Below are 57671 nucleotides of genomic sequence, written 5' to 3'. Positions count from 1 at the left end.
CGCGCCGTACGGTGTTGACGGGTTCAGCCATGCTGCTGGCCTCCACCGCCATGCCGGCTATCGGCTGGACACAGACGCCCAAGAAGGGCGGCCGGCTGGTGTTGGCCGCCGATTCCGAGCCGCGCAATCTCAACCCGGCGATCGTCGCTTCCAACGGCGTGTTCTTCATTTCCAGCAAGATTGTCGAAACGCTGGCCGAGGCGTCCTTCACCGGCAAGGACGGGCTCGATCCACGGCTGGCGATCAGTTGGGAGGGTGCGGCCGACGGCCTGTCCGTAACGTTCAAGTTGCGCGAGGGTGTCAAATGGCATGACGGCAAGCCCTTTACGTCAGCCGACGTCGCCTTCTCCGCATTGCAAATCTGGAAGCCGCTGCAGAATCTCGGCCGCACGGTGTTCAAGGATCTCGCCGCCGTCGACACGCCCGATGACCTGACCGCCATTTTCAAATTCGCCAAGCCGACACCGTTCCAGCTGATCCGCAACGCACTGCCGGCGCTGAGCAGCGTCGTGCCGAAGCACATCTATGAGGTCGGCAAGATCGAGGAAAACCCGGCCAACAATGCGCCGATTGGCACCGGTCCGTTCAAGTTCGCCGAATACAAGGCCGGACAGTATTACCGGCTGGCGAAGAACACCGACTACTGGGGCAAGGACCAGCCCTATCTCGACGAGATCATCTACCAGGTGCTGCCCGACCGCACTTCGGCCGCAAGCGCGCTGGAGGCCGAGGAGATCCAGCTTGCCGCCTTTTCCGCCGTGCCGCTGGCCGACCTCGACCGCATCTCCAAGGTGCCGGGCCTGAAGGTGATCAGCAAAGGCTATGAAGGGCTGACCTACCAGCTCGTCGTCGAGATCAACCATCGCCGCAAGGAGCTCGCCGACCTCAAGGTACGCCAGGCGATCGCGCATGCGATCGACAAGGATTTCGTCGTCAAGACCGTATTCCTCGGCTATGCCGCCACCGCCACTGGCCCGGTGCCGAAAAACGATCCGCAGTTCTATACCGCCGATGTGCCGACCTACGCTTTCGACGTTGCCAAGGCCAATGCCTTGCTCGACGAAGCCGGCTACAAGAAAGGTGCCGACGGCAACCGTTTCACGTTGAAGCTGTTGCCCGCGCCCTATTTCAACGAGACTAAGCAGTTCGGCGACTATCTGCGCCAGGCGCTCGCCGCGATTGGCATCGACGCGCAACTGGTCAACAATGACTCCGCCGCCCATATCAAGGCCGTCTACACCGACCACGCCTTCGACCTCGCGGTCGGGCCGCCGGTGTTCCGTGGCGACCCGGCGATCTCCACCACCATCCTGGTGCAGAGCGGCATTCCGGACGGCGTGCCCTTCTCCAACCAGGGCGGCTACAAGAACGACGCGCTCGACGCGCTCATCTCCAAGGCGTCCGAGACGCTCGACACCTCAGCCCGAACCGACCTCTACAAGGAATTCCAGAAACAGGTGGCGGCCAACCTGCCGCTGATCAACGTCGCCGAATGGAGCTTCATCAGCGTGGCGAGTGAAAAGGTCGCCAACATCGCCAACAACCCACGCTGGGCGGTGTCGAACTGGGCGGACACCTATTTGGCAGGGTAGCAGGCCCCTCCATGACAGGCTTGCGCATCGCTTGGGCGAATGCTCAGTTTTGGCGATGAGAGTTCCTTTGCGCGCCCCTCTGTCTTGCCGGACATCTCCCGCACAAGGGGGGAGATTGGCCGCCGCCATGGTTTTCGCCAATCACCGCCGTTGCGGAATTGGGCGCCGCGTTGAAGCTGCCAATCTCCCCACCTGTGGGGGAGATGTCCGGCAGGACAGAGGGGGGCGCCGTAAAGCGCCGCACCTAAGGCCCGGCCTCACGGCCAACGCTATAATGAAATGACCCGCGCCCTCACCCTCATCCGCCGTCGCCTCGTCGGCAGCATCTTCGTGCTGCTGATTGTTGTCATTGGCACCTTCCTGCTGCTTGAAGCAGCACGGGGCGACGCGGTCGACGCGTATATCGTGTCGACCGGCGGCGATGCCGGGATGATCGAATTGCTGCGCCACCGCTGGGGCCTTGACCAGTCGGAACTGACGCGGCTGGCCAATTACATCTGGTCGCTGCTGCATCTCGACCTCGGCCAATCCGTCACCTTCAATCGTCCGATCCGCGACGTGGTCCTGGAGCGTCTGCCGACGACGCTGTTTCTAATGGGCAGTGCCACCGCGCTTTCCTTCGGCCTCGGCTCGGCCCTCGGCATCTATGCCGGCGCTAGGCCAGGCAGCTTCCGCGACCGTTTTCTGTCGATCGGCTCGCTGGCGCTCTACGCGGTTCCCGGCTTCTGGCTCGGCCTTGTGCTGATCGTCGTCTTCGCCGTCGACCTGCGCTGGCTACCGATCGGCGGCATCGAAACGCTGGCATCCTCCAGGACCGGCCTCGACAGCGCTGCCGACATCGCCGTCCACCTCGTCCTGCCGGTCTCAGCGCTCGGTTTCATCTACCTGGCGCTCTATCTGCGCATGATGCGCGCCGGCATGGCCGAGGTCTGGCGGCAGGATTTTGTCCTCGCCGCCCGCGCCAAGGGTCTTCCCCGCCGCCGCATCGTGCTCAACCACGTCGCCCGCAATGCGCTGCTGCCGCTGGTCACCATGCTTGGCCTGCAATCGGCGCAGATGCTGGGCGGCAGTGTCGTTATCGAAAGCGTCTTCTCCGTTCCGGGCCTTGGCCGGCTGGCGCAGGAAGCGGTAGCGGCGCGTGACACGCCGCTGCTGCTCGGCATCATCCTCACCAGCGCCGTCCTGGTCATCATCATCAACCTCCTCGTCGACATCGCTTATGCTTTCCTTGACCCGCGCGTCGGTGCCAGCGAGGCCGGTGCATGAGTTCGATGCGCCGCTTCCTGCGCACCCCCGAAGCCATCGCGGGCGCCCTCATTCTGGCGGCGCTGTTTGCCATGGCGCTTTCGGCATCACTGTTCTTCCCCGCCGATCCGCAGTCGATTGCCGGTCCGGCACTGCTACCGCCGTTCCAGGACTGGTCGCTGCCGCTCGGCACCGACAGGCTCGGGCGCAATGTGCTGGCCGAGCTATTCCATGGCGCGCGCACGTCGCTCGCCGTTGGCCTCGCCGCGGCCGCCGCCGCACTCGTTGTCGGTGCCGTGGTCGGCACGCTGGCCGGCTTTGCCGGTGGCCTGGTCGACGAGGTGCTGATGCGGATCACCGACGCCTTCCAGACCGTACCCGGCTTCCTTCTGGCGCTGGCTTTCGTCAGCGTTGTCGGGCCGTCGCTTGGTGCTGTCGTCATCGCGATCGCACTGAGCACCTGGACCGGCCCCGCGCGCGTGGCACGCGCCGAAGTACTGTCCATCCGCGAGCGTGACTATGTTGCCGGCGCACGCGCCATTGGCATGCATCCGTTGGAGATCGCCTTTCGCGAAGTGCTGCCCAATGCCTTGCCGCCGGTGCTGGCGCTGTCGTCGGTGATCGTCGCCGCCGCGATCCTCACCGAAGCAGCCCTGTCGTTCCTGGGCCTGGGCGACCCCAACCGCGTTACCTGGGGCGGCATGATTGCTGAGGGCCGCACCGTGCTGCGAACCGCGCCCTTTCTGTCGATCATTCCGGGCATCGCTTTGGTGCTGACCGTGCTTGGCGTCTATCTCGCCGGGGAAGGCGTCGTCGAGACGACCGCGGTAAGAAAGGGCCTGTCATGACGGCGCTGCTTTGGGTCCGCGACCTGACGATTGCCTACCGCCGCGACGGTGGCACCGTGGCGGCGCTAAAGAATATCAGCCTTGATGTCGCGGCAGGCGAGCGGCTGGCCATCATCGGTGAAAGCGGATCAGGCAAGAGTACGCTGGCGCTGGCCATTGCCGGACTCTTGCCTGCGTCCTCGATAATCAGTGGAACCATTGAATGGCCGGGGCTCGGCCGCACGCCGCTTGGCGGCCGCGATATCGGCTTCATCTTCCAGGACCCTTCGGGAAGTCTCGACCCCGTGATGACTGTCGGCGAACAAATCGCCGAGGTCGCGCACACCCATCTCGGCCTCGACTGGCCAGCCTCCTATGCCAAAGCGAGAAATTTGCTCGAACGCGTTCGCTTGCCCGATCCCGACACGGGTTTGCGTGCTTTTCCGCATCAGCTTTCCGGCGGCCAGAAGCAGCGTGTTGCAATCGCCGCCGCGATAGCGGCTGGGCCGAAACTGCTCATCGCCGATGAAGCGACCAGCGCCCTCGACACCATCGTGCAAGCCGAGATCGTCGCGCTTATTCGGCAGTTGGTGGCCGAGGACGGCATGACACTGCTGTTCATCAGCCATGACATCGCGCTGGCTGCCGAACTGGCCGAGCGCATCGCGGTGTTCCGGCACGGCGCGCTGGTCGAGCTTGGCGCAACGGCTCAGATCGTCGCCGTGCCCTCACAAGCCTACACGCGGTCGCTGCTCGATGCTCATATCGGCCTCGACGCCGAGCCTCTGCTGAACCGAAGCAGGTTCAGGGCATGAGCTTGCTGACGGTTTCCAACCTGACCAAGCACTACCGTCGCGGCGGCAAGAATATCGCCGCTGTAGATGATGTCTCCTTCGCGATCGATCCCGGTGAAACATTGGCGCTGGCTGGTCCATCCGGCAGCGGCAAATCGACGATCGCACGGCTGGTGATGCGGCTGATCGAGCCGGAGGCGGGGTGCATCGAATTCGAGGGCAGTGATTTCCTGTCCTTGAGCAGCGCAGCCTTGCGGGCGCGCCGGGCGCGCCTGCAGATGGTGTTCCAGGACCCGCTGGCCGCCTTCAATCCGCGCGCCACGGTTGCCCGCGTGCTCGACGATCCCTTGCGCATCCACGGCATCGCCTCGCGCTCGGAACGCCCGCGCCGCATCGCCTCCTTGCTGGAGCGTGTCGGACTGACCGCTGATCTTGCTCCACGCGCAATCCATGAAATCTCCGGTGGCCAGCGCCAGCGCGTGGCGATTGCCCGCGCCATTGCGACAAAGCCGTCACTGATCGTGCTTGATGAGGCGGTGTCGGCGCTCGACGTTTCGGTGCGTGGGCAGATCCTGCAACTGCTGCTCGACCTGCAGCGCCAGGAACAGATCGCCTATCTTTTCATTTCGCATGATCTTGGCGTCGTCCGCGCCATCGCCCACCGTGTCCTTGTTCTGGATACTGGACGGATAGCCGAGAGCGGCGATGCCCGGACCGTCATCGGCGCACCACAATCGGCCATCGGCAAGGCGCTGGTGGCAGCGGCACCAAGCCTAGACCGAAGCATTCGCAAGGACGCACCATGACCGACCCCGAAGCCAGAGCCGAAAAACTGTCGCGCGAGCTTGATTCCGCCTTTAGCAACCGGGCCGACCTCTACCGCCTGTTCCTCGAGCAATTGACCGGGGAACTCGGCGCCGAGAAGGCCGAGGCTATCATGATCAAAGCGATCGAGCAGCGCGGCAAGGAAGTGGCCGCTGCGGCCTTTGCCAGCTTCGGTCCGAACGACGCCCGTGCCATCGGCGAGGCATTCCTGGCGATCAGCCCTGATGGTGGCCTGATGTATCCGACCGATGTCGAGCGCAGCGATGAGCGCATCGCTTTCAAGGTCAAACGCTGCCCGCTGAAAGACGCCTGGGTCGACGCCGGCGTCGGCGACGAAAAGCTCGCCACACTGTGCCGCATTGCCGGCGCCTTCGATCGCGGCCTGTTCGAGGCGACCGGAGTGCGTTTCGACAACGTCACCTGGACGCCAGGTCATGGCTCCGGCTGCTGCCATATCGCGCTGACCAACAGGGATGTCGGCTAGATTGCCACGACCCGACGCTATGGATTGCCGGGAAAGACGTGCAGCTCCGTGCCGGCCGCTTCGATCGCCGCGCGCAACTCGGCCTGCGGTTCAGAATCGGTGACGATATCGGCAATGTCGCCAAGCCCACAGACACGCTCGAGGCTGGCACGGCCGAATTTGTCGTTGGTCACCACCAGAACCGTCGACAGCGAACGCGAGATCATAGCCCGCTTGACCGCGGCCGCGCCCGTGATCATGTCGCTTGGACCATCCGCTGTGACACCTGATGCGCCGATGATGGCGATGTCGGCATTGTAGCGCCGCACGAACTCGACGGTATCTTCGCCCAACACGCTGGCTTCGCGGCTGTCATAGGTTCCGGGGCAAAGGATGACGCGGAACGTCGGGTTGGCACCCACAACCGATGCGACGCCGATCGAGTTGGTGATAATGGTCAGGTCACGCTTTAGCTGCGACAGATTGCGCGCCACCTCATAGGTTGTCGAGCCGCCGTCAATCATCACGATCTGGCTCTTTTCGACGAGATCCGCGGCACCGCGCCCAACCCGGGCGCGCTCCTCGACCATGGTCAGGCCGCGCTCGGAAATGACCGGCTCGGATGTCACCAGGGAGATCGTCGCGCCGCCATAGGTGCGGTTGAGAAGCCCGGCCTCGCCGAGTTCGATAAGATCTCGGCGGATCGTCTCGCCGGCGACGCCTATGCGCCTTGCCAGCTTGGAAATCCGGATCGAAGCCGACCGCCGCACTTCCGAAAGAATGAGGTCGTGCCGCTCTTTCTTCGTCAATCGGCTTGGGTCCATGATTACCCCTGTCCTTTACTGCAATCAGAGCGTCGAAATATCGCGAAACCCGTCCGCGCCACACCAGCAACCAAGGCAGGCGACGCCGGATGTTTGCCACGGAGTCGGGTGACTTTATCGGTGCCGATGCTGTTGGGGAAGAAGCCGGACATCGGTAAGTTGCTTGGCTAACTGATCTCTAGAGGACGCAATCTTCATCTTGAATCTGGTTTGGCTGATCTGGTTCTAGACGGGGCATTCAGACCGGCGCCTGGGTCTCAAGCGGAATGGCAGGCTGACAAATCAAACCGCCGCTGTTTTGATGAGGCAGCGCGAATCGCCAGCGGGTTCGGCATTTCCTCGAGGAGATATCTGATGCATGTCGTGACCTTGCTGAAGGCAGGAATGTTCGATGTCGAGATCGACGGGCGCCCGGCGTCGATCGCCGAAGCCCTGCCGGACTGGAACCCGCATGACCGCTTCGGCCTCGTCATCGACGACGCACTTGGCGGCATTGGCGCCACGCATCTGCTGCAGATAGCCATCACCTCGTTCTATGACATCAAGCCGAGCCGGCGCACCGAGCTCACCGTCTACCCGGAGATCTATGCCTTCCATATCGGCAAGGGCTACGGCGCCCACGCGCCCTATGATTTCTGGCCTGCCCGCCGCGAAGTCATCACCTCCCGCGATCATCGCGAGGTGCTCGACGCCATCAACGATCGTGGCATCACCCGGCTGGCGGTACCCGACAGGCAGCCGCGCCAGGTCATTCACCGGCCAAAGGAAGTCGACGCCGCGCTCGACCGGATCGTCTCGGCATTCGTCTACAGTCCCTCGGGCAGGGTGGAGAATCCTGACCTCGTCATTGCCGGCAACGACAGGCGAACTGAATACAACCCGAGCAGTGCCTTGAAGCCCCGCTACACCGACAGCCGGCCAGCCTCTGTTTCAACAGCAGCCAAGCCGGTCAAGGAAGTCGATCCGTCTTATATGGAATGGCTGCGCAAGCGCGAGCATGATCTGACGGCCGAGGAGCGCGCCTTTGTTCTGAAGCGCCGCGAGGACTTGCGGCAAGACGGCCTGGTCACCGAAAGCTACCGGCGCGTCGGCGTTTCGGAAGCCTTGATGCGCCTGGCATCGGCTGGGCTGGTGGAAGACCGGGCAGTTTAGCAAAAGGTTAGCTATCGCTTACATTAAGTCGAAACTGATCAATTCCAGACCCAAAACGCGAGCAGCCCACCGGCTTGTGTGCCTAACGGGTTGATGTTTTGGGAAGTTGGTTTTGGGAGCTTCTTTGAAGCAGTGAGCTTCCGATGGCGGACTGAGGAACAGTCTTGCGCAATATCAGATCGGTCGGCGCGAAACGGGTCAATTCCATACCAGCGGCTTCTGCGTCGATGGCTGGTTGTCATCTCGCAAAGCACGTTTATCCCGTCGGCTTGAGAGCCTGACGGGTTTATATTGGTTTTGAGAAGTTTGATTTAGAGAAGCTGGATTTGGGCAGTTTGTTTTGGGACAGGATTTGATTTTTTGTCCCACGGCGTCGGCTTCGCCTCCTTGCGGGCCCCTGATGCCGGTTCGAATTGCCAGCCACCACGGCAAAATACAAAAGAGCCCGCGCAAGGCGGGCTCTTTTGTATTTGGTTGCGGGGACCCGCAACCCCTTTTGTCATAACATCGTCAGACTTGTGATTTTGGTCGGGTTTGGCGAGTTCGAGGATGCCGAACAGCTCGCCGCGTAGTTCGGCATGGACCTCGCCGCGCTTGTCGCCCGGCGTGAGGACGATCTCTCCGATCAACGAGCGCAACGCCTCGGCGGCTTGTCGTCCGTCCTCGTGGTCGGCGAGCGCTTGCGTGAGCTGCTCGACCCTCCTCTTATAAAGAGTGGCGATGTTGGGATGCAGGTCGGGCACGTCAGTGGGCGCCACTGCCAGACGCGCAGTGATCTCTGCCTTCTGCCTCTCCAGGTCTTCCATTCTCGCTTTCATCGAAGGTTGGTACAGACCATCCTCAATCGCGGCCATCATACCGGCGATGGCGCGCTCGATCTTGTCGAGCGCCTTGCCGTCCTGTTCGCCTTGCGCGCGACGCTCTTGATTCAGACGGTTGGTCTCCTGGGCATATGCTCTGATCGCCTCGGCCACGGCATCGGCCGAGACGAGCCTTTCCTTCAGGCCTGCGAGGACCCGCTGCTCGATCTTCTCGCGGGTAATGGAGCGGCCATTGTCGCAGATGCCCCGGCGCTGGTGGTTGAGACAGGCATAGCGCTCGCGAGTGAACAGGCCGTAGCGCCCGCCGCAGCAGCCACAGGTGAGCAAACCGGAAAGTAGAGAGACCGGCCGCTTCATGGTGTGCAGCTTCCTGGCTCGGGCCGCGCGCGTGGCGATCGTCACCGCCTCGAACTGGCTGGCGATGGATTTCTGTCTCTCCTTAACGGCCTGCCACAATTCGTCCTCAACGATCCTGAGATGCGGCACCTCGGTGCGGATCCACTTGATTGGCGGATTGGCCCGCGACACGCGCTTGCCGGTGGTGGGATTCTTGACGAAGCGCTGGCGGTTCCAAACCAGCACCCCGGTGTAGAGCTCGTTGTTAATGACGCCGGTACCCCGGATTACGTGCCCGCGCACGCTAGTATCGCCCCAGTGTCGGCCGAGCGGACCAGGAACGTCCTCCTTGTTGAGGTCGACGGCGATCGCCTTCGGGCTCTTGCCGGAAGCAAATTCGCGGAAGATGCGGCGGACTATCGTCGCTTCCACAGGCACGATCTCGCGGTCGCCGCGAACCGGCTCGCCTGCGGTATCCAGTTTCTTCACCACCCTGTAGCCGTAGCACAGCCCGCCCCCGGCCTTACCCTTCTCCACCCTGCCCCGCAGGCCACGATGGGTCTTGAGGGCAAGGTCCTTGAGGAACAGGGCATTCATCGTGCCCTTGAGGCCGACATGCAGTTCACTAATCTCGCCCTCGGCTAAAGTGACGATGGTGACGCCGGCGAATTTGAGATGCTTGAAGAGCGTGGCGACATCTGCCTGGTCGCGGCTGATACGATCGAGCGCCTCGGCCAGCACCACCTCGAAGCGGCCGCGCTGGGCATCGCGTACCAAATGCTGGATACCCGGGCGCTGCACGGTGCTGGCGCCGGAGATTGCCGCATCCTCATAGGTTCCCGCCACGCTCCAGCCCTCGCGCGCCGCCTGCTCGCGGCACAGCCTCAACTGGTCCTCGATGGAGGCATCCCGCTGGCTGTCGGAAGAATAGCGGGCATAGAGTGCGACGCGGGTCATGGTGGCAGATCCTCTCTCTTCTTCTCAAGGGGTTTGCCATCTGGCTCCCTGCCCTCTCCCTCTCGGCGACTCGGCCGATTGTCGTTGGCCGCCATCCCCGCCTCGAATGCCTCCCGCGCCAGTTGCCGGCCGATCAGCCGGGCAATATCCAGCACCACCCTATCCAGCTTGGTTGTTGCGACGTTTTTAGGGCAACCCTCGGGGCTGGCGAGGTCGCCGTTGTCGTTCGCCGGCACCAACGCCTGCGGCCCGGTTCCGGTTTCCTCGGCCATCGCGGTCGCTCTCCCAATGATGGATTGACCTGCCATGGGAGGCGTCTGGACGGTGCCGGAAAGCGCTAAGTTCATGTCGTAGGGCCATAGCGCGCAATGACTTGCGCCGTGCGATTTCGTCTCGATCTTCAAGATCGGAACGCAGGCGCCATGTGGGAACGTCCTGATGCTGACATCCAGCCGACCATCAGTGGAACGCGAACCGTCGCAATCTGTCTGCCGGCTCTCGATAATCACGGGCTGTTGATCTTCGATATCGCCTGCGAGTTGCACACCTGAAGATACACTTCAGGGGCCGTGTCATAAGACCGCAACATCGCCACGAGGCTCCGCCGCACCGTCCTCTTCCAACGCAGCGACCAGCTTGACTGCGGACTCCCAATGCTTGGCAACATCGTTCCGCGTCGTTTCCCGGTTACGGCGACTAACCGGCAAACCTCCCGCGATCGCTTTTAAGTCACGCAATACGGAAGCTATGTGCGGCCACGGGAAGTCGGTAGGGTCACCAATATCTCGATCAGCTCCAACGATCATTTCTAACTTGGCGATGACGCCGATGAGCGACGTGGCCGCGACTTCAGGGATCGAATCTTGGAGCTTAAGAGCCTCGGTCATCGCAAAGACCTCAGCTTCGCAAGCCATGAGATGCTCGGAGCCTACGCCCGTAGTAGACACTGATGGCTGCGGCGGCATCGGCTCGCCTGCGGTCAATACCTGAGTTCCGGTATTGACCATTGTTCGCATCTCGAACCGCTGCTGGACCCGACACAATAGCAACGAGGCATAAGAAGCTCGTCGCCACTCGCTCCACAGGCTCAAAGCGGAATCTGTGGCTTGGGGGGCCGAACTGTTAAGCTCATCGCCGTGCCGGCCGGTGACGAAAGGCAAAGTCGTGGTATTGTCGGAATCAGCCATGATCCGAGCTCCAAACAGCCTGGGTTGTGGTCAGGCCGAGCGACGTGTTCGAGCACGTTGTTCGGCCGCAAAGCGCAAACCACAATTTACGTACATACCGTACATTACGGATATAATCATTGTCAAACACACCCGATGCTATTGATAACAAAACTGAGCGCTTCGAACTGCGGCTTACGAGCGACTTGCTTGCTCGAGTTGACGAATGGCGCCGGAACCAGCCAGACCTCCCCACCAGGTCGGAGGCTTTCCGCCGACTTGTCGAGGCTGGTCTAGGCTCTAAGATAACCGGCGGCGCAGCTTAAGGATTAACAATCAAGCTGAAGCTGATTCAGTTCAGCCAATGCTGGGCAACATGACGTCCGAGAGGCTTGAGCGGCGCATGCTCGCCGGCGCGCTAATCCGAAATCTGCACGCGATCCCCTTGAGGCGGTTGGCAGGGCTTGCAAGTCGCACCTCTCATTGCCGGCGGATCTAACGAGTTAGGGCCCCCATAAACCTGTGACTAATCACCCCCGCCCCTCCTTGTTTCACACACCTTTCCGACGAGCCCTATAAGCTGCTTCCAGCATGCACGGCCAAGAATCAGCCGTTGCGCGCGGGGTGGCTGTTGTGGCGACGTACAAATCACAGGTCCTGGATGGGTTCGACTGGTGGTGCGATGAATTACGCGCCGTCTGGTTGAGCCTTATCTCCACATCAAAACAGCCAAAACCGTCGGACTGGACCATCGGCATTGCCGATGACGGCATCCGCGTGCATGCGGCGGGCGGGCCGGAGTTCCAGTCGCGGCCGCTGGTGCTCGATGCGACCGGCGACGAGATCGCCGCACAACTGCGAACCGGGCGCAGGCATCCCACCGTCGCGATCCAGCTCGACAGCACACTTGCCCTGACCCGGCAGCTCGCGGCTCGGCGGCTGCCGCTGCGGCAGGCGCGCGACATGGCCGAGCTCGACCTGATGGCCTCGACGCCGATCGATCCGTCGTTGGTTCATATCGTCTTTACCGGCGATGGCGATGGCGGCTGTTCCTACCGTGTGGTCAAGAAAAAGACGCTGGCGCCGGCACTGGACGCCATCCGGGTGGTCGGCGCCAATCTCTCCACGCTGACCATCACTGGCGCGCAGCTGACATCGCCAACAGACTGCCTTAGCCTGGCCGCGATCTGGCCTGCCCGGGACCGTGCCCGCTTTGCCCGGCGCGCCTGGATCACGGCCTCCGTCGCCCTGCTCATCGGCCTTGCCGCCACGTATGGGCATGCACAATGGCGCACATGGCAGGCCGAAAGCGCGCTCGACGACGAAATTACCACTGCACAGGTTCAGGCCAAGAAAGCGCGGGCCTCGCTGCAGAAGCGTCAGACGGAGTTGGAGCAGACGGAAAAGCTGCGCGCTGAGAAGAAAAGTACTGTCTCGGTGGTTCGCATCCTGGCTGAACTCACGCGTCTGTTGCCCGACAGTGCCTGGGTGACCGATCTCGCGTCCAAGGGCAACCAGATCACAATCACCGGCTTCGCGGCCTCGGCCGCCGACCTGATCCAGCCCATCGATGCCTCGCCCTTGTTTTCCGCGCCTGAATTCTCGTCGCCGGTGGTGAGGGTCCCCGGGCAGACCGGCGAGCGCTTCACCATCACTGCCAAGGTCGGGGATGGTTGAGCGATGCTGACGGCAATCCTCAACAGCCGCCTGCTGGTCCGCCGCTCGGTCGCGCTGGCGATCGCGGCAATGTGTGTTTTGCTGGTTGGCTGGATCGTGTTCGCAGCACTCGGCACCGTTGCCTCGGCCAGTGCCGACATCGAGGAAAAACGCGCGACGCTGGGGCAGATCGAGGCCGTGGTGGCGCTGGCCAAGACTATCGAGGCCTCGGCGGCGCCGGTTGCCGGCACCACCGATGGCGAGTTCCTGTCCGGCGAGAGCGAGGCGGTCATACGCGGCACGCTGCAAACCCGGTTGAACGCCATTGCCGCCTCCAACGGTGTGACAGTGCTGTCGGCCGGCAATGCGCCCGTGCTCAATGAGGACGGCGTCGCCTATCTCGGCCTGCGCGCCAATGTTTCGGGGACTCTGGAAGGCGTGCACGGTTTCATGCTCAGTCTCGAAACGACACTGCCGATCCTATTCATCCGCGAGACCACGTTGCGGGCGACGAATGTGGCCCCTTCACAAGTACCCACTGTTGCGCCGGAAATTTTCGCCGAAGTGTTGCTTTACGGCGCGCTGCAGTCGGGTACTTCAGCTGCGACACTGCCCGAGGCCAAGCCGTGATCCGGGCCGTGGCGGCACTCGGGCTCGCCGCGGCGGCCGCCGCGCTCGGCTTAGCCAATGTTATGCTTTACGACACACCGGTCGACATCTCGCCGACAAAGGCTTCGGCGCAGCACAGTGTCCGCGAACTGCAGCAGGACGCCGCGGGTGCGGCAATAGCCCCCGAGAGCAATGGCTTTGCCGAGACATTCGAGCGCCCATTGTTCACCCCGACACGACGAAAATTCGTCCCCTTGCCTGACGTGGCTCCAGCGGTGCAAGTGGCGTCGGATCCGGTTCCCCTGGCGCAGCCTATTGTCGCCGCCGCGCCGATAGTCGCGCCGTCCCTGCTCGGCGTCAGCATAAACGGCGCCGGTGCAAAGGTTTTGCTCAAGGTCGCGGGCGGCGATAGCGCCAATTGGTATGGCAGTGGCGAAACCGTCGATGGCTGGACGGTTTCCCGGGTCGAGAAGGACGCGGCGACCCTCGAACGGAACGGCAAGTCGTCACGAGTTCTGTTATACCCGCCAAAGCTGACCCCTCCTTCCGCCGGAGGTGGCGATGGTCATTGATCCCTCCAGCGGCAACGACGAAGGCTTCGCACTGGTTGCCGTGCTTGTTTTCATGCTGATCGTCGCAGCGGTTGTCGCTCCCTTCGCGCTAAACGCGAGGACACGGCTGATGATCGCCAGCAATGAGATCGAGCATGACCGGCTGTCGATGGTTGCTGACGGCCTGGTCAATGTCGTTGCCAGCGAATTGTTCGATGGCTCGGGTGCCGAAAGGCTACCGCTGAATGCCGAACCCGCGCGTTGTCATGCCGGACACTTTAGTTTCGACCTACGTGTTCAGGACCATGGCGGCCTGATCGATCTCAATGCCGCCAGCGACCCGTTGCTGACGCGAGGGGTCGCGTCATTCGGTTTTGATCCGAAAAGGGCCGAGGAAATCGCCAGGGCCATCATCGCCTTCAGAAGCCCGCCCCACGCCTTTACCGCCGGCGTCCAGCAGCAATCCTCGCTCGGGCCCCGGCAGAACAAATTCGCGGTCTTCGAATCCGTCTCGGAGCTGCAGGAGTTTTCCGCGCTCGCATCGATACCGTTGCGCGATCTCTACGGTGTCTTCACTGTCGATCTCAAGCAAGGCTCGATCGCGCTCGCCAAGGCGCCGAAACGGCTTCGAAATGTCATTGATGGATCGCATGATGACGAGGCAGGCGCGCAGGATAAAAGCGGCGGAACTGTCTATACAATAGAGATCACGGCCAGACGCGACGGGGCTGGCATCGCCGGTCAAGCTGGACTTATCGTCGAGAAATCATCGCTGACCGCTGCCGGCTTCAGGCGGGTCTCGCGCATGCCGGCCGTTGAGACCGGCGACAGCGGCTTGACCTCGTTGGCCCCAACCGCCGGCTGCGATGCGCTGTTCGGCAGTGCCGTGGCCCAGATTCTGGGACGGTGGAGCTAGACCATGAACGCGGCGTTCCAGTCCTCCCGCATCGAAGAATTCCTCGCCTTCCTTGAGAGCGAGAAGATCCTGACGGCCCACAGCGCGCAGCGCGCGATGGGCGCGGCCAGGACATCGGGGCACCCCTTCGACACGGTCATGACGGAACTCGGCCTGATCGGCGAACAGGACCTCGCCAACAATCTGTGCCGCTTCCTCGACGTGCCGTTGCTTGCCGAGGTGCCGGAACAGTTCAGCCCGGAGATGCTTGCAAGCGTGCCGCTGGCTTATCTCAGGGAGAATGCAGTCCTGCCGCTGGAGATGGACGAGCGCCAGCTGGTCGTCGCGGTCGCGGATCCTTTTTCGTCTGAGACCATCGATGCGCTGGCCTTTCACTGGGAAAGGACGCCGTCGCTGCGCATCATGCCGCGACGCATGATCGGCGAATGCATCGACCGGCTCGAACGGTCGGCGGCGGAAGCCGTGTCGCTGGAAAGTGGCAATGCCACACCCTCGGACTTCGGCACAGATGATCTGGAACGGCTGAAGGATTTTGCCCGCGAGGCGCCGATCGTGCGTTTTGTCGCCGACACCATCCATCGTGCGGTCGATGCGAGGGCGACCGATATCCACATCGAACCGCTCGAGGACCATGTCCGCATCCGGTTTCGCCATGACGGCATGCTGTCCACGGTGGATACGGCGCCCTCGGCAATGCTGTCGGGCATTTCGACACGCATCAAGATCCTGTCGCGGTTGAACATCGCCGAACGGCGTCTGCCACAGGACGGCAGAATGCGGATCGCGGTGCGCGGTCGCGACATCGACCTACGCGTCTCGGTCATTCCGTCCATCCATGGCGAAGCCATCGTGCTCAGAATTCTCGACCGGGCCGGCGTCGAGCTGCGGCTGGAACGGCTGGGTTATGACGCCGCCGCGCAAGCCAAGGTCAGGGCGATGTCGCAGGCCGCCAACGGCATCGTGCTGGTCACCGGCCCAACCGGCAGCGGCAAGACGACGACGCTCTATTCGATCCTGGCCGAATGCTCCAAGCCCGATGTGAAGGTCTTCACCGTCGAAGACCCGGTGGAATACAGAATGGCGGGAATTACGCAGTTGCAGGTCAATCCGGCGATCGACCTCGACTTCGCGACGGCGCTCCGTTCGATCCTGCGACAGGATCCCGATATCATTCTGCTTGGCGAGATACGCGACCGCGAGACCGCGCAGATCGCCATCCAGGCGGCACTGACCGGCCATCTGGTGTTTTCAACACTGCACACCAACAGCGCGGCGGGCGCGCTGACGCGCCTGCGCGACATGGGCGTCGACGGCTATCTGCTTGGCGCGACGATCCGGGGCGTCATCGCCCAGCGGCTGCTGCGCCGTGTTTGCCCGATTTGCCACGCCGCCAGCGCCGGTGCTCCCTGCAAGAACTGCAACGGTTCGGGCTATAGTGGGCGGACTGTGACTTACGAAATGCTGCAAGTGTCGCCGCGCATTGCCGCCCTTATCGACGAAGGCGCCAGCGAGTTTGAGATCGCCAGGGCGGCGGCAGAAGCCGACCTGATCCCGATGGCGGTGCATGCGGCCACGCTGGTGCGGCGTCAGGTCACCACGCTTGAAGAAGTGCGGCGCGTCATCGATCTCGACGGAGGCGGATGATGCCGGCATATGCCTATCGCGCGTATCTGGTGGACGGGACCAGGGAAAACGGCGTCGTCGACGCGCCGACCAAACAGGATGCCGCGCGCAAGCTGGCCCAGCAAGGGCGCCGCTCCTACCATCTTGCACCCGCCAGCGACGAAAAGACCGCGATTAGGCTGCCGGGCAAGGGCAGCTTTACCCTGACGCGGCAGGTTGATCTCAGCCGGCTGTTTGGCGAGCTTTCAGTGCTGCTCAATGCCGGTTTCACCATCGACCGCGCCTTGAGCGCGGTCATTTCGGGCGAAGGCAACGCCACCAGGCGCCAGCAATTGCAGACCGTGCTGGACCTCACCACCGGCGGACGCTCCATCGCCGACGCGTTTCTGACCTTACCCAGTATCACGCCCGATATCGCCGCCTTGCTGGCCAGCGGCGAACGCAGCGGCAAGATGGCCTATATATGCCAGCGCCTGGCCGCCACGTTCGAAGCCAAGGCAAAACGCCGTGCCTCGATCGTCGAAGCCCTGACATATCCGGCATTCCTGCTGGTGGTGATGAGTGGAGCCATGGTCGTCCTGGCCACGGTTCTGGTACCGGCGCTCGAGCCCATTTTCGAGGGGTCCGCAGCTCCCAAACCGTTCACGATGCGGATGCTCTCCGGCTTCGGCAGCGTCTTCAACGATTACCCCTTCATCTTCCCGCTGATCATCCTGTCCGGGTTGCTCGGCTATCTCGTCCTCTCCAGGTCCGCGGCCGCGAAGAGCACGTTTTCGCGCTGGCTGCTGAAAACGCCGGTGGTCGGTGCCCTGTTCAAGAACGCGGTGCTTGCCCGATATCTTGAAACGCTTTCGCTGTTGCTGGGCAATGGCGTGACGATCAGCGAGGCCTTGCGCCTGGCAACCAATGTTTCACAGCAGAGTTCGCTACGGGCGAGTTTCGCCGCCATGGAGGAGGAGGTGGCGAACGGTGCCCGGCTTCACAACGCCGCCGCCAATGCCGGCCTGTTCGACAATGCCACGCTATCGCTGATCTCGCTCGGCGACGACGCCAACGCGCTTCCTGTCGTGCTTGATCGTGCGGGAAAGATGCTGCAGACGGCACTGACCCGGCGGATAGACACGCTGCTTAAGCTGCTAACCCCAGCAATGACCATATCGCTCGGGTTTCTCGTCGGCAGTCTGGTCATCTCGGTGATGACCACGATCCTCAGCATCAACGATCTGACGCTGCAGTGACGGCATCCTTGTCTGTCCCCAAACGAGAGAACGACGAGGCCGGGTTCACTTTGGTCGAGATGCTGGTCGTGCTGGCGATCATGGCCGTTGTTGCCGCGATCGCGGCGCCCGGCATCGTCCAGAGATACCGGTCGGAAAGTCTGGAAACCTCATCAAACGAGATTGTCTCGGGGTTCCGCATGTCACGCACCTTGGCCATCGCCACGGCCAGGCCGCAGCGAATTGTCATCGACGCAAGCGGCCGGACAATCCGTTTCGACGACAGGCATGTGCTCAATCTGCCCGAGGACGTGAAATTGAGGGTGACGACCGGCCGCGAAACCATGTTGGATGGGCATCAGGCGGTTTTGACATTTCTTCCCGACGGCAGTTCGTCGGGCCTGGAAATCGATTTGCAGCGAGCAGCACAGACAGCGCGCATCGAAGTGAACTGGCTGACCGGCCTCGCCAGCCGACGGATGAAGCCATGATGCCGACCAACAGCTCCAGTGAAGACGGCTTCTCGATCCTCGAAATGATCGTCGCCATGACCATTCTTGCCCTGGTGCTGGGCATCGCCAGCCAGACGATCGTGCTGGCCAGCCGCAGCATCGTGACGGCCAGGGAACAGGTGGAGGCAGCACGGAAAATTCGAGCCATCATGGCGGAATACAATGGCGAGGCCGGAACCGAGGGCGCCGCCAAAATGGATGGGATTGCCCAATCGGGCTGGACACTCAAGGCGTATCCGGTCGATGTGGCGAAGGCAAAGATGTCCGCCGTCGTCATTGAGAAAAGCGGTGCGGGGACAAGCGGATCGTTTCTCACTTTCTTGCCAGCCAGACAGCAGAACCCGCAATGAACGGCTTCCTTTTTCACGCGGCCGACATCGCACGGCTACCGTCATCTCGCCAGTTCACGAGAGCCGGCGCGAGGGCTGCCGCCTACCCGCGACCAGTTTCCACACGTCCCGGGGTTGAAGGTTTTGCCCTCATCGACGTGCTGGTGGGGCTCGCGCTCGTCGGCGTGATTTCGGCATTGATGGTCGTCTTCCTCGGTCAGGCCCGGACCATGATGCGCATCAGCAATGCCACCCAGATGCAGATGGAGGTGGATGCCGCGACACGGTTTCTCGAAGCCACGCTGGGCAATGCCGAGGCTCTGCCGCTGACGCAATCGACACCTGACGACGTGATCTATTTCAGTGGCCAGCCCAATCAGTTGCAGTTCAACGGCATCATGGCGATCAGCTTCGGCTCCTCCGCTCTTCGGGAAGTCACGATCCTGCCCACCGATGACGGCCTTTTGTCCATCGTCCAGAACCTGCGTCGGGGAAGCAGCGCCGGTGGTGAGGTCGACAGCCGGACCGTACCGTTGATCGGCGGCGTCACCGGCTTGCAGTTCGAATATCTTGATGGTTCGAAGGGGTCATGGTCGGCGGACTGGAAACTCAATCGCCAGCTACCGAGCGCCATTCGCTTCAGGATTTCGGTCGCCCGGGACGGCGCGACCTATGCATCCAACGGCTTCGCGCGACTGAGCCTCGCAAGCCCGCAGGCACAATCGGAAAACTGACGCGCGTTCTCACACGTGACCTCGCGACTTTTGCCGTCTCAATGCCGTTTTTTGGCGACATGCCTCAGTTGGTGACGTCCTGATCCTCGCCCGTCCCGTCGGGTTTGCCATCGCGGCCATACGTACGGATCACAACGCCGCTCGCATCGGGCTTCAGTTGGTAGACATAAGGCCTGCCCCAGGGATCATTGAGGCCGCTGGTTGTCTTCAGATAAGGCCCGTTCCATTGCGTGTCACCTGGCGGTGCCGTCACCAAAGCTTTGAGCCCTTCGTCATCGGACGGGTATTTGGCATTGTCGACATAATAGAGCTCGAGGGCGCTCTCAATGTTCCTGATCTGCGCCTTGGCCGCGCTGGTGCGGGCCGAGCCAAGATACCGCAGCACTTGCGGCGCGACCAGCGTCGCGATCAGAGCGATGATGGCGAGCACGACCAGAAGCTCGACCAGCGTGAAGCCGGCCTCGCGGTCGTTGGGTCCACCCTGCTTGTTATCGGCCGAGCCAATGCGACGGAAAATGTGCATCACAGCACTCCCAGGGTTAGTCCAACAAATTGCTCGAGCACGAAGCTGCAGCCCAGCCCGATGGCAATGAAAGGACCGAACGGCACACGCGACCGCGCTGCCGCCGGTCCCGCGGCAACGACTTGTCCCCCGATGAACAGAAGCGCGGCGGCGCTGGCGATGAACAGCAGCACCGGCAACAGCAGCGGACTGATCCACAGAGCGGCGGCGGCCAGCATTTTGACGTCGCCAAGGCCGAGCCCGATCCTGCCGGTGAGCAGAAAGTGGCCGTGCCGCAGAGCCCAGAAAACAGCCAGCGTCGACACGGCGGCCAGGATCTGTATCGGCGCATTGTCGCGCCGCACCAGCAATTGAAAGCCAAGCCCGCCGGCGGCCAAGGCCAGATTGAGAAAATCCGGGATCACCATGCGCCTGAAGTCGACGACGGTTATGCCGACGAGAATGGCCGCCAGAACCAGACCGGCAACAATCAGGATCGGGACATCTGCTTCCATGGTCAGTAGGCCAGCCGCTTCAAATCCTGCTGCAGGGGAGTGCCACCCCGCCGCTTCTGGATTGGCGTCTGCAGGCTGATCTTGCCCCGGAATTCCTCGGTCACTTCGCGGGCCTCGTTGATATCGCGCACGACATGCGGCCGGATGAAGATGATCAGCTCGGTTCGTTTGATGCCATCATCCTTCTGCTTGAAGGCGTTGCCGATAATCGGGATATCGCCAAGGATCGGCACCTGGCTGCGGTCGACACTGTTGTTCTGCTGTATAAGACCACCTAATGCTAGGCTCTCGCCATCATTGACGAGCACACGCGTCTGGATCTTGCGCTGCTGAATCGTCGGCGAATTGATGTCGGAACTCGTCGTCGTCGTCACGTTGCTGACTTCCTGCTGGATGTCGAGCATAACCCGGCCGGCGGCGTTGATGCGTGGCGTCACCGTCAGGATGACGCCTGTATCCTTCATCTGCACCGAATTTATGATCGGTGCGGCGCCATTCGAAGTGCCCTGCGATTGCTGGGTGAGGATCGGCACCTGGTCACCAACCTGCAATATCGCTTTCTGGTTGTTCAGGGCCATGATCGTTGGCGCCGAAATGACGTTGACGTCGGTGACCTTCGACAACGCGCTCAGCGTCACCTGGATATTGTCAGTGGCGTAGCTCCAGTTGAAGCCGGGGAGAGCGGCAGCGGCGGCACCCTTCGCGACATCAGACAGCGACACCTTGGTCCCGCCATTCTCGAAGAACCATCGCAGGCCGTATTTCAAATCGTCGTTGAGCGTGACTTCGGCGATGACGGCTTCCAGCATGACTTGCGTTGGCAGAACGTCGACCTTGGTCAGGATTTGCTCGATGCGCTCGTAGTCGCGCGACGTGGTCTGGATCAGCAGCGAGTTGTTTTCGACATCGGCGACCACCGTCGCATGCGGCTTGGGCTGCCCGTCGGGTGCCAGTTCTTCGGCGGGCGAAGGCCCGGTCAGCGGCGCCGGCGTCACGCCGTCGGATTGCATGGTGATCGGCGTCTGGTCAGGCGAGACGTTGGAGCCGGATGAGCCCCCTTTGGTCTTGACCGTGGTGCCGAGAACCGAGCTCAGGACCTCGGCCAGTTCCTTAGCCGGGCGGTTCTGGATCTGGTAGACGAACAGCTGATCCTCATTGGTCTCGGCCAGCCTGTCCAGCTTGGCGATCCAGGTCGCGGCGCGCGCGAGATAGGCCGGGCGCGAGGTGATGACCAGCACCGAGTTCAGGCGGTCGTTGGGAATGAACTGGATGAGCTTGGCGCCAGGCCCCTCCTTAGTGCCGAAGATTGAATCGAGTTCGGTCGCCACCGCCGACGGCTTGGAGGCTTTCAGCGGATGCAGCGCTACCGACATGCCGCGCATCCAGTCGACATCGAACACCGACACCGCTTCGCGAATGGCGTCGAGATCGGTATTGTTGCCGGCGACGGTGATCAGGTTCCGCGTCGAATCGACCCGCAATACCGAGCCTTGCCTGGTGATCGGCTCGAGAATGGTCTTCATTTCGTCGGCGGCGATGTATTGCAGTTGCAGCACCTGCACTTTGACGCCTGGCCCCGACGGCGTGACCGACGGCACGCTGACCGAAGGCGTGCTCGACAGCGTCTCCGAAAGTGGGACGATCTGATAGGTGCCGCCGCGTTTGACGATCCCGGCACTGTTCACGGCAAGTGCCGATTCCAGTATGTCCGACAGTGCATCCTTCGACACCGGTTTCGATGTCTGCAAGGTGACCGTGCCCTGCACGCGCGGATCGACGACATAATTGACATGCAAGGCATCGCCCAGCACGGCCTTTGCGGCGTCTGCGACCGGTGCATTGACGAGGTTGAGCTCGTACTGGCCTGCCCCGGTGTCGGTAACCTGGGCAACAGGGGCGGCGGACGACACAAACTGGCCCGAGCCCTGATACTGCGCGCCGTTGAAGCGTTGCGCCTGATCGGAGGCCGAGGTGACAGCGCCGGGTCCTGTATAGCCCGCCCGCAAAGGCGAGTTCTTGGCGTGCAGGCTCTCGACGGTCTCGGTAAAAAAATCCTTGCCCGGCGTCGACGTGCAGCCGGAGATTGCCAGCAACGTGCACAACACCACGCGATTACTCGAATTGATCCACATCCACTCGATTCCCCTAGAGCGTCAGTCTAGGTGTTCTTGGAGGGCCTCGCCGGGATTGTTGGAGTTGCTTCCGGTCTATCCACAGGGTTAATGGTGGGGCCGTTTGGTGCAGTGCGGCAAACCTTTAGGTGGCCGAACGTGCGCCATGCGGGACGCCGCTCGAATCCCAATCATCTGGCAAGATGAAGCGGACAGGCCGTTGCGGTGCGTTCGGATAGTGCGATCAGGTCGAGGCATGAAGTCTTTAGGAGTAAAGGGATCAAAATGCACCTGTGGTAAATAAACTATCGAACAGTCTCTATAAACAAAATTTATCGCAATATTCCCGACAAATTGATCGCGATTTGAAATTTATTCGATGCAGATCGCAGGCAGACCTTTAGCCGCCAACGTGTGATAGAACCAAGTTACCAATGGCCCTGTCTCGAAGACGACGCGGCTGGCGTGCGGTGCATGCTTGCGGATCACTTGCGCCAGTATCTGAGGGTCAGAAGGACATTTTCCACGCGAAATCCGCTCACCATCCTGGCGGATCGAAATTGCGGTGTCTTTCAAGGAAACATCAAGGCCGACATACTGCTCCATGGTTGCCCTCCGTCCGATATTTGGGCCCGGCGCCAATCGTGGGCCCGCTTCCGATTCTATCGAGGAGCAACCACCTTCACCATCCGCCGTCCCGACGGAATGGATCGTGAGTCGCGCCGCGATTAGCCCATGTTTGCGCATCATCGTTTCCATAAGCTGTTGATGGAGCGATGATAATCGAGCACCCGGCACAATGCTGCAAGGTTGCCGGGACGGTCCTGGAAGGGATGATCGCTCCCGAGAATTTTTCGAGGGGGGGGCGCGCTTATACGTCGTGCCGACATGCGCTTTGCCGTGCAAATGATCTGGTCGCGATGGCGATCTATCATCTTGACGTCAAGGTCATTGGCCGCAAGGCAGGGAGCAGCGCCGTGGCGTCGGCCGCCTACCGCTCGGCCTCGCGGCTGCGCGACGAACGGATCGAACGCAGTCATGACTTCTCGGCCATGCGCGCCGCCGGCGATCTCGGCGACGATGTTCAAGTGGATGTGGAACGCGGTGCTAGAACTTTCGCCAGCGGTGACCGTGTCATGTTCCTGCGCAACGAGCGTGGGCTTGGCGTCGAGAACGGCACGCTTGGTGTGATCGAAGAGATCAGCACACAGACTATGAACGTGCGCATTCGACGATGGCAGGTCGGTGCGCTTTGACCTGAAAGACCATGCCCACTTCCTCCGCCAGATGTAGCTGATTTTGTTTGATAATTTTTGTTTATCAAATTGGACCCGCCAAAATGCCCATCATTCGAAGTGGCATTGGTTCGGACAGCACACGACGGGATGAGACAAAGGCAATGGCCGTCCGGCTGTAAGAGTCGTTGACCGCCCGCAATTTATTTCCATACCACGCCGTTTTATGATTCAGGCTCCGCACGAGCCGATATGACCTGACTGACTTCGAATGGCGCGCGATCGAGCTTCTATTGCCCGACAAGCCGCGAGGAGTGCTGCGCGTTGACGACCGCAGGGTGCTGCGTGGGATCTTCAGGGTGCTGAGATCGGGTGCGCCATGCGCGATCTGCCCGAACGATACGGCCTGCGCACCACCTGCTACAATCGCTTCGTCCGATGGCGGAAAGCAGATGTGTGGGACCGCCTCATGGATGCCGTCACCAAAGCCCATGACGGCACGTTGCAGATGATCGACACCTCCATTGTTCGCGTGCATCAGCAGGGCGCGACGACAAAAAGGGGGATCGAGATCATTGTCTCGGTCGTTCCCGAGGCGGGCTGAGAACCAAAATCCATGCTCTTGTCGACGCCCAAGGCAGGCCGATCAAGCTGACGCTCACGGCAGGCCAGATGAGTGACATCGCCTCCGCAGCGGACTTGATCAAGGAATTGCCGGAGGGTGCCATGCTTCTCGTCGACAAGGGCTATGATGCGAACGCCTTGCGCAATGCTGTCGCCGAGCGAAAGGCATGGGCCAACATTCCGCCCAAGGCCAACCGCGCAAGGACGCGATCTGCTTCAGCCCCTTCCTGTACAAGTCGCGCAACCTCGTCGAACGCTTCTTCAACAAGGCCAAGCAATTCCGTCGCATCGCAACCCGATACGACACGCTGGCTACGTCCTAGACTAGTCTAGGGCATGAAGGATCGACCTTCCGATTCCGGGCCGCGCATCGAAGTTAAAAAATCCGTATCGCAGCCATGCTACGCGCACAAATTCAGTCTTATCCAGTCAATCTGGGCGCCCAACAATTTGGGCATACCGGCAGAATCGATTGCTGCGATCCATTTGCATGCATATTCGCGACCGTATGCCTGATCAAGCAGACAATAGTAAGCTATGTCTCTCCAAGCTCCGCAAATTTTTTTGTTTACATCCAATACATCCACGGCAGTCTCCCAACTAAACCACCTCCTAATCCAAACCCCGACCTCTCCTTGGAGGTCGTCCAAACACCGAGCAATAAATGCATCAATATCTTCCTCTGATGAAACAATAAAGGGGGCCCTCCCTTTCGCAGAAAAGCCATCAACGATATTATCAAACGATGCAACACAAAAAATTTTATTTGATTTCGGACGAAATTCTTCTTTGTCTTTATGATACCAAATGTCAAAATTCTTATACAATTTCGAAAATTTCTTCCACTTTATAGTCGCAGTCAGATAGCATTCATACTCCTCATACCGGCGATCGGCCTGTATTCCAATTTCAACTGCGAAATCAGTCATATTGTCGGGCGACGATACATGGATTCTTTTACTATTTGCATTAAATAATCTGTTGTCGAAGCGAGATCGCAAAGCGTCCGTTACCTTGTCTCGGATCTTTTCTGCGTTTATCACGTTAGGTGTTTCCATTTTTTGATGTCACGGGTACGGGGTAGTGTCAATCTTGCCACTGCCCGTGTCTACGGTTGTTTTGGTAACGCTGATTTTGTCAGCTTGATTTTTGACGGGATCCCCACTTTCCAATCCCGCCTCTTCAGCCTTCTTTCCGAATGGAACAGCGGTGCCATCCTTAATCGCGGCCATCACAACTTCTTGACTTTTACTTAACTTGGCTTTGTTGGCTTTAGCTTCATCGACACTCAAGGTACGTGTCGACTGATCATAAACAACAGCGTCCAGTTTTGCCCAGGCGCCTGTTTCTGGATCGCGGAATGAAACTTGCGTCGTAGCCTTTGCGCCGGCTCGGTCTTCAAATGCTTGTCGCGCTGCAATTTCAGCCATTCGACCGATCGCTCGATTCTCGCGCATGGTCTGTTGTCGAGCAGAGCGGATCGATGTGGAGCGGACGTCGTCTGTGGCTCTTTGTACGGCTTCAGCTTGGCTCAGGCCCTGCGCAACCAGTGCAGCGGTTCGATCCTGTATCTCCTGTCGTTGCTCTTCAGTCAGACCTGCGTACCCGGTCGGTTCGACAGGTTTTGTTGCAGTCATCGCTAGCATGAGTCCTAGGACAATCGTCGCTTCAATCGCATCGTCGACGATAAAGAAGTGTCCGTTCTGGTCGCTCCTATTGATGGGATCGTTCTGAGCATATGCGTATCGATTAGTGCCAACACCGGGCAGAGTCGGATCCCAGCCGTCGGGTGAGATAAACCGCACAGTCTGTACATCGGAGCGGACCTTCTGGGCCAGCTGATGCACCCCAAACGCCGCAGACGCATAGACCCCGGCTGTGCCAGCAACCACCATGGAGATGGCCAGCACCACGGCGATTAACCGTTGAAAAACCCTGTTGCTGATAGATCCCATCACATCCCCCTGCCCAGCAATTTGTCCGTCACGTCAATTCAACTTCGGCTCTCGCCAGCCGAGCGCTTCGGCTTTGGCGAAGGCCTGCCTGTTGGCCTGGTAGAGCTCATTCGCGTAAGCTATCCTGTCTGCAGGAATGTCGCTCTGCTTCGGATATTTCTCGATGATGGTGGTATCGAGCAGCCGGTAATAGGCCGTGCCCTTCTTCACCAGCGTGTAGGCGTTGGCCGGATAGGCTTCGATCAGCACATCGGCTACCGCGATCGCTTCCTCGTAGCGGCCGGTGGCGATCAGACTGTCGAGGACCGGTGTCGCAACAATCGACAGCGCCTCGCGCTGCGACAGCGTCTTGAGATAGACGCCATTGGAGATTGCTTCGTCGGTCATCTCAAGCTTTTGCCGATACCAGGCGTCGCGCGTAAAACCGGCGCCGCTGGTCGTCTCGAGATTCCAGGTCTTGCCAGTCGCGTCGTCGGTGAACTTGACGAACACATGCAGCGGCGCCGTCGACAGCGTTACATTGAGACCAAGCCGCTGCCCGAGGATGATGAACAAAGCGGGCATCGAGACACAATTGCCCTTTCGCGTCGCCAGGTAGTTGACCAGCGACTGCGACCCGGGTTTCTGGCCGTAGGGATCAGAGAGGTCGTATTCGAACGGTCGGCCATTGTTCCACCAGCCGCCCTTGTAGAGGAAGGCGCGCAGCGCCTTCACCCTCTCCATGCTGGTCGAAGCGGCATCGGGCGGCAATGTCGCGATCATTTTGTTGACCGTAACGACCATGCTGCCGATCTCGGCAAGGGCGGCGATATCATCGATTGAGGGATCGACGAACTTGTCGACCGCCAGCTTCGCCCGGCCAAAATTCATTTCGGCTTCCGGCGCATCGAGCAGGGCGCGGACAAAGGTTGCCGGGTTCGACGGGACCAACGGGACCAACTCTTCCGCCGCCGATGGGTGCAATCCCGCGAGCACCATCAGCAGGGCAAGGACCACCAGCCAGGCCGCCGAATCCTCAGCCAGCACCAATGTGCGGGCGGCATTCACGGCTGCGACTCCCCGGCGTCCTGTTCGCCTTGCTGATCTGGCGGAACGAACCGTCCGAGCACGGGATCCATGTACCTGGCATTGAGATAGAGCAGCCCGGTCTCTGGATCGAAGCGCTCGCCGATGTAGGACTTTTGCGTCTGGAAGCCGGAGTTGAGGCGTTCGCCGTAGCTAGCGTAATTGGTCTGCTCGACGATGGCGCCCGAGGCATCGGTGACCATCCGCACCGAAGCCAGGTGATCCCTGTGTAGGAAGAATTTGGCCGTGCCGGTGACCTTGATGTCGGGATGCGGATATCTGGTGTAGATTTCCGCGCCCGGCGTTGCCGGATCGATCTCGACATTGGCGTCGGGATAGAGCGTGGTGGCGAAGGATGACGCCTTTTTAACACGCGCACCGTCAGGGCCGTAGGTGAGGTTGACGGTGTTGGAGGCGAGACTGACGGTCTTCAGCCGGTTGGCCTCGTCCCAAGTGAGCGTGCGGCTGCCGTCCGATGTGAGATTGCCATTGGCGTCATAAGCCATGGCGTTGGCGCCGACCGATGTCGGTGTATGCGGCCTTGGCGCTGTTGATGCGGGGTATGTGTATGTGCCGGCGACACGGGTGCGCGAGGTCATGTTGTCATTGGTGGCATAGACAAAGCTCTCACTCAGCGTGGTGTCGCCCAGGTTGCTGCTTGATGTCAGCCGATCGGCATTGTCATAGATGTAGGTCCAGCTGTCGGAAGCCGTGAGCCCCGTGGTGCCGGTGATGCGGCCAAGGCTGTCACGAGCATACTGATCGTCCAGCAGCACGGTGGCGCCCCTGGCCGTGGTGACACGCGTCACCCAGCGCCGGGTTGGCGAGTAGGTAAAGGACGTTTTGACGCCATTCGAGTAGTTGATTTCTTTTGTCTGCCCATCGGCCTCATAGAGGGTCGAGGTGATGAAGCCGGGAGCCGAGGCGAGCTTGTTGCCTGTGGTGTATTGCAGCGGTGCGGCCACCGTGCCGAAGTCGAGCTGCACCGGCAGGTATTGTGTCGCCAGTGTCTGACCAGAGGCATCGCGCACACTCGTCGTGGTGTGGGTCAGCCCGGCGATGGTGACATCCTGTCGGGCGATCTTACCAAAGCCGTCATATCTGAAGCTCTGCGTGGCAGCAGGGTTGGTGGAAGTGGTCAGCTGGCCGATGTTATAAAAGCCAGATGCCGCCTCGTCATAGGTGTTCTGCGTCAGCGTCACTGGACTGCCGCCAGATGCGGTTGCCGTCTTCAAGATCAGCCGGTCCATCTGATCATAGCTGAGTGCCGTGACCGTGCTGCGCGCATCGGTCTGGCTGATCAGCCGGTTGGCGCCGTCATAGATGTAGGACCAGGTGCCGAGATCGGGATCCGACGCCGACAGCCGGTTGCCGAGCATGTCGTAGCTGTAGGCCCAGGTCGAGCCACCGGGATCGCTGACCCCGATCAGGCGGCCGAGAACGTCGTAGGTGCGGCCTTCCGTCAGGGCGAGGCCACCGAGATCGCGAACCACCTGCACGACATCGCCGCGTGTCGAGGACACGCTCTTGGACTGACGCGTCGTCGTTGCGTTGATCTGGTCCGTCTCGGTCACTGCGAACAGCCGAGGATTGGTGCCGGTGCCGCTGTCGAGGCTGTGGGCAAAAATCGTCTGGCTGGCATCGGCAAAGACCGTCTTCACCAGCCGGTCGGCCCAGTCATAGCTGTTGGTGGCCCATTGCGCAGTGTCGCCGACAAAGCGCGGGAAGGCGGTCCGCAGCACATTGCCGCGCGGGTCATAGTCGGCGTCGGCAATGCGCGTCGGGCCGGCGGCCGTCTCTCCAGGCGTTTCCACCCGATAGACCCGGCCAAGCCCGTCGTAATAGGAACGGGTAAAATCCTCGACCGCCCCCCCGCTGGCGCCATTCGGCAGCGGTGTGTATTTGACCAGCGCCTGGGTTGCCGGATTGCCCTCGTTCTCGAAGCGCGTCTTGGCATAGGCGCCAGTCACGCTTTGTGAGACCTGCCAGGGCCGGCAGTAGGCATCATAGGCAAAGGTCTTCACGACGCCGTTGAGGTCGGTCTTGGTCGAGGGCAGCCCACAGACTGGATTGTAGGTGGCGCTCGAGACAAAGCGCGTGTCGGCTGCCTGGCCGCCGGTGGCAAAGTAGCGAGGTGAGCGCTGCGTCACCGGGTACAGGTGATAGGTAGCGTCAAAATCCCACTCGGTCTTGTCGCCTACGCCGTCGGTCGCTGAGATCTTGTTGCCATAGGTATCGTAGGCAAAATACTGGTTCACCTCCTTTTGCGGTGAGCCGTAATAATCCGCGAAGCTGCGCTTGCGCGTAATGTTGCCCTTGGTCGGCGCCGTCGCGTTGGCGCCAGCGTTGCCGTCGTAATAGGTCTCGTCATAGCCGATATAAGGGAAGCTGGCGTCGAGGCCGGACCGTATTGTCTGGCTGCTCGGCAACGACACGATGTAGGCGGTGGTGTTGGGCGCGAAGTAGCGCGTGGTCCAGGTCTCGTCGCCGCTGACATCGGTGCGGCCATAGTCCTTGAGGCTGGTGATGTTGTTGTAAGCGTCGAAACCACGCTCGACCCGGGTAGTCAGCGAGATATTCTCGGTCAGGGTCGTGCCCGTTGCCGTGTTCTGAACGGTGTAGGGTTTTGTCGCCGTGTTGACCGCATAGGTCTCGGCCACCTGCTTGTGAACAACACCGGCACCATCCTTCCACACCGTCAGCGACGGCAGGCCATAGCTCGCCAGATCCTGCCGGTAGGTGGTCGTCACCGTCGGTGCCGCCATCTCGCCATTGGCCAGCGGTTTTGTCTCCACGATCGAGGCAAAACCCAAAAACTTGCGCGCCGCGGGATCGTAGATGCCGCCAGCATAGGTGTAGCTCGACACCGCCGTCTGGCCGCGCCCGTCACCGACCGACAGCTTTGATACCGCATGCACCACTTGCGGCAGGTAATTGTTCACCCACGTCGACGATGGCGCATATTCCGCCGCGACCGTGCCACCCAGTTCCGTCACCACACTTCGAAGCAGGTTCGGGTTGCCTGTGCCGGCGTTCGAGATGAACATGTTGGTGTAGTCGGTAAAGTCCGGCAGCCCATCGCCGTTGAAATCGCCGATCACTGTGCCGGCCGTCAGCGGCACCGGCAGCGTGAACTCAACTGGCGTAAGCGCGGTCGATGATGGCCGCAAAGAGAAAACCCGCACCGGACCGGTTCGAGGCCCTGACCCGGGGATATTGGGACCACCAATCGTGATGACAGAAGCCTTGCCGCTGTTGTCGAAGTCACGCACGACAGCAGATGTACCCGCCATCGGAGAAACCGTGTAGCCCTTGAAGCCGGCCCCGGTCGAAAGCCAGACCTGAGTGTTGCCGTTGCTGCCGTTATAAATGACGACGTCCGTCGCACCGTCGCCGTTGATATCGGCCAGCGCGCAACTGCCAGGCCCCCCTGAATAGGCGCCCGTGGAGCATGCAATGCCGAACGAGGTCCCGCCCGGTTGCCAACTGCCGTTAGAAAGCACCCCCTTCGTCGACGTTCCACTGGGCCCCCAGTAGAGTGGCTGCTGGTGGCCGTTGCCGAGGAAATCGCCAACCCCGTGGACGTAGTAAGTATAGCCTTTGGCGTTTACCGCATCAACTCCCGTCCCGTCAGCGTCCGTGACTATCGCATTGGTGGACAAAGCATTACAAACTACTTCGTAGCCTGTAGGTGCCGACGGCGAGCATGCAACCTTGGTCAACGCCAAAGAGGCATCGGTCTTAACGATCGACGTGGTCGTGGTGCTAGTAGTATGACCTGTTGCTCCGTTGATTTCGGACTTCGTCGCGGATACCGCGAAATCCATTGTGTTCTTTGTCGCAAGGAAGCGGCCCGGTCCGACGAAAAGGCCCGGGGGATTGTCGGCTTGCCCAGAGGGGGCGTTCCATCCGACAACTCCAATCTTGTTCGTGGCGGACAGCGATCCGGTTGTGGTGAATTTTAAAACAGATTCTGAGCGCGTGTAGCTCGTACTGGGCGTGCCGTTGTGACCACCGCCGTTGTAGGTGCTCTGGGTTGTCACCCCGTACATCTCGTCCCGGCCGTCAAAGTCCAGGTCGCCCACTAGCTTTGGTGCATTACTGGGAGGCGCGCCGCTGACAGTCGTATAAACCCCATCGGTGTTCTGATAGGCCATCTGGCCGAGGATCTTGGCGGTGCCGCCTGTAACGGTGCCGTCACCGGCGATGGCGGCATCGGTGCCATAGCGGGTGATCTGGGTGAGCCGCGAGGTGTTGGAGAACGGCGCCTGGTCGTAGGTCAGTTTGTAGGCGCCGCGCACGACACCGCTGACCGTGACGCCGATCGTCTTGATGCGCTTGCTGGTCTCGGAGATATCGCGGCCGTTGCCCATCAGGATCATGTCCGGACGGGTCTCGTAGTAGAATTTTACCACCGTGCCGTTGTAGCTGACGCTGTCGGGATAGCAGGTCGGGCTCGCCGGGCAAGTGTAGGTGTAGGCAACGCTGTTGCCATTGGTGTCGGTAACCGAGGTCACGAGCCAACGATAGCTCATCGCCAGGTCATAGGCCGGCGTGCCGGCGGTCGGTGTCAGATTGGCAACCGCCGCCACCGAGCGGAATGTCGAGACGGTGCCGTCGCGATCCGTCACCTTCCATTCATTGGTGCTGCTGTTGAGCGCAATGCGGCGATAGGATTCATTCTCCGTCGCATGCGTGCCGCCGGTCGAACACGATGGCGACACCATGCCGGCAACGCAAGTGACCATCGCCTGGCCATCGAGCAAATAGATGTCGCTGGCATCGAAGACCGGCATGCCATAGCCGGGACTTGACCGCTCGATGACATCGAAACCATCGAGCCCCCAGGCATAACCCAGCCAGCCCTGGTAGAGGCCGCCAAGCTTGGTCTTGCGCGACGAATTGTAGTTCAGCGCGATCTGCGGTTCGATACCATGGAAGGCTGGAACATCGACGCCGATGGAGTAGCCGAGATTGCCATTGCCCGCTGCCTTGGGCAGGTCAACTTTCGGCGTGCCGATCGCTTCGGGATCGCCGCTGGTCGGAGTTGTAGCGGTCGCTGCTGTTTGCGCCTCCGGCGCTGCTTGCGTATCCGTCGTCTTGGCCGCTTCCGTGCTGGCCTTGGCATCCGCCGGCTGGGCATCGGTGGTTTTGGCGGCGGCCGGCTGCGCGCCAACCTTGGCCGCAGCGTCAGGGTTGTCGCTGTCCTGTGCAGCGCTAGAGCCTCCTATCGACGGCGCCTGCTGAGGCGACGAACTCGACGATGTGGTGCTGCCCACAGCCTGCCCGCCTGCTCCCAGCGCCGCACCAGCGTTACCGAAGCCGCTGGTGGGGCTACTTGTATTCGCCGAAGAGCCTTGGCTCTCCTGTGCAAGCGCCGCGATCCCCGCGCCTCCGCTAATATAAGAAATGAAAGATGTATCCACGGCGAATACACCAGCGGCAAGAAAAGCTGCGCCAACAAGAGATCTGTTCATGATTCCCCCGAGCAGAATTGCTTATCGATACTCGCCTTTGATTTGAGCGATACAACACGAGGTCGCCTCAACTCGTGTATCCACAATCAAATTTATGTGATTGGCAGCGAATGACTCGGCGCGGATCCTCCATCTTAGTCTCAGACAGCCTGTCTTGCCGTAGAAGCAGCCTGTAAAGCCTGTCCAGAAAACGACCGTTTGTTCGACATCGCTCAGAACCAAGCACCGAGCCGCCTGTTCCGCCGTTTGCGTGTCCAGAAAACGTCGCATTTCAACTGTCCGGCAAACCCATCGGGGCTCGATCGGGGCTCGATTGTCGGACGTCGCACGAACGCTTTTTGGTAACCTCCGCCATTTCAGCCAAACCCCGACAAGCAGACGGGCTCAAGTGCAGACGTTTAAGGACAAGCGGCGAACCCGGTATTGGAGAGCGGGTACGCCTCGCAACTTGTAAATTCTCACAACAAATCAACAATTTACTATAGAATCGCACGCTGCAGCGGAAACTCTCAATGTGCGATAAATGACGAAAATTACAACAAAAACAACCGACCGGCCGGCGCACAATGTGCGGACTTTTATCTTGCCATCCTAATCGGTTGTGCTCTACGAGACTTGGCATCCATCGTCGTTTCTCCTTGTCGCTACGATAATATACGAATCTGTTCTCTACGCCACGACCCGGTGTTCTGGCGTCGAGTTCCGATGCGCCGTGCAGTCCTCCGCGCTCTGCGACGGGATGTTTGGACTGCAGCGTTGCAGCGCTCGATCCGCCGCGGCGCACTTTTCCATCGCACTGACGGAGCAGCGTCACAGGCAATCGAGCGCGGTCCGGTCGTCTTCCGATCGGCGCGGCCGCAGGCAATGTATGGCCCGCCCCGTCTGCAAGCGGAATGTTTTGAGAGGCACACCCGGTCTGCACCAATGTATCCGGCCTCGGCGCTTTGGGCGCCCTGCCAAGATGGAGATTCGCGCGCTCGGCTCCTAACAAGATACTCGGCCTCGAAAGGGCCGCTGCCTGTCGACAGGTTTGCCGAACGCCGATCAACCGTTGGGCCATCTCTATGTACATCCTCCCGCAGACTTCATGCGGCCGAGCAGTTGCCGGGACACGCCCGCTCGACCAACTCGTTACCCATTCGAGGCCTTTACGGCTTCATAGGGGCGTTGCTTTGACATCACGGCCCAGGCGATCCGGGCCAGCTTGTTGGCAAGCGCAACGACCACCACATTGCGCTTGGCGCGCTGTAGCAGTGCCCGCAGCCAGGCGCCGAGCTGGGTGTCCATTCGCGCCAGATATGGCAATGCCGCTCGCGCGCCATGGATCAACAGCACGCGCATGTAAGTGCTCCCGCGCTTGCTGATCCCCGTCAGGCGCGGCTTGCCGCCGGTCGTGATCTGACGCGAAACAAGCCCCAACCAAGCGGCGAAGTCACGCCCCTTCGCAAAGGCCGACACGTCGCCGACCGCTGCTCCCAGCGCCGTTGCGTTGAGCGCCCCAATGCCTGGCACACTGCGCAGGAGACTGGCTCGTTCATCGCTTTTGGCGAGCGCTTCGAACTCCTGGTCGAGCTGCTTGATCCGATGATCGAGCGCGTGCAGTTCGTCGACCATGTCATGACCGAGCTGCTGCATCCTGGTGGTTAGGATCGTGCAGTCCAGCACGTTCTCGCGCAGCCACAGGTTCAGCTTTGGCCGTCCCTTGGCGATGACAATGCCGCGATCGAACAACACACCCCGCAGTTGATTGATCAGGGCCGTCCGGGTGCCGACCAGCCGTTCGCGCGCACGGTGCAAAGTTTGCACATCGAGTTGCTCTTCCGACTTGATCGGCACGAAGCGCATGGTCGGTCGTGTCGCCGCCTCGGCGATTGCCTCCGCATCGCGATCATCGTTCTTGTGCGACCTCACGTACGGTTTCACATACTCTGGCGGCATCAGCCGGACATCGTGTCCAAGCGAGGCAAACTGACGAGCGAGATGGTGCGCCCCGCAGCACGCCCCCATGCCAATGATGCAGCGCGGTTGCTTTTCGACGAATGCAGCAAGGGACGACCGGCGCATCCGACGACGCAACACGACCGCTCCTTCGCGGTCGAGGCCGACCAGGCTGCAGAGCGTCTTTCCGAGATCGATTCCGAGTACGGTGATGTTCATTTCCCTTTCTCCTTCTGACACGGACTGACAGATTGTCTGGAACCGGAGGGGCGGGCCATCCCATAAGATAACGTGCGTTGCGTCGTTCCTGGTCTGCATCGGTCCTCATCCGCCGGAAAGCATCCCTCGTATCAAATGGCGCGCGCAGGCGTACCGACGCCATGCGTTTCAACTTCCGCTGCACAGTTCATCGATGCGCTCCCAACAGCCTGCGATTCCTACGATGAGCGCGTCGGGCGGCATCGCTTCGGCTCGCGACGAGATCGCCAACATAGAACGTTCCTTCGCTCCACAACGTGCATAATCACCGCCAGCTTGCGCGCCACGGCGACACAGGCCTTGCGGTGGCAGGAGCGTTTGGCGAGGGGAACATCCCGCGGCGCATCTCGCCGGCTGGAGCGGCATTCTGCAGGCCGATGCCTTTGGCAGTTATGGCGATCTCTATGCGACGGGTCGTCAGCCGGCGCCTATTCTGGCAGCCAGTTGTTGGGCCCACAGCCGGCGCAAAGTGTTCGAGCTGGCCGATATCGAAGCGGCGGCCCGCAAGAAGGCGCGCGGCGAGAAGCACAACCTGGTCTACCCGCTAGCGGTTGAAGCCGTGAAGCGCATCGATGCCCTGTTCGATATCGAGCGCGCGATCAACGGCCTGTCGCCGGCCCAACGCCACGCCGTCCTGGCTGTTCTGCGGTTCCGATCGCGGCGGACAGCGCGCTGCCGTTCTTTACAGCCTGATCGTCAGCGCCAAGTTGAATGACATCGACCCTTGGCCTGGCTCGCCGATATCCTGGCGCGCATCGCAGCCCACCCAGCACAGCGGATCGATGATTTGCTGCCGTGGAATTGGAGATCCGCAAAACTGCGGACCCAACCAGCGGCGGCCTGATCATGCAGCGCAATAAGGTGCATTACGTCTACACCGTCGAACGTATCGCCAGGGACCTCGGCGTCAGCGAAGCGCTCATCCAGGACCTGACCCTCGGCCTCGAGCCCGAGGACGGTGTCATCTGGGTGAACGGCGCCAACGATGACGACGGAATCTTGGGCCTTCACCGATGAAGGCATCGAGGAGGTCGAACTCCTCCTCGATGAATATCATATGAGCTGCCCAATCGTCCGATCAATAGCTTTACAGTCGTGTGCCGGAAAACTAGCTTTCCTTCCACAGTTTAGCTCTGCCGGAGGGATGCATTGGGGATTCATTTGCAATGCTTTGCGCGTCTGATTGTAATTGCCCTGGCGCTTGGCACCACAATGCACCCGGCCCGGTCCGGAGATGAACGCCCTTCGACTGTACCTCTGACCAAACTGGAGTACCCCGGAAGGCCGAAGAACGTTCGCATGCTTTATGTGAAGGTCCTTTCGCTCGGCGATCACGCAGTGAACCAGCCGCTGTTGCTCGATACCGGATCGAGCGGCATAACGATTGATTGCAAATCGGTGCTTCCAGACGATATCTGCTCAGACACAGGAATAAAGATTACCAAGGACCAGAAGATAGACGGGATAACGATCAGCACCCAAAAAGTGATTATGACGTACGCAACTTACGACGACTATGGCAACATTGCCTACGCTCGTGTGACTTTCGGTTCGCCGGGCTCTCCGGTCTCCACCGACACGTCAATCCCATTCCTCATCCGCTACAAAGTAGTCAGGCGCAGTACCGGAGAAATCGTTGGTGGCCCGCTTTGGCCCAAAGGCATTTTCGGCATCTCGCCAGTTGGCGGAGGGGGACCGGGCGGGATGATCAAGTCACCGCTTTCGGTAGTGAGTGTTGGGCCCGGCCTGGACAGGGGCTACTACCTCTCGCCGATCGGCGTCAAATGGAAGGTATGCACGAACGAGGCCGCCAATTGTCCACAAGTAGAGGCGCTCCACATCGGCGTGCCGAAGGATGTGAAAAGGGACTTCAGGGTGCAAAGGTGGAAAGAAGCCAGTTCGCGATACAACTTTCCTACACTCGACTCCTGTATCTCATGGGGATCGGAACCCATTTGCCGGCCAACGCTCTACGACACCGGCAACTCGACGATTATGGCCGTAACCGGCGCCTCAAAGCCGCGCACGTCATTGAATACCGGCACGAAAGTCTTGGTAAAAACTGAAGGCCAGGAGGATTGGAACTTCACGACCACATACAATCCCGAGGTAGAGAGCGTTCCTGGGCTCGACCACAACATCATCGGCATCCGATACTTCGAGAAGAACAGTCTGCTGCTTGATTTTGAAACACGTGAGATCGGCTTGCGTCTCGGCCACTGACTTCCGATCGGCAGGCCGCCTGACCTTCACGCCAATTATAGAGCCCGCCGCGCCAACGCGCGTGTGCCAATCATGCGGCCTTCGTCGTATGCGCATCACCGCGTCTCCCCGTCGAAAGCTTGGATACGCACGCCTGCGGTCTTCACTTTACAAGAGTTGAATGACTGGCTTGAGTATCCTTACGGCCGCGATGTGGTCGGGGGGACATGGGTGGATAGGCCGAAGCCGACAGACTAATTTATGACCGCAAAAAGGCCCGCTGGCGCTCACCAGTTGGCAGCGGGTTCTACTAGCCGCCACTTTAAGCCGGCAAGCGACAACGGAGCTATTCGGCTGATCCATTGTCGGTGAAGGGCGATGCGCTCGGCACGCACTGTATGGACCAGCCGGCGGGTGTCGGCTGCTTCTGATATTCGGTAATAGCGGCGGTGCACTGCTCGCGCTTGTCGAAGGTGCTAGGCAGCACCACCATGCCGCCCTGGGGGCCGGCGATTACCAAGTACCAGACCAGAACTGCGGTTGCAGCCATGTGAACTCCTTCGTGCCGGTAAAATACGTGAAAAGTCTATGAACGCGCCTCGGGTGGCGGAACAAAGGCCGCGCCGCACGATAGCGGCGTGCCGTCACAGGATTTCGGCATGTTGCACGTTACGCCCGAATGGGAAGCTCGAAAATGAGCCTCGCGGTGGTCCGATTTTCATTTCCGTTCCCCGCATGGGTCTATACCAAGCCTGAGGCGGGTTTATCTCGACGCCGCCACTATGTAACAGCAGTTGCCTAACATCGCGGGGCAGCAGTCCTCCCCCGCCGAAGGATTACCTACAAATCGGGCTGCGAAATGTTTAGCCCATCGTTATTTTTTGAGCACTTTGCCATCCTCAGCTACGATCTTGGGAGAAGCGCCGAGCGAAATCGTATAGTTAAAGCGGGCAACACCGCGAGCTTGGTTGTTTCGCGCCAAGCTCCTTACAGTCCAGTCATAGACTCCGGAGACCATACAGTTATCGTTTGCGCACGTGGCCATAACGCTGTTGTCGTGGATATGGTAGCCACGTTCTGGCCATCGCTGGAAGTACCTCTGTTTGTCGACCAAGACCTCCGCAAGCGTGCTTGGCTTGCCGTAGTAGGAGATATTCGCGGCATAGGTGTCGACCACCATCCTCAGCGCTGCATTTGGATCGGTTCCGTCGGACTCAATTAGACGTCGAACAAAGCTAATTGCTTCGGCCTCCAGATCATTTGAAGCAGTTGCCTGGGTAGTAGCCGTTTTTGGCGCAGAGGGCTCGGCAGCCACTGCGCCTTCACCAGTTGGATTTGCAACGGTATTTGTGAGCCGCAAATCGTGCATCTCGCTCACCGACAGATAGCGCATGTCGGCCTTGTCATATCTTAGAGCAATTGCCAGAAGCTGGGGATCGACTCCCATTTCTGACAGGTACCCCATAATCTCCGCTGTGGCCGCCTGAATATTCGCTACAGCGTCGTCGCGAGTGAGGTTGGATTCCGGCGCAAAAGACGACCTGTGCACTCCGATAGATCCGGGCTCTGCACCCCTCAGGACGCCGCCGGCAAAAGCGAGAGAGCAGGCCGACGCACATTCCATTTTTCTTATTTGGATTGTGTTCAAGCCGGACGCTCTAATGATACGACCAAGCCTTATCGCGGACTCGACGCTACCGCCTGGCGAATCGAACGTAACGAAAGTGGATCCGTTAGCCTTGATGCGGGCTGAGAACTCTTCGAAGTTCTCGCTATCGTTGAATTCGCCCGAGACCACCAAAAAGTGCGTGCCGTCGTCGAGGGAGACAGGTCGGTAATCGAGGGCCTCGGCTGAACTGGCCATGACCAAAGCAAATAGCAGCGACGCTAGACTTGCACGCAACCCGAACATTTTAAACAACGCTCTCGCACCCAGCAACTACCGTAAATCAGACAACGGCTCGTCCGCAAGCGCATCTACCGAAGCAGATTGCGCATAAATGCTTCATTTCCAACCTGACGTGATCTAACATAGGCGGAGTCCCTAATTGTCTGAACACTACCTTTTCCTGGAATAAGAGCCCGTTGCCTCACCGTGGCGGCCAGTCTTCGTTAAGTGGCCGGTTCAGCGACGTGTGGCCGGCGATAGTTCGGGCTCAGACCGCTCGCTGGCACTTGAGAAAACCACAAAGCGAAAAGCAGCACCGCTGCACCTTAGACGAGTCTTTAACGCCGATTCCCGGCCTTTGTTGCGCCTCTGGCGGTGGCCCGTTCCGGAGTCAGCGAGCTTTTCTTTTGACGGTGGAGCGTGCGTGATTAGCGGTAAGCTTAGCGTGGGCTGTGTCCGCGACTGCCGCCCCGAGGTTTGCGACAGCATTTCCTTTGAATGCGATAGGAGCGAGCGTGTCGGTTCGATAAGTCCAAACCTGTGTCGTTCTGATTTGACCCTTCGGCCTACTGATGCACCGGCGATTATTCGGGAGGCGGGACTCAGTCTCCAGGACAATGACGCAATCGAAAACCAAGTCTCTATCTGGGCGAAGAAGCGTAAATTTCCAAGTCTGCGTCGCGAGTTCGCCTTCCTTCGAAGTCTCCAAGAGTTGGCAGTCTTTGTGAGGATTTGAGCGGGTAGATCTTGGCGCCGATATCCAACCTCCCGAGGTCGGGTATCGTTGGTATGTGCGGTTCCCATCGATAATAAAATCGGTTCTGTCCGAGAGCGCTTGATCCCACGTATCGGTCCAATAATAGCTCGCTTGAAAACGGCTCAAAGCCTGAAGGCTGTCGTTTGCCTCATTGAGAACGTTGCACTCTGGCTGAAACGCGGCTTGGCCCGCCAATGCAGCGCCAGGATATAGAACCATAGCCAGTAGAGCTATGCGCCACATACCGTTCTCCGTCTCATACCGGTCGCCAACACTATCCTTTACGAGAGGATGTGGAAACAGCAGTGGACCTACTGCAATAGTGTACCGGCCGCTTACCGCAGGACCCCATAGGCTTTGGCTGCGATCTGGAACTTAGCCCTGGCTTCCTCGGCCGTTCCGGTGCCTTCCTTTGCCGCGAGGCAAGCTGCAATAGCCGCTTTCCACGTTATGCTACGGGATCTCCAGGTCAGAAGTTCCTCGGCGGCGGTCTCAACGTTATTCACTTCACGGGTGATGCCGATGCGCGGCGACTTGACCCGGACGGGTGATGAAAACGTTAGCATGGCAGGAAGACCGGTAGGCATTTACGCTGCGACAATCGCGGCGAGGACTGCCCAGCCAACGCACAGCGGACAGGCTATAAGAAGTGGGAGCTCGATCCGTCGTGTTTCCCCGTCGCTGAACATGGTTCCTCTATTCTGGAGTTGGCGACTAGCGTCATCCCCACTCCGGCGGTTCGGGGCCACAGAAGATGCTCCCGCCGCAATTCAACTTACGCTCAGCCGCTCCGTTCCGATTCAAAGAGAAAGCCCGCTGCCTCGGGGGAAATCAGCGGGCCAGTCTAGCCAGAAAGATGAGGGGACATCCTGGGCTTGGTTGTAAACGGCAGCGGCGCCAATTTGTTCCAATAGTGCGAGGTGGGCCTCCTCTACCTGTCCCGTCAAAAAGACTCTCGCTGATACGCCGCAATCGGCTTCTCTTCGAATCGTCGAACGGAGACGGTAGGCCGCGCCACCCGCCAAAAAGCAGCCCACCGTCATCTGGTAATACGGCGCTGTAGCCAGTGAAGTTGCAAAGTGAAAGATGGCCGGCGCCAGTTGGGAGCTGGGTGGGCTTTGGGATGACGCCGGCCAAGCGGAACATCAGGTCCGCCGCACATCACTCATGGCCGATTTGCCGGGATAGGATTATGGCGTGATCGCGGAAGCCCTGCTTACGTTTAGGTTCACGTCCCTTGGATCAAACTGACTGTCAGCCAAAAGGCGAGCGCCATAAAAAGCAGAACGCCAAAAGCAACAAGTAGGAACCTCATCCGCCTAATTTAGCACACCTGAAAAAAAGGCCGCGATCGAGTAGAGGGCAACTTTTCTTACGGATTCGTAAGTGGTGGCTTCTGGCAGCGCCAGCTAACCATCACGCCGGCAGCGAACGGCACATTTGTTGCCCTGCGGGCCGTCAAAACGAAGGTGCCTCGCCCCCGCGCCGTCCTTACGAATCCGTAATTCGCGCACATTAGCCGTTTCTCATAGGCTCTTCGAGCAGCGAAATTTCAATGCCGCCCTTTCGCTGCAGGGGCATAAGCCCATCAGCCCGCTGCTCCCAAACGTCCCCCCTGCAGCGGGCTGTTCCGCTCAATGCGTCGCCTTGGTGATAGAGGCTGTCTACCCTCGTCCGAGAAGCCCGCGATCTCGCTACCATCGGGATCAGCCATCCCAGCGCCATGCGGGCCAGACCGGACGCTTACTCTTCACCGGCTTTCAGTTACCCACATCTCCTACGCGGGATTTGCACCAATTGAATCTTCTGTGATTCTGTCTGTGACGTCGATTCGCGGAGGCGTCACGGATGAGCGGGGACACGGGAGCCGGCGCTGCAGGCTGGCATGACGATGAAGTCATTTCTGCAGGGCTGCCGGACAAACGACTGGCGCGCCGGTTTCACCGTCTGCTTGATCAAGTGTCGGCGGCACCTGGCCAACCCGTCCCGGCCGCTTGCGGCGACTGGGCGGCGACAAAAGCGGCCTATCGTTTCTTCGATAACCCGCGCGTCACCGAGCATGGGATGCTGGCCGGCCATTTTGCCGCGACCGCCATGCGCTGCGCGTCGAGCCCAGGACCAATCCTCATCCTGCAGGATACTACCGAGTTCATCTACAGCCGCGCGCAGCCGGGCAAAATCGGCTTCACCAAGACCATCAACGCCGGGCGTTATAAGGCGGGTCAGCCCAACGTGGTGACCTTGTGCGGTATACTCATGCATTCCAGCCTGGCTATAACCCTTAGCGGCACGCCGCTCGGGCTGACAGCAGCGAAGTTCTGGACACGCACGAAGTTCAAGGGGACCTGGACGCTTAAGCGGCATGTGAACCCCACCCGCGTGCCGATTGAGACGAAGGAAAGCTATCGCTGGCTGGAGAACCTGCGCCAGTCGATGGCGCTCGTGGGCACGCCGGAACGCTGCGTGCATGTGGCCGACCGTGAGAGCGACATCTACGAGCTCTTTTGCCTGGCGCAGGATCTCGGCACGCGCTTTCTGGTGCGGGTGCAGACTAATCGGTTGGCCGCCGTGCCCGCTGGCACAGAGCCGCAGGATGGCGCGCATCGGGTCTTCGCCCAGCTCTCGGCTGCGCCTTGGGCGGGACGCCATTGCGTCGCGATCGGACAGGACGAGACTGCGTGCGTGCACGTGAAGTTCGCCGCCATCGAGACCTTGCCGCCCGTCGGCAAGCAGAAGCGATATAGTCCTCAGCCTCTCACCTACATCCACGCCCTTGAGATCGACCCACCGGTGGACCGGCCGCCGATCGACTGGAAGCTGGTGACCAATCTCCCGGTCGGAGATTTCACCACCGCTATCGAGAAGCTCGAATGGTATTCCCTGCGCTGGAAGGCCGAGGTGTTCCACAAGGTGATGAAGTCTGGCTGCCGCGCTGAAAAGGCGAGGCTTGAGACCGCCGAGCGGCTGGCAAAATTCCTTGCCCTCATCGCGATGGTCAGTTGGCGCATCTTCTTCCTCACCATGTCCGCACGAGAAAAGCCCGAGGCTGAACCGGAGACAGCCCTCACCCCAACCGAAATCGCGACGCTTGATGCCATCAACGCGGCGCGGAGCAAGCCGCGCATCCTGCGCAGGACCCTCGCCACCTATCTGCTCCAAATCGCCATGCTCGGCGGCTACCTCGCACGAAACCACGATCCGCCACCTGGAAACATGGTCGTTTGGCGAGGCGTGACGCGCCTCAATGACATCGGCTTCGGCATCTCAATCGGAACACGCCGACGATGTGGGTAACTGAAAGCTTCACCGGATGGGTACCCTTTTGGCGCGACACTGGCGTTTCGCGCTTCCGAATCCACAAACGCAAAAACCGCCCCGGTTAGACTGGGACGGTTATTGATTTATGATGAAACTGGTTGCGGGGACAGGATTTGAATCTGCTGACCTCGCTTGCGAAGTCCCTTCAACAGACGAACTCGGTTGCAGCGCTGTATTGGCGGTAGCCCTCTCCCGCTACCACTTCAAACTTACTATCGTACGTAACGGCAGCGTTGTAGCGGCTGCGCAGTCTGAGGTGGTGCCGGATTTTGAGACAGGGGCATAAGGTGGATCGCCCGATGAAGAGGACGATCCAGTATGAAGACACGCAGACGGTTTACGGCCGATTTCAAGGCCAAGGTTGCGCTTGAGGCGATCCGCGGCGAGCGGACGATTTCTGAACTGGCGACGAAGCATCAGCTTCACCCCAACCAGATCACGCAGTGGAAGCGGCAGGCCATCGAGAACCTGGCCAAGGCGTTCGACGACAAGGCCGCGGATGCGCAGGTCGGCCGGGAAGCCGAGGTAACGAAGCTTCACGCCAAGATCGGCCAGCTCGTGGTCGAGCGGGATTTTTTGGCCAAGACCTTCGATCGCTGAGCCTGGATCGGAGGAGAATGATGATCAATCCCGATCACCCACGGCTCTCGATCCGCCGCCAGTGCGAGCTTGTCTCGATCTCGCGGGCGTCATTCTATCGACAGCCCGTCGACGAGACGCCCGAGACCCTCAAACTGATGCGCGTCATCGACGAGGCCTTCATGGAAATGCCCTGGTATGGCTCCAGACAGATGGCGCGGCATCTGCGGCGTCAGGGTTGCTGCGTCGGCCGCAAGCGGGTCCGGCGGCTGATGCGCAAGATTGGCTTATCGCCGATCTACCAGGCGCCGAAGACCAGCACGCCGCATCCTCAGCACCGCATCTATCCCTACCTGCTGCGGCACCTGGCGATCGAACGGCCGGACCAGGTCTGGTGCGCCGACGTGACCTATATCCCGATGCGGCGCGGCTTTCTCTACCTCGTCGCCGTCATGGACTGGTTCAGCCGCAAGGTGCTCGCCTGGCGGCTGTCGAACACGATGGATGCCGACTTCTGCGTTGCCGCGCTTGAAGAGGCGATCGCCCGCTACGGCAGGCCCGACATGTTCAACACGGATAGTCAGAAGATGGTCGCCAGTTCCCGGGCGGTTTGTCTCAAACACTGATCGACCGCGGTAGACTGGCGCCGCAAGGTGCCTCGGTGCGGCCTGACCCGCACTCCGATCGACCGACGTGTCTTTCCCTGGACCTGTCGGCCGCCCGGGAACACCTCGCGGTGAGGCTTTGCCTCGGCCATTGCCTGTGACCCGAGAAGGGCCTGACCGAACCGGTCTCGTGACTGTCCTGTCCAAGCATTGGATCGTGGGTGAGCCATGGGTTTTGGCAACCACGGAGGTGAACGATGGACGGAAACGACAAGGCGGCGCATAGCATCACGGGCGGCGTCGACACCCACAAGGACCTGCATGTTGCGGCGGTCGTTGACGACTGCGACCGGGTTCTCGATACCCGCAGCTTCGCGACCACCCGGCACGGTTATCGTCAGATGTTGGCATGGATGCGCTCGTTCGGTGAGCTTCAGCGTATCGGCATCGAGTCGACGGGCAGTTATGGCGCGGGCCTTCTGCGCTACATGCAAACCGCCGGGATAGAGGTCCTGGAGGTCACGGCACCTGACCGTCAAGATCGTCGCAAACGCGGAAAGAATGACGATCTGGATGCCCAAAGCGCCGCCCATGCTGCCTTTGCGGGGCAGCGGACCGTTACCCCGCGAAGCCGGGATGGAATGGTGGAATCTCTCAGAGTTCTAAAGGCTTGCCGGAAAACAGCGGTGAATGCCCGGCGGATCGCCCTGCAGATGATCCAGAACACGATCATCGCCGCGCCGGACGCGCTGCGCGACCAACTCCGGGGAATGACGCGGATGCAACTGATCCGCACCCTCGCCGCCTGGCGCCCGGATCTGACGGCTTATCGCGACATCGAGGCCGCGTATCGCATCTGCCTCAAATCGCTCGCGCGGCGCTACCTTGAGCTGCACGATGAAACCGCTGATCTCGACATGATGATCGAAGCGATCGTAAATGATCTCGCCCCGGAACTGATCGCGCAGAACTCCATCGGCCACAACAGTGCCGCCCAGCTGCTGCTGACGGCTGGCGATAATCCCGAGCGGCTCAAGTCCGAAGCCAGCTTCGCGGCACTCTGCGGCGTTAGCCCCGTCCCGGCATCATCGGGAAAGACGGTGCGACACCGTCTCAACCGTGGCGGAGATCGCGCCGCCAACAGCGCGCTGCACATCATCGCGATCGGCCGCCTCAGGACCGACGAAAGGACAAAAGCCTACGTCTCGCGCCGCGTCGCCGAAGGTCATTCGAAACTGGAAGCCATCCGCATGGTAAAACGCTACGTCGCACGAGAAGTCTTCGGCATAATTATGCGGCGCCAGAAAGACATTAACCGAACGCGCATCGCCGCTTGACAAACAGAAGGGCGTCCAGGGAAGCCAGTTCACCAGCTTCGCCTTCACGTCGACGCTGAAGGACGCTGGGATCCGCATCTCCATGGACGGGCGCGGCCGCTGGATGGACAACGTCTTCATCGAGCGGCTATGGCGAAGCCTCAAATACGAATGCGTCTTCCTCAGCGCCTTCGAGACCGGCAGCGAGGCGCGCAAAGGCATCGGTTCCTGGATTGACTATTACAATCGGCTGCGCCCGCACTCTACCTTCTCCGGCAGGACGCCCGACGAGGTCTATGCTATCGCAGAAATGACGGAGCTATTGGCGGCGTAGAAACAACCCCGATCCACCTTAGCCAAGCCGCCAAACTGTCTCACCAAGCGGGACCACCTCAGTCCGGTGAACCTTTCAGTATATCGTGCGTTGGGAAATGCGGCCCCGCCAACAAGGGCGGCAAGCTTGCCCTTGATCTCGATCTCGAAGCACTCGCGTGCCCGCTTGGGGTACACGGTGACACTGTGAACAAGCCCCCGAAGGTTCTGGATCAGCGCGCTACGGTCGTCAGCGGCAGTTGCGTGGTCAGCCACGCCTTTGAAAGGTCGTCGACGGCTTCGACATAACGCTGCAAGGTGGCCGAGTGGAGAGCCACGGTGGATGGAGGCTCATCGAGACCACCGAATTGCCCCTCGATCAGAGAAAGCTGCGTCTTTAGTTCTGCGATCCGCTGCTTGGCATACTCTTCAGCAATCACGCCCCTGATCACAAGGTCGATCGTACGCTGAAGTTCGCCTGTTACTCGATCGCGCTTACCTTCTAGCGCTGAGCGCATGGAGTTCGCCCGTGCTGCTAATTCTCGGCGCTCCTGGTTATATTTGCGGATGTCTGCTTCGATCAGGTCCGGCGCATTCAGTTGCTCGCGCATGCCATCGAGGACTGCCCTCTCAATCTAGGGCAGGGAAATAATGCGCCGATTGGAGCAGCTCTCGCTTTCACGAACGGCGGAGCTCCTGATAAGCGTTTTGCCCGTCCTGTCAGGATGGTGAACCGACATGCCTGATTATCGAGGGCATCGACGGGCGCACGCCGAAACGCTTCTAGCGACCGATGCTAGTGGGCTGAAATCGAAACTTATATTGCCGTAGAAAAGGCCGGAATCCTTGGGCAGCTCGGCTATTCGTGATAGGATCGATCATGTTGGTCGATCTCAACAACCTGCGGTCCGATCCAGTTCTTCCAACGCCTCGCGTTAATGTTGCGCAAGTCGAAGGTCGATCGCCTCAATCGCCGTGTTGAGGGCCGATACCAGTTGATTCTGCCCGCGGACAAGCTGCGCCACGACAAATCCCATTGACTCTGGTTTGGTGATCTGCAGATCGGCCGCAGCCGCGATTGAGGGCAGAGGCGGAATGCTGAGCGCCGGATCGTGCAGGAAGCGGGGACGGCGGGTGAAATTGATCGGCACGAGGATGCGCGCGAGCGCCACGATGATGTCGTTGGCGATCTTGGCGGGCACTTCGGCGCGATCGATCCGGGCGTAGAACCCGTTTAGGCAATCCTTGAGGGCCGCGGCCGCATGGCTGGCTGGAGCAAGGTCGAAATGCGTGCCGGCCTTGGCTTGGTAGCCGTCGATGGTGGCGGCGAATTCGCTTGCCGTGACCCGCCAGTCGAACGGCAGCAACTCTGAATTGGCGGTGCGCAGTACGGTCAGCAGATAGACCTTGATGTCGCGAAGCAGGATTTCGCGATCGGCGATCTCGATCGTGTCGTTTTCCGTGTGCCAGGCAATGTTGCTGCCGCAGCCGCCGACATCGTAATAGCCGAGCTCGGCCTGTTTCTGGCGCGGCATGTTCGATGACAGCATCAGATAGCCCGTCATGCCGATATTGTTGAAGGAATAATCGCCGGCGCGGCTGGGGCGGGCGATGTTGAGCTCCGACGCCGGAGACGCGTCCCGGATGATGCCCGTGATGAAATCGGCCGCTTCGGGCATGGCTTCCAGGTCGAGGAATTCCGTCGCCCAGCGGCATCCGGGGCTGTCGCAATTGATCTGCGCGACGCAATTGCGTTCCAGCTCGATGGCGAAGCGGTCGGCGAACCAGGTCGAGCCGGCATAGCGTCCCGTCGAATGGCCGGGCCACCATGCGATCCGCACCGAGCGGCGCAGCGAGTGGCGGCTTGTCCACAGCACGCGGGCGATCTCTAGCATGGTGGCATCGCCGACAGCATTGTCGCCGATGCCGACATCCCAGCTGTCGAGATGGCCGTGCAGCAGAACGAATTTTTCGGGCTCCACCGTGCCCTTGATCTCGACCACGGGGAGGCTTGATTCGAACCAGCCCTCCTCAAGCTCGGAGAAGATCGTTGCATCCTCTCCCGCCTTGGCCTGCTCGATCAGGAAGCGGCCGGCCGTTGCATTGACGGCAACGGCGGGGATGCCGGGCTTGCCCGACAGTTCGTCCAGGCCCGGCGTGCCCCATATCGTGGTGCAGATGCCCCAGTGAATGTCCTCGCCAGGGTTGACCGCGATGACGGCGGCCGCCCCCACCGCCTCGAATTGCGAGATGTGTCCGGGGCTGGCGAAGCCTTCGGTGACGACGATCTTGCCGGCGAGCGCGGAGTAGTCCTGTCCGCGCTGCAGCTTCATGTCGAATATGTTGTCGATCCCGTCCGTGCGTTTGGCCGCGACATAAGCGAGCGGCGCTGAAAAGCCGTTGGGCACCGGCACCGAGAAGGAGGGCGGCTTCGCCCGGAACGTTTGTCCCTGGCATTCGACCCGGGCCTTGCCGGGAAGGCTGAGATAGAGGGACGGCCGGTGCATCGTCACCGGGATGCCATGGCTGGCAAGCCGCGCCGCGACGTCGTCCATGCCTGCGTCCACGTCTTTCGGATGTTCGCGGGGCAGCCGGGAAAAGCGCTCGATCAGTGGCCATGCCTCCTGATCGATCCCCACCTGATCCAGGCTGTGTTGTTCCTGCGACGAGATCGGCATACTCTCTCCTGTTTTATTCTTTAAAACACTGTTTTAAAAATAGCAGGCGCGAAATCAATTCGCAATGGTCTTATCGCCGGCGGCGGCCGCCGAGCTTCTTGGTCATCTGCCACGCGTACTGCCGGACCATGTCGAGATGGGCCTGCTCGGCATCCGGCGTCAGCCGATTGAGCGCGCCCGCGATGCTGAGCGCGGCTAGGATTTCGTCATTGTGACCGAACACGGGAGCGGCGATGGAGAAGCCGGCCTCGTCGACATCGGCGCGGGAGACATGCACGCCAGTGGAGCGAACCTCCGCCAGTCGCTGCCGTAGCCGGGTCGGATCGACCAGCGTCGAGGGCGTGTAAAGCCGCAGGTCGCCGCCGAGTGCGGCGTTCTGGACGTCCTCGGGCGCGTAAGCCAGAAGCACCGTCGACGAGCCGCCGGCGTGCAGCATGTTCTCGCGTCCGACTTCCGCGTACATCCGCACCTGGTGGGGGGAGGCGCGACTGGCAATGCAAACGGCGGTCGTTCCGGTCCGCACATAGAGGTTTACATCCTCGCGGCAGAGTTGGGCGATCGTGTCCATGAGCGGAGCCGTCGCCTTGATCAGCAGGCTTTCCTCCTCCAGCTTTTCGGCGAGGTGGAGTATTCGGAACCCAAGCGTGTTCGTGCGGTGCTGCGGATCGCGGCGCACATAGTCCCGCAGTTCGAGCGTATGCAGCAGGCGAAAGGCTAGTGCCTTGCTCAGGTCCAGCGCATCCGCCAATTCGGTCACGCCGCGACCCGGCTTGAGCGCCAGGAGTTCGAGCATTTGCAGGGCCCTGTCGACGGCGTCGATGCGGTAGCGGTCCTTCGGTCTTGCGTCGTCCGCGGTGCTCTTTCGAACTCTCGGCATTTCATCTCCTTCGCAGTCTGGCGATGCTTGCGCCACGGCTTTGCCAGTGTTAGCATTATTGAAACGGTGTTTTGATCTATAAAACAAATGGGAGAAATATCAACATGTCGTTTATCCTACGATCCGCATTTCTCGCGTCGTTGACGCTCGCTGCCCTACCCAATGCTGCCCATGCCGGCGATGCCATCCGGCAACTGACGATCTTCAGCCGTCCGCAGGCCGCGCAGCCGCAAGAGTACCAGGCCATCCAGCTGATGGCGCAGGAATGGAAGAAACTGGGTCTCGACATCAAGATCGACGTCCAGCCCTGGGAGCAGATGTCCGACGTCGTCTGGTCGGATCGTGACAAATGGGACATGACCGGCTGGCAGATGGCCGGGCGGCCGGAGCGTTCCGATCCCGATGAACTGCTCTTCAATCTTTTCCATTCGAGCACGGCCAAGGATGGATATAATTTTGTCGGCTACATCAATGCCGACTACGACAAGATCGTTACCGAGCAGCGGCAGGAAACCGATCTCGAAAAGCGAAAGGCCATGGTGTTCAAGGCGCAGCAGATCCTTTCGCGCGACCAGCCGATCATCAACCTCGTCTATCCCCGCCTTGCCTTCGCCTTCAACAAGAAGATCTGGGACGAGAATTCGGTCGTCGACGAAGCCGGCGTTGGCATCAAGAATTTCTGGACCTTCATCTCGCTGAAGCCGGTCGGCGAGCAGAAAGACATCATCGTCAATGCCGCCGACTCGGTGACCTTCATCAATCCGCTTTACGTCAGCGGTCCGGTCGACAGCTGGGTGACGGAACTGCTCTGGGACCGCCTGCTCAGGGTCGGACCAGACGGCCTGCCCAAGCCCTGGGCGGCCGAAAGCTACAAATGGGTCGATCCGACGACGATCGACGTCCAGTTGAAGAAGGGGATGAAATGGCATGACGGCACGCCCGTCACCACCGACGATGTAATCTATTCCTTCACCTTGCCGCAGGGCGACAAGGCGCCGATGTACAAGCCATTCGTCGACAACATCGCCAGCATCGACAAGGTCGGCGACGACGGCCTCCGCTTCAAGCTCAAATCGCCTTCGGCGGCGTTCCTGACCACCACCCTTGCCAAGATCAACCTGATTCCGAAGGCGGTGTGGGAGCCGAGGATCGAGGCGCTTGCCGGCAAGGCCGACACGGCCGAGATGCTGCAGGAGGACAAGCCGGTCGGCTCGGGCCCGTTCCGCTTCGTGCGTTGGAACAAAAACGAGGAAATCGTTCTCGAAGCCAATCCCGATCACTTCGCCGCGCCCAAGGCGGCGCGCTGGATCCTGCGTACCGTCTCCAACACGGAGGCATCGCTGGGCATGCTCAAATCGGGCGAGATCAATTTCCTCTCCGAATATTCGGGCGATCCGAAAGTGCTGGAGGGCGCGCTGGCGGCAAACCCAGACCTGAAGATGGTCAACACGGTCGACCTCGGCTTCCGCTATGTCGGCATGAACGAGCGCCGGGCGCCATTCGACGATCCGGCATTCCGGAACGCGCTGTCCACCGCGATCGACCGCCGGCTTATCGTCGGGGCGGCTTTCAAGGGCTACGCCGTGCCGGCTAACTCGGTGATTTCGCCGGTCTTGTCTTACTGGCATGATCCATCCGTCGACACGATGAAGACCGGACTGGACGCGGCGCGCAAGATTCTCACGGACGCCGGCTATACTGTGGTGGACGGCAAGCTGCACTATCCTGACGGCAAGGCCGACACGGTTAAGTGAAAGGATCCGGTTGCACGGGATGCCACAGTTGCGGACGATCCTGGTCAAGCTTTCACAGTTGCTGTTCGTCCTATGGGCGGTGGCAACTGTGCTGTTCTTCATCTTCCGGCTGATGCCTGGAGATCCGCTGACCGCCTTCATCGAACCGACCTTCACGCAGGCCGAGCGCGACCTGTTGAGGCAGCAGTTCGGCCTCGATCAGCCGCTCTTCCAGCAGTATCTGCTCTACCTGGTCAATCTGCTCCACCTCAATCTCGGCAAGAGCTTCTTCTATCGGGAGGACGTCTGGAAATTGGTCTGGGACGTGTTTCCCAACACCATCGTGCTGACCCTTGTTGCACTGGTTTGCGCCTATGCCGTCGGCATCGTGCTGGGCGCGGCCCTTGCCTGGAAGCGCAATTCCCTGATCGAGAAGTTAACCTTGCCGCTGGTGCTAATGCTGCGCGCGGCGCCTGAATTCTGGCTCGGCATGGTGCTGCTCGCCGTGTTCAGCTTTTCGCTCGGCTGGTTTCCGTCCGGCGGCACGCTCGAAGCTGGAACCGAACGCGGCGGGTTTCTGTCTCACATGCTGAGCCGGGATTTCCTGGCGCATCTCTTCCTGCCAGCGATGACGCTGGCGCTCTATCTCGTCGGCTTGCCGGTGCTGCTGATGCGCTCGACCATGCTTGACGTGCTCAACGAGGATTTCGTGACCCTGGCGCGCATGCAAGGGTTTTCTGAAACCACCATCATGCTTCGCCACGCGGCGCGCAACGCCTTGCTGCCGGTGGCGACGGCGTTCACGCTCGGCATCGGCTATTCCGTCGGCGGCAATGTCGTCATCGAGACGGTGTTTTCCTGGCCGGGTCTCGGCCGGCTGCTGGTCAGGGCGGTTCAGGCACACGACTATCCCCTAGCGCAGGGCGCATTCCTGCTGATCGCGGTCGTCACCGTTACGATGAACGGGCTGGCGGAACTGCTCTACCGGCTGCTCGATCCGAGGGTTGGCCATGTCGGCTGAAACACAGACGGCGCGTGCGGCGCTTACGTCCAGAAGGTCGCGCATTGGGGCGGCGCTGTGGCGCTCCATCCCCTGGCATGATCCGATGGCGATGGCGGGGATCGCGATCTATGTCGTGCTCATTCTGACAGCCGTATTCGCCAACCAACTCGCAACCCACGATCCGACCGAGATCCTGTACTCCGCAGACTACAATCTTGCCGCCGATCTGCCGCCCAGTCTCGCCTATCCGCTTGGCACGACGAGCCTCGGCCGCGATGTCTGGTCGCAGCTTGTCCTAGGCTCCCGAGCCGCCCTGATCGTCGGCATCGCGGCGGCATTCATGGTCGTCGTCATCGGTTCGGTCATCGGTCTGCTCGCCGGCTTCTTCGGCGGCTGGGTAGACGCCGTGCTGATGCGGCTGACCGACATCGCCTTCGGCATTCCATTCCTCCCGTTCGTCATCGTTCTATCCGCTTTCCTCGAACCCAGCGTCTGGAATGTCGTGCTAGCGATGGGGCTGATCTTGTGGCGCGACACGGCGAGAGTGATCCGGTCGCAGGTGCTGACCCTGCGCAGCCGCACCTTCATCGAGGCGGCGCGCGTCGTGGGTGTCGGCGAATGGCGAATTTTGTTCGTCCATCTGGCGCCGAACATCCTGCCGATAGCGGTCCTGTATGGCTCAGTCGCCATCGGCTGGGCGATCCTGACTGAGGCGAGCGTCAGCTTCCTCGGCTTCGGCGACTCCTCGACGATCTCGTGGGGTTACATGCTGCAGGATGCCTATGCGTCGCAGGCATTGTCGCGCGGCAGCTACCACTGGTTCATCCCCCCGGGTCTGGCGATCGTGGCCGTCGTGGCGGCGGGCTTCTTCATCGGACGGGGCTATGAAGAAGTGCTGTTCCCCAAGCTGAAGGCACGCTGATGGCCATGCTTGAGGTGAGAGACCTTCGCATAAGCTACCGGCAGGGTGGCCGTGACATCATGGCGGTCGACGGTGCGTCATTGTCAGTGCCGCGCGGCTCGATCACCGGCATTGTCGGCGAGTCTGGCTGCGGCAAAACAACGCTTGGCCGGGCAATCATCGGCGTCATGGCTTCGAATGCCGCCATCGTCCGTGGCCAGATCCTGTTCGAAGGGCGTGACTTGGCCGCCTTGCCGGCCGCGCAGCAGCGGCAGGTCCGATGGCGCGAGATCGCCTTCGTGCCGCAATCGGCGATGAACTCGCTGAACCCGGTCTACCGGGTCGGCGATCAGCTCGGCAACATCCTGGTAGCCCGCGGCGGCTGCTCGCGCGCGGAAGCGGGCAGGCGGCGGGTCGAGCTGTTTAAGTCCGTCGGCCTGTCGGCGCAGCGCCTCGACGATTTTCCCCACCAGTTTTCAGGCGGCATGCGGCAGCGGGCGGCGATCGCCATGGCCTTGGCGCTGCACCCAAAGCTGATCGTAGCGGACGAGCCGGTGACCGCACTGGATGTGCTGGTCCAGAAACAGATTCTCGACCTCCTGGTCGAGCTGCGCTCCACCCACGGCATCTCGATCATCATGGTCACTCACGATATCGGCGTTGTCGGCTATGCCTGCGATCGCGTGGCGGTGATGTACGGCGGCCAGATCGTCGAGCATGGCCGTACCGAGGAAGTTCTGGCCAACCAGGCGCATCCCTACACGATGGGCCTGCTGCAGGCCTTCCCGGATCTTGGGGACGGCAATCGCGATCTCGTTCCCATAAACGGCATCCCGCCGGATCTGGCCAATCCGCCGCCAGGATGCCGCTTCGAACCCCGCTGTCCATTCGCGATCGAGCGCTGCCTGCTTCCGGTCGCGCCTCGGCCGGCCACGGACGGGCACATGGTGGCATGCTGTCGGGCCAGTGAATCGGCGCAATTACTGGAACGCGCGCAACAGGCAGCGACATGGATAGTTTGACGACACCGTCGCAGGGCGCCCTGGTGGACGCCCTCAACATCACCAAGACCTTCGCCGGCCAGCGGACCTTGTTGGGCGGTCAGCCTGCGATATTGGCCATCAACGACGTCTCGCTCAGCCTCAAGCCGGGAGAAACGGTTGGGCTGCTGGGCGAATCCGGTAGCGGCAAGACCACGCTCGGGCGCTTGCTGCTCAAGCTCAGCGAACCGGACAGCGGCGAAATCCGCTTCAACGGTGCGCCAATCAAAGACCTCTCGGGAGCGCCGCTGCTGCGCTTCAGGCGGCGCGCGCAGATGATCTTCCAGAACCCGTTCGATGCGCTCAACCCGCGCTTCACCATCTACCGGTCGCTGACTGAGCCGCTTCTCGTCGCCCGCATCGACCGCTCCGCATACGGCGCCCATGTCAGGGCCGCGCTCGAACTGGCGGGCATGCGGGGCAGCGAGGCGATCCTCAAGCGTTTTCCGCACGAGCTTTCGGGCGGCCAGTTGCAGCGCTGCGTGATCGCCCGGGCCATGATCCTGTCGCCGGAATTCATTGTCGCGGACGAGCCGGTGTCGATGCTCGACGTCAGTGTCAGGGCGGGCATCCTGAACCTGTTGCGGGAGCTGCAGCAGCGCAGATCGCTGACCGCATTGTACATTTCACACGACATCACCCTAGTGCGTTATCTCTGCCAGCGGACGCTGGTGATGTACCGCGGGCAGGTCGTCGAAGACGGTTTCACAGAGCAGATCATCCAGGACCCTCGCCACGCCTATACGCGCGAGCTGATCGCCGCCAATCCGCAACGCTGGCGCCAGCGTGCTGAATAGTGGTCACACATGACTCGGCAAACGACGGCTTGCTCCGAATTGGTAAAGCAATTTTTGACCGCATGTCAGAAATCATTGACATCGCAGCCGTACTGATCTGCGGCCGCCACGATCACAGCGGCCCGGTCACCACGCCCTTCAAGCTTTATAAATTATGGCCGTCAAGCCGATTGGTCTGGTCGAGAGCGAAGGTCCTGGCGGTCTGAATGTCGAGGGCAGATAAGAATGGCTACTGACGCATTCCGATGACATTCAATGGCGCAATTCTGTCGTCCACCATGTTGAGACAGTCCCCAAAACGCATCGCGGTCAAAATGGGGGAACAACAGCGCTTACACTCAAAAGCTTCGATAGGTCAGTAGAGCGACATCGTCAGCCTGAGGCACCATAGCTGGCTCCCCCTAGCAGGGACTACCCAACGATCCGCATGTGATGACCGCAAAAGGGGACTGGAACGCAAAAAACCGCCCCGGTTAGACTGGGACGGTTATTGATTTATGATGAAAGTGGTTGCGGGGACAGGATTTGAACCTGTGACCTTCAGGTTATGAGCCTGACGAGCTACCGGGCTGCTCCACCCCGCGTCAACTTTTGCGTAGGTTTTGTCCTACGAAGGTTTGGGTCTGCCAAATGAAAGGGCCGCTTTCGCGGCCCGGGCTCCCGTTGGCGGGCCTTGGATGCATGTCGTCCAAAAGTGTAGCGATTTTGGGACGCCGAGATGCATCGAACAAATGCAGAGAGAAGATATTGTTCCATCCTTGCGGATGCGAGCTTTCAACGTGCGTTTTGTAGACCTGGCAGCGACTTACTCTCCCGCGTCTTGAGACGAAGTACCATCAGCGCTGGAGCGTTTCACGGCCGAGTTCGGAATGGGATCGGGTGCAGCCGCTCCGCCATAACCACCAGGTCGGCAAAGCGCACATTGCTCGAGAAGCTGTTTTCTGTGCCAAGGCGACGTTTTCTACAGTGCGCCGCGGGCATAAGCCCGCAAGCGCGACTGCGCGTCGCCGGTTTTCCGGCGCCCTCGCGGAGCATAGGCCCTGTTAAGGGCCGCTCATGCGTGAGCGCTGGCTGAACATCCGATTTATCGGATGGGCATAAGGAATGAGAACGATCAAGCCGATCGAACTATTAGTACCGGTAAGCTTCAAGCGTTGCCGCTCTTCCACACCCGGCCTATCAACGTGGTCGTCTTCCACGGTTCTCAGGGAATACTCGTTTTAAGGTGGGTTTCCCGCTTAGATGCCTTCAGCGGTTATCCCGTCCGGATATAGCTACCCTGCTATGCGGCTGGCGCCACAACAGGTCCACCAGAGATCCGTCCATCCCGGTCCTCTCGTACTAGGGACAGATCCTTTCAATATTCCTACACCCACGGCAGATAGGGACCGAACTGTCTCACGACGTTCTGAACCCAACTCACGTACCGCTTTAAATGGCGAACAGCCATACCCTTGGGACCTGCTCCAGCCCCAGGATGCGATGAGTCGACATCGAGGTGCCAAACAACCCCGTCGATATGGACTCTTGGGGGTCATCAGCCTGTTATCCCCGGCGTACCTTTTATTCGTTGAGCGATGGCCCTTCCACGCGGGACCACCGGATCACTATGACCGACTTTCGTCTCTGCTCGACTTGTCAGTCTCGCAGTCAGGCAGGCTTATGCCATTGCACTCAGCGAACGATTTCCGACCGTTCTGAGCCCACCATCGCGCGCCTCCGTTACTCTTTAGGAGGCGACCGCCCCAGTCAAACTACCCACCATACATTGTCCCGGACCCGGATAACGGGCCGCGGTTAGACATCCATAGTAATAAGGGTGGTATTTCAAGGTTGGCTCCACCCGAGCTGGCGCCCGGGTTTCAAAGCCTACCACCTATCCTACACATGCCACTACGAATGCCAATGTAAAGCTATAGTAAAGGTGCACGGGGTCTTTCCGTCTAACCGCAGGAACCCCGCATCTTCACGGGGAATTCAATTTCACTGAGTCTATGCTGGAGACAGCGGGGAAGTCGTTACGCCATTCGTGCAGGTCGGAACTTACCCGACAAGGAATTTCGCTACCTTAGGACCGTTATAGTTACGGCCGCCGTTTACTGGGGCTTCGATTCAGAGCTTGCACCCCTCCTCTTAACCTTCCAGCACCGGGCAGGCGTCAGACCCTATACGTCGTCTTGCGACTTCGCAGAGCCCTGTGTTTTTGATAAACAGTCGCTACCCCCTGGTCTGTGCCACCCTCCTCCACTTGCGTGGAAAAGGGTCACGCTTCTTCCGAAGTTACGCGTGCAATTTGCCGAGTTCCTTCAGCATAGTTCTCTCAAGCGCCTTGGTATACTCTACCAGTCCACCAGTGTCGGTTTCGGGTACGGTCTATAAGGAGGAGCTATTTCCTGGAACCACGCAGCAGCCCGTTCAATCCGATAAGATTGGACTACCTCAATGATCCGTCACTTCCTCCAGGCCCACGAATATTAACGTGGTTCCCATCGTCTACGCATTTCTGCCTCGACTTAGGGGCCGGCTAACCCTGCTCAGATTAGCTTTAAGCAGGAACCCTTGGACTTTCGGCGGGGGAGTCTCTCACTCCCCTTACGTTACTCATGTCAGCATTCGCACTTCTGATACCTCCACCATCCCTCACGGGTATGGCTTCATCAGCTTACAGAACGCTCCGCTACCGCTTGGCCCTTACGGACCAAACCCTAAGCTTCGGTGTATGGCTTTAGCCCCGTTACATTTTCGGCGCAAAGACCCTTATTTAGACCAGTGAGCTGTTACGCTTTCTTTAAATGATGGCTGCTTCTAAGCCAACATCCTGGTTGTTTTGGGATCC

Annotated in this window: 44 protein-coding genes, 1 tRNA gene, 2 rRNA genes and 7 pseudogenes (3 of these 54 only partly in view); 30 read left to right on the top strand and 24 right to left on the bottom strand. The window is 60.4% G+C overall.

Annotation, left to right across the window (positions count from 1 at the left end; all coding sequences use genetic code 11):
• Window positions 1-31, bottom strand: the start of a protein-coding gene (locus tag GA829_RS09340) for a hypothetical protein (RefSeq protein ID WP_195179910.1). Its footprint begins 308 nt before the window's first position; the window shows 31 of its 339 coding nt (coding positions 1-31); it begins with the start codon at window positions 29-31; its stop codon lies beyond the left edge, outside the window.
• Here GA829_RS09340 and GA829_RS09335 point away from each other — a divergent pair.
• The 6 genes from GA829_RS09335 to GA829_RS09310 form a co-directional block, all read left to right on the top strand.
• Window positions 1-1592, top strand: the 3' portion of a protein-coding gene (locus tag GA829_RS09335; protein WP_195178215.1) for an ABC transporter substrate-binding protein. Its footprint begins 19 nt before the window's first position; only the last 1592 of its 1611 coding nucleotides appear in the window; its start codon lies off the left edge, out of view; it ends in the stop codon at window positions 1590-1592. The two genes, GA829_RS09340 and GA829_RS09335, sit on opposite strands and share 50 nt — an antisense overlap.
• A gap of 279 nt (window positions 1593-1871) precedes the next feature.
• Complete coding sequence (locus GA829_RS09330) at window positions 1872-2858, top strand: ABC transporter permease (protein ID WP_195178214.1); 987 nt, start codon at window positions 1872-1874, stop codon at window positions 2856-2858.
• A complete protein-coding gene (locus GA829_RS09325; RefSeq protein WP_195178213.1) occupies window positions 2855-3685 on the top strand; it encodes an ABC transporter permease in 831 nt (276 codons plus the stop codon). Before GA829_RS09330 ends, GA829_RS09325 begins: the two co-directional genes overlap by 4 nt.
• Window positions 3682-4479 (top strand): ABC transporter ATP-binding protein, encoded by a 798-nt coding sequence (locus GA829_RS09320; RefSeq protein WP_195178212.1) that lies wholly within the window; start codon window positions 3682-3684, stop codon window positions 4477-4479. The genes GA829_RS09325 and GA829_RS09320 overlap by 4 nt, the downstream gene beginning before the upstream one ends.
• Window positions 4476-5264, top strand: coding sequence for an ABC transporter ATP-binding protein (locus GA829_RS09315; protein ID WP_195178211.1), 789 nt, complete (start codon window positions 4476-4478; stop codon window positions 5262-5264). Before GA829_RS09320 ends, GA829_RS09315 begins: the two co-directional genes overlap by 4 nt.
• Entirely contained in the window at window positions 5261-5767 is a 507-nt protein-coding gene (locus GA829_RS09310; RefSeq protein WP_195178210.1) for an L-2-amino-thiazoline-4-carboxylic acid hydrolase, read from the top strand. Before GA829_RS09315 ends, GA829_RS09310 begins: the two co-directional genes overlap by 4 nt.
• Window positions 5768-5784: 17 nt before the next feature.
• Here GA829_RS09310 and GA829_RS09305 read toward each other — a convergent pair whose 3' ends face one another.
• Window positions 5785-6570: a DeoR/GlpR family DNA-binding transcription regulator gene (locus GA829_RS09305; protein WP_195178209.1), complete on the bottom strand. Its 786-nt coding sequence runs from the start codon at window positions 6568-6570 to the stop codon at window positions 5785-5787.
• Window positions 6571-6924: 354 nt separating this feature from the next.
• Between GA829_RS09305 and GA829_RS09300 the strand changes: the two genes are divergently transcribed.
• Window positions 6925-7722, top strand: coding sequence for a hypothetical protein (locus GA829_RS09300; RefSeq protein ID WP_195178208.1), 798 nt, complete (start codon window positions 6925-6927; stop codon window positions 7720-7722).
• Between the two features lie 311 nt (window positions 7723-8033).
• Here the strand turns inward: GA829_RS09300 and GA829_RS09295 are convergent, their stop codons facing one another.
• The 3 genes from GA829_RS09295 to GA829_RS09285 form a co-directional block, all read right to left on the bottom strand.
• Window positions 8034-9836, bottom strand: a complete 1803-nt coding sequence (locus GA829_RS09295) for a recombinase family protein (protein ID WP_195178207.1) — start codon at window positions 9834-9836, stop codon at window positions 8034-8036.
• Complete coding sequence (locus GA829_RS09290; protein WP_195178206.1) at window positions 9833-10345, bottom strand: hypothetical protein; 513 nt, start codon at window positions 10343-10345, stop codon at window positions 9833-9835. The genes GA829_RS09295 and GA829_RS09290 overlap by 4 nt, the downstream gene beginning before the upstream one ends.
• Before the next feature lie 63 nt (window positions 10346-10408).
• Window positions 10409-11023 carry a hypothetical protein gene (locus GA829_RS09285; protein WP_258052243.1) on the bottom strand — a complete coding sequence of 205 codons (615 nt, stop codon included), beginning with the start codon at window positions 11021-11023 and terminating at the stop codon, window positions 10409-10411.
• 612 nt (window positions 11024-11635) lie between these two features.
• Here GA829_RS09285 and GA829_RS09280 point away from each other — a divergent pair.
• From GA829_RS09280 to GA829_RS09240, 9 genes are read left to right on the top strand one after another with little or no spacing between them, the layout of a single operon-like run.
• Entirely contained in the window at window positions 11636-12679 is a 1044-nt protein-coding gene (locus GA829_RS09280) for a PilN domain-containing protein (RefSeq protein WP_195178205.1), read from the top strand.
• Window positions 12680-12682: 3 nt separating this feature from the next.
• On the top strand, window positions 12683-13288 hold the full coding sequence (gspM, locus tag GA829_RS09275; RefSeq protein ID WP_195178204.1) for a type II secretion system protein GspM: 606 nt from the start codon (window positions 12683-12685) through the stop codon (window positions 13286-13288).
• Window positions 13285-13839, top strand: coding sequence for a hypothetical protein (locus GA829_RS09270; RefSeq protein ID WP_195178203.1), 555 nt, complete (start codon window positions 13285-13287; stop codon window positions 13837-13839). Before gspM ends, GA829_RS09270 begins: the two co-directional genes overlap by 4 nt.
• Complete coding sequence (locus tag GA829_RS09265) at window positions 13829-14734, top strand: general secretion pathway protein GspK (protein ID WP_195178202.1); 906 nt, start codon at window positions 13829-13831, stop codon at window positions 14732-14734. Before GA829_RS09270 ends, GA829_RS09265 begins: the two co-directional genes overlap by 11 nt.
• 3 nt (window positions 14735-14737) lie before the next feature.
• Window positions 14738-16378 (top strand): GspE/PulE family protein, encoded by a 1641-nt coding sequence (locus GA829_RS09260; RefSeq protein WP_195178201.1) that lies wholly within the window; start codon window positions 14738-14740, stop codon window positions 16376-16378.
• Window positions 16378-17595: a type II secretion system F family protein gene (locus GA829_RS09255; RefSeq protein WP_195178200.1), complete on the top strand. Its 1218-nt coding sequence runs from the start codon at window positions 16378-16380 to the stop codon at window positions 17593-17595. The genes GA829_RS09260 and GA829_RS09255 overlap by 1 nt, the downstream gene beginning before the upstream one ends.
• An 8-nt stretch (window positions 17596-17603) precedes the next feature.
• Window positions 17604-18065, top strand: coding sequence for a GspH/FimT family pseudopilin (locus tag GA829_RS09250; protein ID WP_258052242.1), 462 nt, complete (start codon window positions 17604-17606; stop codon window positions 18063-18065).
• Window positions 18062-18436, top strand: coding sequence for a PulJ/GspJ family protein (locus GA829_RS09245; protein ID WP_195178198.1), 375 nt, complete (start codon window positions 18062-18064; stop codon window positions 18434-18436). Before GA829_RS09250 ends, GA829_RS09245 begins: the two co-directional genes overlap by 4 nt.
• Window positions 18433-19149 carry a general secretion pathway protein GspJ gene (locus GA829_RS09240; RefSeq protein WP_258052241.1) on the top strand — a complete coding sequence of 239 codons (717 nt, stop codon included), beginning with the start codon at window positions 18433-18435 and terminating at the stop codon, window positions 19147-19149. Before GA829_RS09245 ends, GA829_RS09240 begins: the two co-directional genes overlap by 4 nt.
• 64 nt (window positions 19150-19213) lie before the next feature.
• Here GA829_RS09240 and gspG read toward each other — a convergent pair whose 3' ends face one another.
• From gspG to GA829_RS09220, 4 genes and pseudogenes are all read right to left on the bottom strand, one after another.
• Complete coding sequence (gene gspG, locus GA829_RS09235; protein ID WP_195178197.1) at window positions 19214-19672, bottom strand: type II secretion system major pseudopilin GspG; 459 nt, start codon at window positions 19670-19672, stop codon at window positions 19214-19216.
• Window positions 19672-20166 (bottom strand): prepilin peptidase, encoded by a 495-nt coding sequence (locus tag GA829_RS09230; RefSeq protein ID WP_195178196.1) that lies wholly within the window; start codon window positions 20164-20166, stop codon window positions 19672-19674. Before GA829_RS09230 ends, gspG begins: the two co-directional genes overlap by 1 nt.
• 2 nt (window positions 20167-20168) lie before the next feature.
• Window positions 20169-22298 (bottom strand): type II secretion system secretin GspD, encoded by a 2130-nt coding sequence (gene gspD, locus GA829_RS09225; RefSeq protein WP_195178195.1) that lies wholly within the window; start codon window positions 22296-22298, stop codon window positions 20169-20171.
• Between the two features lie 354 nt (window positions 22299-22652).
• Window positions 22653-22883: pseudogene (locus GA829_RS09220) on the bottom strand (IS110 family transposase); the annotation flags it as partial.
• Between the two features lie 446 nt (window positions 22884-23329).
• Between GA829_RS09220 and GA829_RS37480 the strand changes: the two are divergent.
• A pseudogene (locus GA829_RS37480) lies at window positions 23330-23546 on the top strand (hypothetical protein); the annotation flags it as partial.
• Between the two features lie 223 nt (window positions 23547-23769).
• Window positions 23770-24459, top strand: a pseudogene (locus GA829_RS36595) (IS5 family transposase).
• Between the two features lie 78 nt (window positions 24460-24537).
• On the opposite strand, the gene GA829_RS09200 reads toward GA829_RS36595, so the two are convergent.
• The 6 genes and pseudogenes from GA829_RS09200 to GA829_RS09175 form a co-directional block, all read right to left on the bottom strand.
• On the bottom strand, window positions 24538-25194 hold the full coding sequence (locus tag GA829_RS09200; protein ID WP_195178194.1) for a hypothetical protein: 657 nt from the start codon (window positions 25192-25194) through the stop codon (window positions 24538-24540).
• Window positions 25195-25203: 9 nt separating this feature from the next.
• Window positions 25204-26091, bottom strand: a complete 888-nt coding sequence (locus GA829_RS09195) for a hypothetical protein (protein WP_195178193.1) — start codon at window positions 26089-26091, stop codon at window positions 25204-25206.
• A gap of 33 nt (window positions 26092-26124) precedes the next feature.
• Window positions 26125-27138, bottom strand: a complete 1014-nt coding sequence (locus GA829_RS09190; protein ID WP_258052240.1) for a transglutaminase family protein — start codon at window positions 27136-27138, stop codon at window positions 26125-26127.
• Window positions 27135-32435, bottom strand: coding sequence for a toxin TcdB middle/N-terminal domain-containing protein (locus GA829_RS09185; RefSeq protein ID WP_195178192.1), 5301 nt, complete (start codon window positions 32433-32435; stop codon window positions 27135-27137). Before GA829_RS09185 ends, GA829_RS09190 begins: the two co-directional genes overlap by 4 nt.
• 1329 nt (window positions 32436-33764) lie before the next feature.
• Window positions 33765-34790: an IS110 family RNA-guided transposase gene (locus tag GA829_RS09180; protein ID WP_195179579.1), complete on the bottom strand. Its 1026-nt coding sequence runs from the start codon at window positions 34788-34790 to the stop codon at window positions 33765-33767.
• A 187-nt stretch (window positions 34791-34977) separates the two neighbouring features.
• Window positions 34978-35155, bottom strand: a pseudogene (locus GA829_RS09175) (IS110 family transposase); the annotation flags it as partial.
• On the opposite strand from GA829_RS09175, the pseudogene GA829_RS09170 reads away from it, so the two are divergent.
• The 3 genes and pseudogenes from GA829_RS09170 to GA829_RS09160 all read left to right on the top strand — a co-directional run.
• Window positions 35152-35673: pseudogene (locus GA829_RS09170) on the top strand (transposase domain-containing protein); the annotation flags it as partial. The pseudogenes GA829_RS09175 and GA829_RS09170 sit on opposite strands and share 4 nt — an antisense overlap.
• The gene (locus tag GA829_RS09165; protein WP_258052382.1) at window positions 35625-35846 is read left to right on the top strand and encodes a hypothetical protein; all 222 of its coding nucleotides are present in this window, start codon (window positions 35625-35627) and stop codon (window positions 35844-35846) included. The pseudogene GA829_RS09170 and the gene GA829_RS09165, both read left to right, overlap by 49 nt.
• Window positions 35847-36128: 282 nt before the next feature.
• Window positions 36129-37052, top strand: a complete 924-nt coding sequence (locus GA829_RS09160; RefSeq protein WP_195178191.1) for a pepsin/retropepsin-like aspartic protease family protein — start codon at window positions 36129-36131, stop codon at window positions 37050-37052.
• 325 nt (window positions 37053-37377) lie between these two features.
• Here the strand turns inward: GA829_RS09160 and GA829_RS09155 are convergent, their stop codons facing one another.
• From GA829_RS09155 to GA829_RS09145, 3 genes are all read right to left on the bottom strand, one after another.
• Window positions 37378-37581 carry a hypothetical protein gene (locus GA829_RS09155; protein ID WP_195178190.1) on the bottom strand — a complete coding sequence of 68 codons (204 nt, stop codon included), beginning with the start codon at window positions 37579-37581 and terminating at the stop codon, window positions 37378-37380.
• 324 nt (window positions 37582-37905) lie between these two features.
• Complete coding sequence (locus GA829_RS09150) at window positions 37906-38943, bottom strand: COG3904 family protein (protein ID WP_195178189.1); 1038 nt, start codon at window positions 38941-38943, stop codon at window positions 37906-37908.
• 1068 nt (window positions 38944-40011) lie between these two features.
• Window positions 40012-40242, bottom strand: a complete 231-nt coding sequence (locus GA829_RS09145; protein ID WP_195179578.1) for a DUF982 domain-containing protein — start codon at window positions 40240-40242, stop codon at window positions 40012-40014.
• Window positions 40243-41524: 1282 nt separating this feature from the next.
• On the opposite strand from GA829_RS09145, the gene GA829_RS09140 reads away from it, so the two are divergent.
• From GA829_RS09140 to GA829_RS09120, 4 genes and pseudogenes are all read left to right on the top strand, one after another.
• Window positions 41525-42970, top strand: a complete 1446-nt coding sequence (locus tag GA829_RS09140) for an IS4 family transposase (RefSeq protein ID WP_195178188.1) — start codon at window positions 41525-41527, stop codon at window positions 42968-42970.
• A 342-nt stretch (window positions 42971-43312) separates the two neighbouring features.
• Window positions 43313-44178, top strand: a pseudogene (locus tag GA829_RS36590) (IS3 family transposase); the annotation flags it as partial.
• 257 nt (window positions 44179-44435) lie between these two features.
• Window positions 44436-45515, top strand: coding sequence for an IS110 family RNA-guided transposase (locus GA829_RS09125; RefSeq protein WP_195178185.1), 1080 nt, complete (start codon window positions 44436-44438; stop codon window positions 45513-45515).
• 16 nt (window positions 45516-45531) lie between these two features.
• Window positions 45532-45828: pseudogene (locus GA829_RS09120) on the top strand (transposase); the annotation flags it as partial.
• A 211-nt stretch (window positions 45829-46039) separates the two neighbouring features.
• Here the strand turns inward: GA829_RS09120 and GA829_RS09115 are convergent.
• From GA829_RS09115 to GA829_RS09105, 3 genes are all read right to left on the bottom strand, one after another.
• A complete protein-coding gene (locus GA829_RS09115) occupies window positions 46040-46417 on the bottom strand; it encodes a hypothetical protein (RefSeq protein WP_195178184.1) in 378 nt (125 codons plus the stop codon).
• Between the two features lie 324 nt (window positions 46418-46741).
• Window positions 46742-48484 (bottom strand): M28 family metallopeptidase, encoded by a 1743-nt coding sequence (locus tag GA829_RS09110; RefSeq protein WP_195178183.1) that lies wholly within the window; start codon window positions 48482-48484, stop codon window positions 46742-46744.
• A 70-nt stretch (window positions 48485-48554) separates the two neighbouring features.
• Complete coding sequence (locus tag GA829_RS09105) at window positions 48555-49361, bottom strand: IclR family transcriptional regulator (RefSeq protein ID WP_195178182.1); 807 nt, start codon at window positions 49359-49361, stop codon at window positions 48555-48557.
• A gap of 104 nt (window positions 49362-49465) precedes the next feature.
• Here GA829_RS09105 and GA829_RS09100 point away from each other — a divergent pair, with 104 nt between their 5' ends.
• The 5 genes from GA829_RS09100 to GA829_RS09080 are packed head-to-tail and all read left to right on the top strand — an operon-like array spanning window position 49466 to window position 54835.
• Complete coding sequence (locus tag GA829_RS09100) at window positions 49466-51115, top strand: ABC transporter substrate-binding protein (RefSeq protein WP_195178181.1); 1650 nt, start codon at window positions 49466-49468, stop codon at window positions 51113-51115.
• A gap of 19 nt (window positions 51116-51134) precedes the next feature.
• Window positions 51135-52115, top strand: coding sequence for an ABC transporter permease (locus GA829_RS09095; RefSeq protein WP_195178180.1), 981 nt, complete (start codon window positions 51135-51137; stop codon window positions 52113-52115).
• On the top strand, window positions 52105-53019 hold the full coding sequence (locus GA829_RS09090) for an ABC transporter permease (RefSeq protein WP_195178179.1): 915 nt from the start codon (window positions 52105-52107) through the stop codon (window positions 53017-53019). The genes GA829_RS09095 and GA829_RS09090 overlap by 11 nt, the downstream gene beginning before the upstream one ends.
• Window positions 53019-54020, top strand: coding sequence for an ABC transporter ATP-binding protein (locus GA829_RS09085; protein ID WP_195178178.1), 1002 nt, complete (start codon window positions 53019-53021; stop codon window positions 54018-54020). Before GA829_RS09090 ends, GA829_RS09085 begins: the two co-directional genes overlap by 1 nt.
• Window positions 54008-54835, top strand: a complete 828-nt coding sequence (locus GA829_RS09080) for an ATP-binding cassette domain-containing protein (RefSeq protein WP_195178177.1) — start codon at window positions 54008-54010, stop codon at window positions 54833-54835. The genes GA829_RS09085 and GA829_RS09080 overlap by 13 nt, the downstream gene beginning before the upstream one ends.
• Window positions 54836-55342: 507 nt before the next feature.
• On the opposite strand, the gene GA829_RS09075 is transcribed toward GA829_RS09080, so the two are convergent.
• The 3 genes from GA829_RS09075 to GA829_RS09065 all read right to left on the bottom strand — a co-directional run.
• A tRNA-Met gene (locus GA829_RS09075) sits at window positions 55343-55419 on the bottom strand.
• 208 nt (window positions 55420-55627) lie between these two features.
• Window positions 55628-55742, bottom strand: a 5S ribosomal RNA gene (gene rrf / locus GA829_RS09070).
• Window positions 55743-55945: 203 nt separating this feature from the next.
• A 23S ribosomal RNA gene (locus GA829_RS09065) occupies window positions 55946-57671 on the bottom strand (it continues 1086 nt past the right edge of the window).

The organism is Mesorhizobium sp. INR15, assembly GCF_015500075.1.
In the GTDB taxonomy this organism is placed as follows: domain Bacteria; phylum Pseudomonadota; class Alphaproteobacteria; order Rhizobiales; family Rhizobiaceae; genus Mesorhizobium.
The sequence above is the reverse complement of the archived record's forward strand: the minus strand, read 5'-3'. Positions and strand labels throughout refer to the sequence as shown.

What these genes read in the sequence shown, in the direction of transcription:
- GA829_RS09330 (WP_195178214.1), top strand. Translation starts at nt 1,872, where the DNA reads ATGACCCGCGCCCTCACCCTCATCCGCCGTCGCCTCGTCGGCAGCATC.
- GA829_RS09325 (WP_195178213.1), top strand. Translation starts at nt 2,855, where the DNA reads ATGAGTTCGATGCGCCGCTTCCTGCGCACCCCCGAAGCCATCGCGGGC.
- GA829_RS09320 (WP_195178212.1), top strand. Translation starts at nt 3,682, where the DNA reads ATGACGGCGCTGCTTTGGGTCCGCGACCTGACGATTGCCTACCGCCGC.
- GA829_RS09315 (WP_195178211.1), top strand. Translation starts at nt 4,476, where the DNA reads ATGAGCTTGCTGACGGTTTCCAACCTGACCAAGCACTACCGTCGCGGC.
- GA829_RS09310 (WP_195178210.1), top strand. Translation starts at nt 5,261, where the DNA reads ATGACCGACCCCGAAGCCAGAGCCGAAAAACTGTCGCGCGAGCTTGAT.
- GA829_RS09305 (WP_195178209.1), bottom strand. Translation starts at nt 6,570, where the DNA reads ATGGACCCAAGCCGATTGACGAAGAAAGAGCGGCACGACCTCATTCTT.
- GA829_RS09300 (WP_195178208.1), top strand. Translation starts at nt 6,925, where the DNA reads ATGCATGTCGTGACCTTGCTGAAGGCAGGAATGTTCGATGTCGAGATC.
- GA829_RS09295 (WP_195178207.1), bottom strand. Translation starts at nt 9,836, where the DNA reads ATGACCCGCGTCGCACTCTATGCCCGCTATTCTTCCGACAGCCAGCGG.
- GA829_RS09285 (WP_258052243.1), bottom strand. Translation starts at nt 11,023, where the DNA reads ATGGCTGATTCCGACAATACCACGACTTTGCCTTTCGTCACCGGCCGG.
- gspM (WP_195178204.1), top strand. Translation starts at nt 12,683, where the DNA reads ATGCTGACGGCAATCCTCAACAGCCGCCTGCTGGTCCGCCGCTCGGTC.
- GA829_RS09265 (WP_195178202.1), top strand. Translation starts at nt 13,829, where the DNA reads ATGGTCATTGATCCCTCCAGCGGCAACGACGAAGGCTTCGCACTGGTT.
- GA829_RS09260 (WP_195178201.1), top strand. Translation starts at nt 14,738, where the DNA reads ATGAACGCGGCGTTCCAGTCCTCCCGCATCGAAGAATTCCTCGCCTTC.
- GA829_RS09255 (WP_195178200.1), top strand. Translation starts at nt 16,378, where the DNA reads ATGCCGGCATATGCCTATCGCGCGTATCTGGTGGACGGGACCAGGGAA.
- GA829_RS09245 (WP_195178198.1), top strand. Translation starts at nt 18,062, where the DNA reads ATGATGCCGACCAACAGCTCCAGTGAAGACGGCTTCTCGATCCTCGAA.
- GA829_RS09240 (WP_258052241.1), top strand. Translation starts at nt 18,433, where the DNA reads ATGAACGGCTTCCTTTTTCACGCGGCCGACATCGCACGGCTACCGTCA.
- gspG (WP_195178197.1), bottom strand. Translation starts at nt 19,672, where the DNA reads ATGCACATTTTCCGTCGCATTGGCTCGGCCGATAACAAGCAGGGTGGA.
- GA829_RS09230 (WP_195178196.1), bottom strand. Translation starts at nt 20,166, where the DNA reads ATGGAAGCAGATGTCCCGATCCTGATTGTTGCCGGTCTGGTTCTGGCG.
- gspD (WP_195178195.1), bottom strand. Translation starts at nt 22,298, where the DNA reads ATGTGGATCAATTCGAGTAATCGCGTGGTGTTGTGCACGTTGCTGGCA.
- GA829_RS09200 (WP_195178194.1), bottom strand. Translation starts at nt 25,194, where the DNA reads ATGGAAACACCTAACGTGATAAACGCAGAAAAGATCCGAGACAAGGTA.
- GA829_RS09195 (WP_195178193.1), bottom strand. Translation starts at nt 26,091, where the DNA reads ATGGGATCTATCAGCAACAGGGTTTTTCAACGGTTAATCGCCGTGGTG.
- GA829_RS09180 (WP_195179579.1), bottom strand. Translation starts at nt 34,790, where the DNA reads ATGAACATCACCGTACTCGGAATCGATCTCGGAAAGACGCTCTGCAGC.
- GA829_RS09160 (WP_195178191.1), top strand. Translation starts at nt 36,129, where the DNA reads ATGCTTTATGTGAAGGTCCTTTCGCTCGGCGATCACGCAGTGAACCAG.
- GA829_RS09155 (WP_195178190.1), bottom strand. Translation starts at nt 37,581, where the DNA reads ATGGCTGCAACCGCAGTTCTGGTCTGGTACTTGGTAATCGCCGGCCCC.
- GA829_RS09150 (WP_195178189.1), bottom strand. Translation starts at nt 38,943, where the DNA reads ATGTTCGGGTTGCGTGCAAGTCTAGCGTCGCTGCTATTTGCTTTGGTC.
- GA829_RS09145 (WP_195179578.1), bottom strand. Translation starts at nt 40,242, where the DNA reads ATGCTAACGTTTTCATCACCCGTCCGGGTCAAGTCGCCGCGCATCGGC.
- GA829_RS09140 (WP_195178188.1), top strand. Translation starts at nt 41,525, where the DNA reads ATGAGCGGGGACACGGGAGCCGGCGCTGCAGGCTGGCATGACGATGAA.
- GA829_RS09125 (WP_195178185.1), top strand. Translation starts at nt 44,436, where the DNA reads ATGGACGGAAACGACAAGGCGGCGCATAGCATCACGGGCGGCGTCGAC.
- GA829_RS09115 (WP_195178184.1), bottom strand. Translation starts at nt 46,417, where the DNA reads ATGCGCGAGCAACTGAATGCGCCGGACCTGATCGAAGCAGACATCCGC.
- GA829_RS09110 (WP_195178183.1), bottom strand. Translation starts at nt 48,484, where the DNA reads ATGCCGATCTCGTCGCAGGAACAACACAGCCTGGATCAGGTGGGGATC.
- GA829_RS09105 (WP_195178182.1), bottom strand. Translation starts at nt 49,361, where the DNA reads ATGCCGAGAGTTCGAAAGAGCACCGCGGACGACGCAAGACCGAAGGAC.
- GA829_RS09100 (WP_195178181.1), top strand. Translation starts at nt 49,466, where the DNA reads ATGTCGTTTATCCTACGATCCGCATTTCTCGCGTCGTTGACGCTCGCT.
- GA829_RS09095 (WP_195178180.1), top strand. Translation starts at nt 51,135, where the DNA reads ATGCCACAGTTGCGGACGATCCTGGTCAAGCTTTCACAGTTGCTGTTC.
- GA829_RS09090 (WP_195178179.1), top strand. Translation starts at nt 52,105, where the DNA reads ATGTCGGCTGAAACACAGACGGCGCGTGCGGCGCTTACGTCCAGAAGG.
- GA829_RS09085 (WP_195178178.1), top strand. Translation starts at nt 53,019, where the DNA reads ATGGCCATGCTTGAGGTGAGAGACCTTCGCATAAGCTACCGGCAGGGT.
- GA829_RS09080 (WP_195178177.1), top strand. Translation starts at nt 54,008, where the DNA reads ATGGATAGTTTGACGACACCGTCGCAGGGCGCCCTGGTGGACGCCCTC.